Raw genomic sequence first — 56669 nt, 5'->3', positions numbered from 1 at the left:
GGGCGCGCCTCGCCCAGACCCTCGCCCGCCAGCTCGGCCCGGGCCAGGTCGGCGCGGCGGGACTGTGCGGCGGCGGCGGCCAGGGCGACGCGATCGTCCTCAAGGGAGCCTGATGCGGGTCGCAGACCTGGTGGCGGCGGCCCGTGCGGGAGACCGCCGGGCCACCGCCCGTCTCATCACCGCCGTCGAGAACGGCACCGCCGACGCCCCTGAGGTCGCGCGCCTCGCCACCGGCGGCGACGCGCTCATCATCGGCGTCACCGGCTCGCCCGGCGTCGGCAAGTCCACCCTCGTCTCGGCGCTCATCACCGCCTGGCGGGAATCCGGCCTCCGCGTCGGCGTCCTCGCCGTGGACCCCTCGAGTCCCTTCAGCGGCGGTGCGATCCTCGGTGACCGCGTCCGCATGGCCGACCACGCCCTCGACCCCGGCGTCTACATCCGCTCGGTCGCCACGCGCGGCCACCTCGGCGGGCTCGCCGCCACCACCGGCGGGGCGGTGCGGCTCCTCGAAGGGGTCGGCTTCGACGTCGTCATCGTCGAGACCGTCGGCGTCGGCCAGGCCGAGGTCGAGATCGCGGCCCTCGCCGACACCACGCTCCTGCTCCTGGCCCCCGGCATGGGCGACGGCATCCAGGCCGTCAAGGCCGGGGTCGTGGAGATCGCGGACGTCTACGTCGTCAACAAGGCCGACCGGCCCGGCGCCGACGGCACCGTCCGCGACCTGCGCGCCCTCATGAGCCTCGTCCGCCGCGAGCCAGGCGAGTGGCGCCAGCCGATCTGCTCCACCGTCGCCTCCGAGGCCAAGGGCATCGACGACCTCGTCGCGGCCATCACCAAGCACCGCGACTGGCTTGCCGGCGGCGACCACCTCGCCGACAAGCGCCGCCGCCGCGCCTCGGCCGAGATCCGCGCCCGCGTCGACGCCGAGCTGCGCCGCCGCTACGCCGTTCCCGAGGCGCTGGCGGAACAGGTCGCGAACGGCGAGACGGACGTGGCGACGGCGGTGGGAAGGGTTCTGGGCGACACCGCGTAAACCGCTTCGCATGCCTGCATGCGTGCTCCTTACACTTGACTGGTGACAGACGCAGCGAAGAAGACACCGGACATGGAAACCCAGCTCCCGAAGACGTACGCGCCCGTAGAAGTAGAGGCGCGACGCTACGCGAAGTGGGTAGCCGACGGTCGCTTCAAGGCTGACGACGACTCGGACCGCGAGCCCTACGCCATCGTGATCCCGCCGCCGAACGTGACCGGCCAGCTGCACCTCGGGCATGCGCTCAACCACACCCTCATCGACTGGATGGTGCGCCGCGAGCGCATGCGCGGCAAGGAGGCCCTGTTCCTGCCGGGCACCGACCACGCCGGCATCTCGACGCAGAACGTGGTGGAGCGCCAGCTCGCGGACAAGGAGGGCCTCTCCCGCCACGACCTGGGCCGCGACGCGTTCGTGGCGAAGGCGTGGGAGTGGAAGGACACCTACCACGAGCGCATCTCCTCGCAGATGAAGAAGATCGGCGACGGCGTCGACTGGGACCGCGAGCGGTTCACGCTCGACGAGGGCCTCTCCAGCGCCGTGCAGACGATGTTCAAGCGCATGTACGACGACGGCATGATCTACCGCGCCGAGCGCATCATCAACTGGTGCCCGCGCTGCATGACCGCGCTCTCCGACGCCGAAGTGGAGCACCAGGACGACGCGGGCGAGCTCGTGTCGATGCGCTACGGCGACGGCGAGGCGTCGATCGTGGTGGCCACGACCCGCCTGGAGACGATGCTCGGCGACACCGCCGTGGCCGTCCACCCCGACGACGAGCGGTACCAGCACCTGCTCGGCACCACCGTTGAAGTGCCCTTCACCGGCCGCCGCATCCCGATCGTGGCCGACACGCACGTCGACCCCGCGTTCGGGACCGGCGCGGTCAAGGTCACCCCGGCGCACGACCCGAACGACTTCGCGATCGGCCAGCGCCACGACCTCGCCTCGATCCTCATCATGGACGAGCGCGGCGTCATCACCGCGCACGGCCCGTTCCAGGGTCTCGACCGGTTCGAGGCGCGCTCGGCCATCAGTGCCGCGCTGCGCGCCGAGGGCCGGATCGTGGCCGAGAAGCGGCCGTACGTGCACGCGGTCGGCCACTGCGAGCGCTGCGACACCACCGTGGAGCCGCGGCTGTCGCTGCAGTGGTTCGTGAAAGTGGAGCGGCTCGCGAAGCTCGCGGGCGACGCGGTGCGAAACGGCGAGACGAAGATCTACCCGCCGGAGATGGAGAAGCGCTACTTCGCGTGGGTGGACAACCTGCTCGACTGGTGCATCTCGCGCCAGCTGTGGTGGGGCCACCGCATCCCGATCTGGTACGGCCCGGGTGGCGAAGAGGTGTGCGTGGGCCCGGGCGAGACCGCCCCGGAGGGGTACACGCAGGACCCTGACGTGCTCGACACGTGGTTCTCCTCGGGGCTGTGGCCGTTCTCGACGTTCGGCTGGCCGGAGGAGACCCCGGCGCTCGACAAGTTCTATCCGACGGCCGCGCTCATCACCGGCTGGGACATCATCTTCTTCTGGGTGGTGCGGATGATGATGTTCGGGACCTACGCGATGGGCAAGGCGCCCTTCAGCGAGGTGGTCCTGCACGGCCTGCTCCGGGACAAGAACGGCGTGAAGATGTCGAAGTCCCTGGGGAACGGCATCGACCCGCTCGAGGTGGTCGACCGGTTCGGGGCGGACGCGCTGCGGTTCATGCTGGCGCGCGAGGCCAACCCGGGCGCCGACGGCATCGCGTCGATCGAGCTGGCCGAGGTCGCGCGGAACTTCTGCAACAAGCTGTGGAACGGCACGCGGTTCGCGCTGATGAGCGGCGCCACTGTGGAGGGCGACCTGCCGCAGGACCTCTCGCTCATCGACCGGTGGGTGCTGTCGCGCCTGTCGGGCACGGTCGCTCAGGTCGATGCCCACTTGGAGCAGTACGAGTTCGCGAAGGCGATGGACGTGCTCTACCACTTCGCGTGGGACGACGTGTTCGACGTGTACCTGGAGCTCACCAAGCCGGTGCTGGGCGCGGGCGGCCAGGCCGCCGACGACACTCGGCGGGTGCTCGGCCACGTCTTCGACCAGCTGCTGCGCCTGCTGCACCCGGTGATCCCGTTCGTCACCGAGGAGCTGTGGCTGACACTCACCGGCACGGAAGAGCAGGGCGACTCGCTGACTGTGGCCGCCTGGCCGACTCCGTCCGGTGTGGACGAGGAGGCCGAACGGCTCGTGGCCGCGATGCAGCACGTGGTCGTGGAGGTGCGCCGCTTCCGCTCGGACCAGGGCGTCAAGCCCAGCCAGCGGGTGGCCGCGCGCATCACCGGCCTGGACGCGGCGGGACTGGGCGACCAGGAGTGGCTCATCCGCTCGTTCGTGAAGCTCGACGCCGAGCCCGAGGGCTTCGCGCCGACCGCTGAACTCGCGGTGTCCGACCAGGTCACGGTCGCGCTCGACACCTCGGGGACGATCGACGTCGCCGCGGAGCGGGCCCGTCTCGACAAGGCCCTCAAGGCCGCCGAGAAGGAGCTGGCCGGGACCGTGGGCAAGCTCGGCAATGAGGCGTTCCTGTCGAAGGCGCCCGATGCCGTGGTCGACAAGATCAAGGCGCGCAAGGCGACCGCCGAGGCCGACATCGCGCGCATCACGGCGCAGCTCGAACGACTGGCGTAACACCGAGGCTGCGGCCGTCCCCAGTGGACGGCCGCAGCCTCTGCTCTACAAATTTATGGCTCGCAAGCTCGCCAAGACCGGGGGACAACCACATTGAACGCCGAACTGGCGCAAGTCGAAGCGCTCCTGGAGGCCCGCGGGTTCTCCCGCTGGGACTTCACGCTCGACCGCATCAAGCAGCTGCTCGACATGATGGGCGACCCGCAGCGGTCCTTCCGCTCGATCCACATCACCGGCACCAACGGCAAGACCTCGACCTCGCGCATGATCGAGCGGCTCCTGCGCGGGCACGGCCTGCGCACCGGCCTGTTCACCTCGCCGCACCTCAACAGCGTCAACGAGCGCATCGCGATCGACGGCGAACCGATCAGCCCTGACAAGCTCGCCGCCCAGTACTACGAGATCGCGCCGCTCGCCGAACTCGTCGACCGCGAGGCCTCGGAGCCGCTCACGTACTTCGAGATGACCGTGGCGCTCGCCATGGGCGCGTTCGCCGACACGCCGATCGACGTCGGCGTCATCGAAGTGGGCCTCGGCGGCGAGACCGACTCGACGAACGTCCTGAACGCCGAGGTCGCGGTCATCACCCCCATCGGGATCGACCACACCAAGTGGCTCGGCGAGACCCTCGCCGAGATCGCGACCATGAAGGCCGGGATCGTCCACGAGGGCGCCACGCTCGTCATCGCCACGCAGGAGCGCTCCGCAATGGAGCCGCTGCTGCGCCGCGCCAGCGCGGTCGGCGCGAAACTCGTGCCCGAAGGCCGCGGCTTCGAGGTCACCGCGCGCGAAGTGGCCGTGGGCGGGCAGCTCATCACGATCGAGACCCGCGCCGCCCGCTACCAGGACCTGTTCCTGCCCCTGCACGGCGAGTACCAGGCCCACAACGCGGCGCTGGCGCTGGCCGCCGTCGAGGTCCTGCTCGGGGCGGGCGAGCCGAAGGCGCTCGACGCGGAGGTCGTGGGCGAGGCGTTCGCGGAGTTCTCCTCGCCGGGCCGCCTGGAGGTGGTGCGGACGGCGCCGACGGTGATCCTCGACGCCGCGCACAACCCGGCGGGCATGGAGGCCATGGTGAAGGCCGTGGAGGAGGAGTTCAACTTCCGCAAGCTCGTGGGCGTCGTGGGCATGCTGGGGGACAAGGCGACCGACCACATGCTCGAGCTGCTGGAGCCGCTGCTCGACGAGATCGTGATCACGAAGTCCTCTTCGGACCGGGCGATGCCGGCGGCGACGCTCGCGAAGGTCGCGAAGGACGTCTTCGGGGAGGAGCGGGTCCACGTCTATCCGCACATGGCGGACGCGGTCGCGCGCGGGATCGAACTCGCCGAAGAGGCCGACGACATCTACGAGTCGGGCGGCGGCGTCCTCGTGACCGGCTCGGTGTTCACCGTCGCCGACGCGCGTCAACTGCTGGTGGGCCGCCGTGGCTGAACACGACGAGCATGTGACGCCCGAGGAGGCCGAGGAACCCTGGAGCGAGCCCGACGAGGGCCGCTCGGGCCTGCGCGACCCGGCCCGGGCCGCGCGCAGCCTCGCCGCGATGGCGATGAGCTTCGAGGCGCTGGCGCTGCTGCTGGCGGTCGTGCCGATGCGGATGATCTTGGATGACGCGACACTCGCGATCATGGTGGTCCTGGTCCTCACGGTCGTGTGCATCGTGTTGGCGGGCATGGCGAAGCGCCCGTGGGTCTGGCCGGTGGGCGCCGCGGTGCAGGTCGTCTTGATCGGCTGCTGGGCGATCCACTGGGCGCTCGGCGTGGCCGGGATCGTGTTCGGCCTGGTGTGGGCCTACTGCTGGTATGTGAAGGTCGCGCTGGGAAGGCCCCCGAAGCGGTGACGATCGAGTTGAGGACCGAGCGGCTCGTGCTGCGTCCGCTGGCGGCCGAGGACGCCGCGGCGATGCAGGTCGTCAACGCTGACCCGGAGGTCATGCGCTACATCGGCAGCGGTGCCCCGCTCACGCCGGCGGAGACCGAGGCCCGTACGGCGAAGGCGGCGGCGCATTGGGACGCGCACGGCTGGGGCGTCTTCGCCGCCGTCGAGATCGACACCGGCACGCTGGTGGGCTGGGCGGCGCTCGCGACGCCCGCGTTCCTGCCCGAGATCCTGCCGGTCACCGAGCTCGGCTGGCGGATGCGCCGCGACCGCTGGGGCCGCGGCTACGCGCCCGAGGCGGCGCGCGCGGCGCTCGGCTTCGCGTTCGGCGAACTCGGGCTCGACCGGGTGGTCTCGTGCATCCACAGTGCGAACGCGGCCTCGATCCGCGTGGCGGAGAAACTCGGCATGACGCTCGAGCGGGAGACGGTCGTGCCGGGCAACGGGGTTCCTTGCAGCGTCTATGAACTGCGGGCCTGACGGCGGCTCAGTCGCAGCCGCCTCCGCCGCCCGAGTCCCCGCCGCCTCCGGAATCACTGCTGCTGCTGGGGCCGCAATCGTTCGAGCCGCCGCCGGAACCGCCGCTGTGGCCCGAGTCGTAGTAGGCGGCACTGGACGAGCTCGAGTACCCGCCGCGCCGTCGCGCCTTGGACGACGATGCGGCCGTCGCGATGATGGCCACACCGGCGACGACGCCGACGATGAGGAGGCAGACCGCAGTTTCCATCCGAACTCCTTCAGGGGGTGGGGAACCGAGTGCTCAGGGTACTGTCGCCGCGCCAGCCGCAGGGCGCCGCTCAGCGGTCGTCGGCGCAGCCGCCGGTGCCGATGGCCTGTCGGTCGGTGCCGTCAGCGCCCCAGCCGCCGGGGATCGGTTCGCCGGACGGGACGCCGCTGCGCTCGGCCGCGAGCCGGATCGCCTTGCGGCGGCGCTGGTCGCGGACGCCCGTGACGACGGCCGCGGCGCAGACGGCGCCGATGATCACGCCCGCGAGGATCAGTTCGACCATCTCGACTCCTTGCGCCTGGAGGGTACCGGTACGCCCGGTTTGCCGACCCTACTCATAGGACGCTCGCGAGCCGTCCGGCGGACGTCCCCGATCTGTCGGGTAAGCGACAAAACACGTTCTGCGAGTCTGTTCGTGTCACATGGGCGTGCGATAGTGGACCTGTCCGATTCGGCCCTCTGAGCGCTCGGCGGTGATCCCCTGTGAAGATGCAGCCTCGGCAACAGCTCCTCGACATCTGGCGGGCCCAGGTGGCCTACAGCTGGCGTGCTCCCGAGGAGGGCGGCAAGCGGAAGGTCTGGCACTGGGGCGGCCGCAACCAGTCCGACGCCGTGGGCGACGCCCAGCAGCTGCTGTGCCTGCTGTACCCCGCGCAGGAACTCCCCGAACTCAACTACGCCGACCCCGACGCCACGAGCGACGCCGTCCTCGAGGCGTTCTCCGGGCTCGGCGACGCGGTCGAGATCCCGATCCGCATCATGCGGCTGGTCAAGAACTACATGGAGAAGCACGTCGACGACGAGGGCGTGCCCGTCTATTCCGGCGGCTCCAACATGCACCGCAAGGACCGCAGCCAGAAGGCCCACCCCGAGCAGCGCGCCATCGACGTCACGGAGGGCTTCGCGCTCGCGATTCCGCTGTGCCTCACCTCCCTGTCGTTCCTCCAGGACTTCCAGCCCACGGTCGACCGCATGGGCCGCGTCGACCTCAGCCGCGAGCTCGAGCAGGTGCAGACGGCGATCCACCGGCGCCTCCTCGGCGCGATCACGGGCCTGCTGCGCTCGTTCGCGGTGTCCACGTTCGACGCCGACGACGACTTCGGCCGCCAGCTCATCGCGCTCATCAACGTCGACGGCCAGGCCGACCGCAAGATCGTGCGGCGCTTCCGCGAGAACGCGGACGACATCATCGCCACACTGCGCACCATCACCGTGGGCTCGGGCGGCACCGCGGGCGTCGAGGCCCCCACGAAGCTCTTCGAGATCGGCTGGTCCTGGTCGGTCGTGGAGAAGGCCCCGGACATCCCGGAACTCTCGGACACCTCGACGCAGCGCCCCGGCCGCGCCGAGGACGCCCCGTACCTGTACTTCACCGTGGTCGCCCTCGAGGCGATCCAGACCCTGTTCTCGCCCAGGGTGATGCGCCGCAACCTCCTCACCGAGGAGGAGCAGCGCCTCGCCCAGTCCCTGCAGCTGCGCATGGACGTCACCCGCCGCTACTGGGCCATGGTCGCGTCCTTCGGCGGCGGCTCGAAGTGGCCGCTCGAAGACGTTCCCTGGCGCACCACCGACGGCCTGGAGTACGACTACTACTCGCTCCTGGTGTGCGCGGTCGCGACCGACAACTTCGGCGCCTCCCGCGGCGGCGACGACGACCTCATCCGCCTCGGCGACGTGCTCGTCGAACTCGCCAACCGGGGCCGCATCACCCGCCGCGCCCTCGCGGGGGACCGCGCCATCGAGACCCACTTCCCCGGCGTGAAGGCCGAACTCGCCGGTATCGAGAAGCTCGACGGCCCGCCCATGGTCTGGAACATGGTCGACTTCGCGCCGCTGCTGCTCAAGCGCCTCTACCACGCCGCGAGCCTCCTCGTCACGATCGAGGCCCGCGCGGAACTGCTCGAAGTGGCCGACCTCGTCTGGGACCACCTGGCGCGCAGGCGCATCCGCGAAGGCGCGGCCGCGCGCCTGTGGGACCAGCCCAAGCAGGTCTACGGCGAACTCGCCAACTGGTTCGAGGACCCGTCCTGGCACTTCACGATCCGCGTCGTCGAGGCCATGGTGCTCGCCGCCCAGTTCGCGACCTCCGAACCGGCCCGCTCCCGCGGCCTGGAGGACCTGGCGCACGAACTCCTCGTCGAGGCCGAGCACGTCTACGATCAGGAGCTGCTGCGCGGCTCCGGCCACGCCGGACCCGCGCTCGCGCAGGAGATCCGCTCGGTCGGCCTCACGATCCGCCACGCCAAGGACGTCGTCGACGAGCGCCCGGGCACCGCGTTCGCCCTCGGCGTCAAGGCGCTCATCGACCTCGACCGGCTCATCGCCGCCGGGCGCGACGCCGAGACCGGGGTGTGACGATGCTGCTGTTCGCGACCTCCGACAAGGGCGGCACGGGACGCTCCGTGTCCTCGTCCAACCTGGCCTACCGGCGCGCCCTCCAGGGCGCCAACGTGTGCTATGTGGACTTCGACTTCGGCTCGCCCACGGCCGGCGCGATCTTCGCCATCGACGACCTCGACCACGGCACCAACGGCAACGGTATCCACGAGTACCTCCAGGACCTCGCCTCCGAACCCGAACGCCACTCCGTGTGGTCCGCCACCGACCGGGCCGAACTCCAGGCCAGGCCCGACGGCGCGGGCGAACTCGTGCTCTGCCCCGGCGACGCCGACGGCTCCGAGTTCCCCGGCGACGACACCACAGTGGACCGGTGCGTGAAACTCCTCCAAGAGCTCTCGCGCGAATTCGACCTCGTCATCGTCGACCTCTCCGCGGGCCGCTCCCACGCCACCGAGATGGTCATGGCCGCCACCGCCCGCCCCGAACTCGCCAACCTCCCCTGGCGCTGGATCGTCTACCACCGCTGGACCAAGCAGCACGTCCTCGCCGCCCACTCCCTCGTCTACGGCGAACGGGGCCTCGTGGAGACCAGCAAGGCCCTCGGCGAGGACTACCAGCGCAAGCTCCTCGCCTCGATCCGCTACGTGCGCACCGCCGTCGTCGACCCCGACGGCGCCGACCTCTCCGGCCTCAAACCCACGCAGGTGCGCTGGCTGCGCAAGATCGACGCCGACCTCCACCAGATGGCCGCGCGCCTCAAACTGGGCCGCATGAACCTCCTCGGGTCGGTCCCGCTCGACCCGGTCCTGCAGTGGCGCGAGCAGATCATCACCGACGCCGACACCGTCACGCTCGACATCGCCAACCAGGAGACCGTCAAGGCCTTCTCCGAGCTGGCCGTGCGCTCCGCCGAGGAGCTGTTCGTGCCCGGCCTCGAGGCCATCGCCCGCGGCATCGATTGAGTGGACCAGCCATGACGTACGAAGAGACCAGCGCGAGGCAGCGGACCGAGCGCTTCGGCATGTCGCACCTGTCGATCGAGGTCGGCCACCTCTACGCCGACGACCTGGCCCGGCCCGACACCCTCAAGGCCGAGATGGCCTCCGCGGCGGCCTGGGTCCACGGCACCACCGAGGCCCTCTCCAAGCGCCTCGGCGGCCGCCGCCCGCGCGTGAGCACCTGCTACCTCGTGGACGACTACAGCCAGCAGGGCATGCCCCCGCCCGAGGAGCTCATCAGCGTCATCACCGAGGCCGCGGCCGACGCCGACCTGAAGATCGACTACCTCGCCCGCGAATCCGCCTGCGCCCAGATGGGTCCGCTGCAGCTCGCCGCCCTCGTGGCCGACCGGATCGTGTTCGAGCCGCCGCCGGGTGCAACCGGCTCCCGGCCCACGGTCGCCCGCTCCGGCTGGCTCTGCAACGGCGTGCCCAGCCCCAGACCCAAAGGCATCGCGATGGGCGTGCCCGACCAGTGGCGACCGCCCAGCCAGAACGCCAAACGCGACCACTCGGTGTTCCTCGACGTCGAACTGTGGAGCGACACCGCCCAGGGGCGGCGCTGGTCCTGCCCGATGCTCGCCGCCGTCTGGCAGCTGCTGCGCCTCGGCGTGCTGCGCAACCAGGGCCGGCGCATCGGCGTGCCCGAGGCCGTCGCCGCAGTCGTCCCGGACGAGCACGGCCACGATCCCGACCGCCCGGCGCGGGCCCGCTTCCCCGAGACGTGGGAGGCGATGCCGCCGATCCTCCAGCTGGAGCCCGGGGCGTTCCCGTTCCCCGCCTACCGCACGGTCTCGATCCTCTCGGTCAACTACCTCGAGGTCGAGCACGCCGTGCGGGTCATCTGCGGGTCGGTGCGGCCCGAGGCGAGCGCGGTCGAGATCATCCGCAAGTCCGCCGAACGGGAGGGCCTGGTCCTACCCGACGAGCTCGTCGACCGGCTCAGCTACATCTTCCAGGGCCCGCTCTAGGGAGGTACCCGAGCCGACGGCTCGCACTGCCGATGAGCACCACAGGCGTCGACAGCCGAAACGCAGCGAACCGGCGAACGGGGCCGGACGGCGAGCGGTCTGGTGCACCGGCCAGGCGCAGGACCCGCTAGCGGTGGAACACGCCGCCGGGGCCGCCGGACTGGCGCTGGCGCTGCTCCATCAGGTCGAGGATCTGCGCGGCCAGGTCGGCCGCGCCGTAGTCGATCTGGGACCGCACGCGCTCGGTCATCGTCGTCCACTGCCGGGTCAGGCCGGGCCGCCGTTCCAGTGCGTCCCACATGAACTCGAGGTCGGCGGAGGTGCGGGCGCCGGCCGACCACAGGTGCAGCAGGTGGTCGACGACGGGCCGGAGCGTGCGCAGCGTGTGCCGCGAGTCCTCGCCGATCTTCGCGAGGGCGACCCGTGCGGCGACGGCGGTGAGCAGCCAGTCGTGGACCGCGAGGTCCTCGGCGGCGGCGGCCACCTGCTCGGGGTCGACGGGCCCGGTGACCATGCGCAGGCGCCGCCTGTTGTTGCCCGACAGCCGGAATGCGACCGTGGCGGGCTGCCCGGGGTCGGTGACCGCGGCCCAGCGCAGCCGCGTGGAGCCGGTCTTGATCGGCGGGCGCTGGTCGAACATGGGCCGGGCGAGGACGTCGTGGATCGAGTGGCGCGCGACCGCGGCGGTGTCGAGGAGTTTCGCGCGGTCAGGGCGGTTCTCGGCGATGAGGTAGCCCTCGGCGAGGCGGGGGGCGTCGAACTTGCCGATGGTCTCGAGGGAGCCGGGCTTGGCGAGGTAGTACGACCAGGGCATGCGCCGCGGATGCTGGGAGCGGGCGACCGAGGCCCAGGCGGAGCCCTGGAGGAGCTGCCCGCCGGTGAGCACCGCGCGAGAGGAGACGGAGCCGACGGCTCGCAGCGAGCCGTTGCGGTCGTCCTCCTCGGTGTGGGGGCTGTCGGGTTTGGGGCCGAGCGGGAGCCGGCAGTCGACGCCGTGCAGGAGCGTCGGCGAGGCCGTGTGCGGGACCGGGCGCGCCCATTGGACGACGGTCTCGCCGACGGCGAGCGAGAGCGCCGCGCGGGCCTCCTCGGGCGTGAGGGGCCGCGAGTGCGGCAGCAGCGCGGTGTGGATCTCGCCGACGATGAGCATGGGCGCTCGCTCCTGTTCGCTTGGGCGGGAAGGCTCTCGCTAGTCCCGCTCCCGGTGCTCGGTGATGGCCAGGCCGTGGCCGTCGGGGTCGCGGAAGGCCGCGGCCCGCATTTCGTAGTTCTGGCCGAGCAGCGCGGTGCGCGGCAGGTGCAGGAACTCGACGCCGGCCTGGTTCATCTCCGCGAAGGTGGCGTCGATGTCGCCGACCTCGAAGGTCAGGTGCATGACCCCGGTCTCGCCGGGCGGCGCGTCGGGCCGCTCCCAGAGGAGGATCTTGCCGAACCCGGCGTCGAGGATCGCGGCCTCCTGGGTGCGGTCGGCGATGTGGAGCCCCAGTGCGTCGGTGTAGAACTCGACCGAGCGCTGCAGGTCCGCGACGATGAGGGTGGCGGCCACGTCGGTGACGTCGGTGCCGCCGAGCCGCTGCTCGGAGAGGAGCAGTTCGGCGAGGTCGTCGGCGAGGCTGCTGCCTTCGGCGGAGGTCCGCTGCCGGGGCGGCGACGGCGCCTTGAGCTTCGTCACGGCTTCGGCGATCGGGCCTTTCGACGGCCCGTTCGGCGGTCCATCTGACGGTCCATCTGACGGCGGCGGCGGGTCCGCGGGAGGCGGTGCGGGCGCCGCGGTCTCGGTGGCGCCGGGGCCCCGCGCGCCGCCGATCTGGTCGCTCGGGAGCGTGAACGCCCCGGTCGGCACGCGGTTCGGCGGCGGGTCGCTGGGCAGCGGCGCTGATTCGGCGACGGCCGCGGGCGGCGCAGGGTCGTCGTCTTCGTCGTCGATGAGTTCGGCGTCGACGGGTTCGGTGATCAGCGTCTGCCCGGGCGGGGTCGCGACGGCGGTCGCGGTCGGTTCCGGTTCGGCCGCAACGGGTTCGACGATCACGACGGCGGGTGCGGGCGCGCGCACCGGGGCAGGTGCGGCCGCTGCCGCAGGGGCCGCCGGCGGCTTGGCCGCCTCAGGGCGCGCGGGTGCCTCGAACAGGTCGTCGAGCGAGCTCGGGGCCGGTTCCTTCACCGCGGCGGGCCGCGGCGGGTCGTCCTCCACGATGAGGTCCTCGAGCCGGTGCTGCCCGATGAGCGGCGGGGCCGGGACCGGCTGCGGGAAGCGGCGTGCCGAATGCTCGACGGTGACGAACGCGATGCACCCGGCGAAGCAGGCGAACGCGGTGATGGCGATGCCGACGCTCTGCGCGCCGACTGCCATGGAAGCGAGGAAGAAGGAGAGGATCAGTAAAGTGATGGCGCCGACCGCGTGGGAGGTGCGCCACCGCATCCGCCTGTCGCCGTTGAGGGTCGTGCCGATCGCCTCGCCGCCCGCGGAATGGTGCTGCCGCGCGTGCAGGTCCTTCAGGGCGTGCTGGTTGATCGCCCACCAGCGGGCTTCGCGCGAGCGGCGCTGCTGGTCGAGCATGAGCCGCTGCTGGCGCAGCTGCTCGGCGGTCGCGCCCCGACCCACCGGCTGGCGTCCGGTGCGGGGCATCGGCTTGCCGGGCGCGGCCTTGCGGACGCCGGGCTGCGCGCCCTTCTTCGGGGCACCGCCCTTCGCGCCTCCGCGTGCGGCCCCGCCTTTCGCGCCGCCCCTGCTGGGCGCCTTGGAAGGCCGGGGGGCCGGCCTTGGTGGTTGGCTGCCACGTGCCATCGGGGACACCTCATCCACAACTGGGAGAACCGGGTTGCAACGTGAATCGTACGTGGGTGAGGCAACGGACACAACATCCCTTACGATGGCAGCCAGAATCCGACTGACACTTTCGAGGAGTCCTCCCGTGGCCGAACAGCGCACGCTCGTCCTGATCAAACCCGACGCGGTCCGGCGCGGGCTCATCGGCGAGGTCCTGTCCCGCTTGGAGCGCAAGGGGCTGCGCGTGGAGCAGCTGCGGCTGCGGACGATGGACGCGGCGCTCTCGGACGCGCACTACGCCGAGCACGTGGGCCGCGAGTACTACGACGGGTTGAAGACGTTCATGACCTCCGGGCCCCTGGTGAGCCTGGTGGTCTCGGGCGACGAGGCGATCCCGGTGGTGCGCAAGCTGGCCGGGGCGACGGACGGCCGCAAGGCCGAGCCGGGGACGATCCGCGGCGACTTCTCGGTCTCGAACCAGCAGAACCTCATCCACGCCTCGGACTCGGAGGAGTCCGCGAAGCGCGAGATCGACCTCTGGTTCGCCGCGTAATACCGGGTGACCGCACCACTGACGACGCTGGCAGCGGCACGGGGACTCGCTTGCGGGCCGTCTAGCTCGGTATGAGGTGCGGCCCGCCGGCGGGCCGCGTCAGCGCCTCCAGGTCGGCCTGCGTGTCGATGTCGAGCGGGTCGCCCGGGCACTCGACCTCCCGCACCAGGTGCGGGTTCGCGGCCAGGAAGTCCCGCGCGCCCCGGTCGCCCGCGGCCCCGGCGGCGATCGCGTCGAGGTGCTCGCGCGCGAAGTACATCGGGTGGCCGCGCCGGCCCGCGTAGACGGCGACCGCGACCGCGGCGCCGTCCTCGGCGGCGTTGATGACGCGCCTGACCGCTTCGGGGACGATCCGCGGCTGGTCGACGAGGGTCACGACGACCCCGTCGTAGCGCTGCGGGACGGCGGCGAGACCGGCCTTGAGCGAGGTCGAGAGCCCCTGCCCCCACCGCCGGTTCATGACGGGCGTGAACGCCTCCGTGGCGGCGGCGAGCGCCTGCTCGGCTCCCGCGCCGAGCACGGCGAGGACCTGCCGGCACCCGCCGGCGTGCAAGGTGGCGACGGCCCGGTCGAGCAGGCTGCGGCCGTCGAACTCGGCCAGGGCCTTCGGTCCGCCGAAGCGCCGTCCGGCGCCCGCGGCGAGCACCAGGCCCGCGGTGTTCTTCATGTGTTCCCCCCTTTCACGGCCCCGGTCGGGGCCGCGTTCACTCCAGGCTCACCGCGAGGGCGAGGTCCATCCGGTCGAGGGGGTTGCGCAGATCGCGGCCGGTCAGCTCTTCGACGCGCCGCATCCGGTACCGGACGGTGTTGACGTGCAGGTGGAGGCTCGCGGCGCACTGGCGCCAGGAGCCGTCGCATTCGAGGAAGCGCCGCAGGGTCGGCAGGAGGTCGGAGCGGTGGTGCGCGTCGTATTCGAGCAGCGGGTCGAGCACGCGGGTGCGGAACGCCCGGCTGACGTCGGGCGGGACGGCGGCCAGCAGCATCCGGTGCGAGACGAGGTGGTCCGGTTCGGCGATGTCGACGCCGCCGGGGCGCGGCTGCGCGAGCGCGGCCGTGTGCCGGGCCTGCTCGAGCGCGCCGCACAATCCCGCGGGCGAGCGCACCGGATCGGCGAGGCCGACGCTCACGGCACCGTGCCCGCCGAGACCTGAGAGGACCTTCGCGCACCGCCGCGACCAGTCCAGGAGCCTTGGCCGCTCCTCGGCGGAGCCGGCCGGGCCCGCGAGCACCGCGATGGTCTCGTCCCCGATCGTGGCCCAGGCCGCGACGGGAGCCTCGAGCGGATCGCCCGACTGGCCGGCGACCGCTTCGGCGACCACGACCTCCCGCAGCGCGACCGGTTCGCCGACCGCCGCGATGACGGTGACCGTGCCGCCGACCGGCAGGCCCGCCGAACGCATGAGGTGCTCGTCGATCCGGCCCTCCCGCAGTGCGGCGACGAGTTCGACGTGCGGCGCGGGCCGGACCGCCGGGTCGTCGAGTTCGAGCATGAGCAGGGCCGCGAGCTGCTCGGCGACGAGCCGCCGCTCGGGCGCCCAGTGCGTGTGGTCGTCGTCGATGACGAGGAACCGGCCGGTGTGGAGGGTCGAGCCGATGCCGAACACCGAGTAGGCGCGGTGCCGGTCGAGGGTCACCTTCTGCGGCAGGCGGTCCGACGCGTGCGCCCGGGCCACGACCGCGGCCCGGTCGGTCTCGCCGAGCTCCAGGCCGCCGCGCAGCGCCCGCCCGGTCGGCGACAGCACCAGGCACTCCATGCCCAGCTCATTGCGGATCAGCTCCAGGATCTGGCCGATCCCGTCGGCGGCGATGAGCCGCCGGTGCCGGTCCAGCAGCGAGGCGAGGTCCCCTGAGCGGCCCACCGAGAGCCGCTGCACGATCCGCTCGGTGATCTCGGCGAACGCCACGGCCGCGTCCACGGCGAACAGCGGCAGGTCGTGGCGTTCGCACGCGTCGACCAGGTCCACCGGGACCGCATGGAACTCGGGGTGGTCGCCCGCGCCGAGCGCCGTCACCCCCGCCGCGATCAGGTTGCGCACGTACGCGTCCGAGTCGTCCTCGGCCCGGCGCCACATCAGGCCGGTGAGCACCAGCTCGCCGCCGGAGAGGTACCGGCGCGGGTCGTGCATGTCGGTCGGCACGACCCAGCGGATCTCGCGGTCGAGGTGGTGGCGGCCCGAGACCAGGGTCAGTCCCAGTTCGGGCATCTGCAGCAGTGAACGGAGTCGCATGGTGTGGCCCCCAGGGGTCCGGCCTTCACAGGCGCGTCGGGACGCGGTAGGCAACTCCACCATAGCGCCGCCCAGCTGGAGTCTTTGGACGATCCTCCAGCATTTAACGGCGGGGAAACGAAGCTTTCATAGCCGAACACAGTGCCCCCGGCCTCGGCTTTCGGCTTCACTTATTCCACACGGCGAGTTCGTGCGACGGTGAGTGCGGCGAGCCGTCTACAGAGCAGGGAACCAGGAGGCGCCGATGTGGACTCTCGAAGCGTTCGACACCGCTGACGCGGAGGACGCGGTGGAGGTGCTCACGGCCTGCTGCGCCTCCCGGGCCTGGGCCGAGAAGGTCGCCTCGGGCCGCCCGTACCGGACCGTGGCCGCACTGCGGGCCGCGGCACTGGCCGGGTTCGACGAGCTCGACGAATCCGAACTCGCCGTCGCGCACGCCGCGCACGCCCCCATCGGCAAACCCAAACCCGCCGTCGAGGACCAGTGGTCGCGCGGCGAGCAGTCCCGCGCGCTGGCCGCGGACGCGGCGGTCCGGGACGAGCTCGCCGCGGTGAACGCCGCCTATGAGCGCCGCTTCGGGCGGGTCTTCCTCATCTGCGCCACCGGCCTCACCGGCGAGGAGATCCTCGCCGAGGCCGAGCGGCGCCTGGGGAGCGACGACGCGACCGAGCACCGCGAAGCGGTGGCCGAACTGCGCAAGATCGTGGCGCTGCGCCTGGAGAAGGCGGTGCGGCCGTGAGCGAACCGTGCACCGTGTCCTCCCACGTCCTCGACGCCGTCGCGGGCCGGCCCGCCGCCGGCCTCCTCATCACCCTCCTCAGGCTGGACCGCGGCGAGTACACCGCAGTCGCCTCGGCCCCCACGGACGCGGACGGCCGCGTCTCGGGCTGGCGCACCACGCCCGGCCCGCACAAGCTCCGCTTCGAGACCGGCGCGTGGTTCGCGCTCCGCGACACTGCCACGTTCTACCCGGAGGTCGAGATCGCGTTCACCGCCGCCGCAGGCCACAGCCACGTGCCGCTCCTGCTCAGCCCCTTCGCCTACTCCACGTACCGGGGGAGCTAGCCATGCCGTTCACCATGGGCCCCAACAACTACGGGAAGTCCGGGATCCGCCTGGTCCGCGTCGCCCGCGACACCGCGCGGCACGGACTGCGCGACCTCACCGTGCACACCGCGCTCTCGGGCGACCTGGACGCCACGCACTACACCGGCGACAACACCGGCGTCCTGCCCACCGACACGCAGAAGAACACCGTGTACGCGTTCGCCCGTGACGGCATCGGCCCCATCGAGGCCTTCGCGGAGCGGCTCGCCCGCCACTTCGTCGACGCGACCCCCGCGATCACGCACGCCCGCGTCCGCATCGAGGAGCACGCGTGGACGCGCATCGGCGACCACTCCTTCACCCGCGGCGAAGGCGGCGAACTGCGCACCACGGAGGTCGGCTACGACGGCACCGCCGCCCGCACCGCCTCCGGCGTGCGTGACCTGCTCCTGCTCAACACCACCGACTCGGAGTTCAACGGCTTCCTCGCCGACGAGTACACCACCTTGCCTGAAACCGACGACCGGATCCTCGCGACCGCGGTGACCGCGACCTGGGCTTACGAGGCCGAACCGGATTACGACCGCGCGTTCGCCGAGGCCCGCGGGGCGCTCCTCGCGGCGTTCGCGGACACCTACTCGCTCTCGCTGCAACAGACCCTCCACGCCGTCGGCGAGCGCATACTGAAGGCGGTCCCCGAGGTCGGCGAGGTGCACCTGTCGCTGCCGAACCGGCACCACTACCTCCTCGACCTCGAACGCTTCGGCCTCGACAACCCCGGCGTGGTCTTCCAGGCCGGCGACCTGCCGTACGGGCTCATCGAGGGCACGGTCCGAAGGGAGGCGGCATGACAGCGTCGACGGCAGCGGCCGTCTTCCACCGCCCTGCCGGCCTCGACGAGGCGCTGCGGCTCCTCGCCGCGCACCCCGAGGCCGTGCCCGTCGCGGGCGGCACCGACCTCATGGTCGCCGTCAACTACCGGCACACCCGGCCCGCCGCGATGCTCGACCTCACCCGCCTCGCCGAACTGCGCGAATGGTCCGACGAAGGCGGCGCGATCCGCATCGGCTCCGGCGTCCCCTACGCGAGGATCTGCGCCGAACTCGCCACGGTCCTGCCCGGCCTCGCCGCCGCCTCCCGCACCGTCGGCTCCCCGCAGATCCGCAACCGCGGCACCCTCGGCGGCAACCTCGCCACGGCCTCCCCGGCCGGCGACGGCCACCCGCCGCTCCTGGCGACCGGCGCGACCATCGAGATCGCCTCGGTCGCAGGCACCCGCACGGTGCCGGTCACCGCGTTCTTCACCGGCCCCAAACGCAGCGTCCTCGCCCCCGGCGAACTCATCACCGCCGTCACCGTCCCGAAAGCGGCCGGCCCGCAGCAGTTCCTGAAAGTGGGCACGCGCAACGCGATGGTCATCGCCGTCTGCTCCCTCGCGGTCGCGCTCGACCTCGACGCGCGCCGCCTCGGCACCGGCATCGGCTCCGCCGGGCCCACGCCCCTCACCGCGCCCGACGCGGACCTCATCGAACTGCCCTGGCGGCGACCGGACCTGTTCAACGACGCCCTCGCGGAGGAGTTCGGCCGCCGCGTCGCCGCCGCCGCACGACCCATCGACGACGTGCGCGGCACCGCCGCGTACCGGCGCCACGCGCTGGCGGTGTGCGCCGCGCGGGCGCTGCGGCGGGTCTGGACCGCCGCCCACGGAACGGAGAGCAGCCGATGAGAGTGCAATTGCGCGTCGACGGCGAGGCCGCGGTCGCCGAGATCGACCGGCCGGGGGAGAGCCTGCTCGCGACCCTGCGGGACCGGCTCGGCCGCTACGGCACCAAGAACGCCTGCGAGCAGGGCGAATGCGGGTCCTGCACGGTGCTCCTGGACGGCGACCCGGTGTGCGCGTGCCTCGTCGCGACCGCGCAATGCGAAGGGCGCGACGTGAAGACCGTGGTGGGGGCGGTGCCGCGGCCGGTGCGCGACGCGTTCATCGCGTGCGGCGCCGTGCAGTGCGGGTTCTGCACCCCCGGGCTCCTCGTCTCGGTCGCCGACCTCCTCGCCCGCGACGACGACCCGAGCGACGTCCAGATCCGCGAGGCGCTGGCCGGGAACCTGTGCCGGTGCACCGGCTACGAGAAGATCATCGACGCCGTGCACGCGGCGGCCGAAGCGATGGCCGACGGAACAGCGCGACCCCCGCAGCGCCAGTGGATCACGACCCCTGTGGTGCCGAGCGCCGCTGCCGAGGCGACGGAGGCGACGCCATGACCGCGCTGGTGATCGAGAACGCCGCGATCGCGGCGGTGGACGCCGCCGGGACCGAGCACGGGCGCGGCCACATCGTCGCAGAGAACGGCGTCATCACCGCCGTCGGCGCGGGCCCGGCCCCGCACCGCGACGGCGCGCAGTACATCGACGGCACCGGGTGCCTCGCCACCCCGGGCCTGGTGAACACCCACCACCACCTCTACCAGTGGGCGACCAGGGGGTACGCGACCGACCACAGCCTCTTCGAATGGCTCGTGGACCTCTACCCGGTGTGGGCCCGCATCGGCCCCGCGCACGTCGCCGCGTCCAACACCGCCGGCCTCGCCTGGCTCGCCCTCTCCGGCTGCACCACCGCCGCCGACCACCACTACGTCTACCCGGACGGCCACGCCGCCGACCTCGTCGACGTCCAGATCGCCGCCGCCGCGAAGATCGGTGTCCGCCTGCAGCTCGCCCGCGGCTCCATGGACCGCGGCGTGAGCGACGGCGGCCTCCCGCCCGACCACATCGTCGAGGACATCGACGCCGCACTCGCCGCCACCGCCGACGCGATCGACCGCCACCACGACCCCGCCCCCGGCTCGATGCTGCGCATCAGCGTCGCGCCCTGCTCCCCGTTCTCCGTCTCCACCGAGCTGCTCCGCGAATCCGCCGCCCTCGCCCGCGACAAGCGCGTCCGCCTCCACACCCACCTGTGCGAGACCCTCGACGAAGCCGAGTTCTGCCAGAGCGTCCACGGCTGCGACCCGGTCGAGTACATGGACAAGGCCGGCTGGATCGACGCCGACACCTGGCTCGCGCACGCCGTCCACCTCGACGCGAACGCCCAGCGCCGCCTCGGCGCGGCCGGCACCGGTGTCGCCCACTGCCCCTCCTCCAACGCCCGCCTGGGCACCGGCCTCGCCGACGTCCCCGCCATGCTCGACGCCGGCATCCCCGTCGGCCTCGGCGTCGACGGCGCCGCCAGCCAGGAGGCCGGGCACCTCGGCGAGGAACTGCGCCAGGCCCTCTACACCGCAAGGCAGCTCAAGGGACCGCACGCGATGGACGCCCGCACCGCCCTGCGCCTCGGCACGATCGGCGGCGCCCGCGTCCTCGGCCGCGACACCGAGATCGGCTCCCTCGAGACCGGCAAGCAGGCCGACATCGCCCTGTGGGACCTCACCGGCCTCGGCCACGCCGGCATCGCCGATCCCGTTGCGGCCCTGGTGCTCGGCCCGCCCGCGCCGCTGCGGCTCCTCACCGTCGCCGGGAACCCGGTCGTCGCCGACGGCGAACTGCGCACCGCCGACACCGCGACGCTCGCCCGCGACCTCGCCGCCGCCAGCGCGAACCTCAGGGAGGCCCGCGATGCCTGAACCCGCCTCGAACCCGCCGAGCGGCCCCGCCGCGGGCGAGTCCGCCATCCCCGAGTCCCGCGCCGAACTATCGGCCGCCGAGCCGGGCGCGGCCCGCGACGCGACCACCGCGGCCGCGCCCGCGGCGGCCCCCGAGTTTCCGACCCCGCCGACAAGGGCAGCCGGCGGGGTCGGAACCCCACACCTCCCAGGAGGCGTCGGGTCCAGCCCCGCCCGCCCCGACGCCGAAGCGAAGGTCAACGGCACCTTCGACTACGCCTCCGACCTCGCCTTCCCCGGGATGCTGTGGGGCCACACCCTCCGCAGCCCCCACCCCCGCGCCCGCCTCCGCGCGGTCGACACGGCCGCCGCGCTGGCGATGCCCGGCGTCGCCGCCGTGCTCACCGCCGCCGACGTCCCCGGGAAGCTCCACTACGGACTCATCGAGGCCGACCAGCCCGTGCTCGCCCTCGACCAGGTCGACTACCAGGGCGAACCGGTCGCGATCGTCGCCGCCGAGACCCTCGACCTCGCCCGCCGCGCCGCCGAGGCGATCAGCGTCGACTACGAGGTGCTCGAACCGGCCTGCGACCCTGAGGAAGCGGTCGCGAACGGCAGTTACTTCCGGTACCAGCCGGTGCGCCTCGGCGACCCGGACGCGCAGGTCCCGGCCGCCGTGGTGGCACGCGAGTACGTGGTCGGCATGCAGGACCAGGCGCCGCTCGGCCCCGAGTCCGGTGCGGCCGTCCCCACCGGCGACGGGGGCGTCGAGCTCTACGTCGCGACCCAGTGGGTGCACTCCGACCTCGAGCAGATCGCGCCCTGCCTCGGCCTGGAACCGGACCGCATCCACATGGCGATCGCCGGGATCGGCGGCGCGTTCGGCGCCCGCGAGGACCTGTCCGTGCAGGTCCACATGGCGATGCTCGCCCTCGCGACCGGCCGCCCGGTGAAGATGATGTACGACCGGGCCGAGTCGTTCTTCGGCCACGTGCACCGCCATCCGGCGCGGATGCGCTACGAGCACGCCGCGGACGCGGACGGGAGGCTCCTGTACGTGAAGGCCCGCATCGTGCTCGACGGCGGCGCGTACGCCTCCACGACCGAGGCTGTCGTCGGCAACGCCGCGTCACTCGCGGTGGGGCCCTACGAGGTCGAGCATGTGAGCGTCGACGCGTGGGGCGCGCGCACGAACAACCCGCCGTGCGGGGCGATGCGCGGTTTCGGCGGCGTCCAGACCTGCTTCGCGTACGAGTCGCAGATGGACGCGCTCGCCGAGGCGCTCGGCCTCGACCCGCTGGAGTTCCGGCGCCGCAATGCGGTCGCCCAGGGCTCCAAGCTCATCACCGGTCAGATCGTCGACGCGTACGACCCGTCGCGCGCTGACGGCGGCAGGCCGTTCTCGCCGCTCGCCGACATGCTCGGCCGGTTCAAGGAGATCCCGGTCCCCGCTGTTCCCGCCGGGCGCGACATCATCGAACTGCCCGGCGGCACCGGCAACACCACGCACGGCGAGGGCGTGCGCCGCGGCGTCGGCTACGGCGTCGGGCTCAAGAACATCTGCTACTCCGAGGGCTTCGACGACTACTCGACCGCGAGCGTCCGCCTCGAACTCGTCGACGGGCAGACCGTCGCGTTCGTCCACACCGCCGCCGCCGAAGTGGGGCAGGGGCATTGGAGCCTGCAGGCGCAGATCGTGCGCACCGAGCTGGGCGCCGACCGGGTCGAACTGCTCCCCAACGACACGAAGGCCGGCTCCGCCGGATCCTCCTCGGCCTCGCGCCAGTCGTACATGACCGGCGGCGCCGTCAAAGCCGCCTGCGAGGCCGTCCGCGAACTGCTGCGCGGCCGCGACCTCGCCGACGGGCCGGTCGAGGCGACGCGCGTGTTCCGCCACCGCGCCACCAAACCCATGGACCCCGTCACCGGCCAAGGCGAGTCGCACGTCCAGCTCGCCCTCGCCGTCCACCGCGCCACTGTAGACGTCGACGTGGAGCTCGGACTCGTCAAGGTCGTCGACCTGACCTGCGTCCAGGACGTCGGGAAGATCATGAACCCAGTCGCACTCGAAGGCCAGATCCACGGCGGCTCCGCGCAGGGCCTCGGCCTCGCCGTCATGGAGGAGATGATCACCGAGCAGGGGCGGGTCAAGAACGCCTCCTTCACGGACTACCTCATCCCCACCATCCTCGACATGCCGCCGATGCGGCTGCGCATCGTCGAGAACGCCGACCCCGAAGCGCCCTATGGACTCCGAGGCGCGGGCGAACCGCCCACGCTCTCGTCGACGCCCGCGATCGTCGCCGCCATCCGGGACGCGACGGGCCTTCCACTCACCCAGATCCCGGTCAGGCCCGAACACCTGACCGCCCACTTCGGGAGGCAGCCATGAGGGACATCGCCGCGACACTCCGCGCCTGGATGGACGACGGGAAGCCGTTCGCGCTCGCCTCGGTCGTCGGCACCGCCGGGTCCTCGCCGCGCCCGCTCGGCACCGCGCTCGCCGTCGACGCGGACGGCACGGCCGTGGGCGGCGTCTCGGGCGGCTGCGTCGAAGCCGCCGTGTATGGCCGCTGCCAGGAGGTCCTGGAGACGGGCACGCCCGCGGTCGACTCGTACGGCGCCACCGAGGAGGAGCGGTTCTTCCTCGGCATCACCTGCGACGGCACGATGGACGTGCTCGTCGTGCGGGTCGAACCGGACGACCCCGCCATCGGCGCCACCCTCGACGCGGTCCTCGCAGGCGAGTCCGCCTCGCTCGTGCGCGTCGTGGAGGGCCCCGACCTCGGCACGGCGGTCGCCATGAGCGCCAACGGCTTCGCCGGCCGCCTCGAGCTCGGCGCGATCGACCTGCCGGCCGCCTCGGGGCGCGTCGGCCGCTTCGCCGTCGAGGACTACTCGCCGCCCCCGGACCTCTACATCTACGGCGCCGTCGACTTCGCCGCGCCGATCGTGCGGATCGCCAAGACCCTCGGCTTCAGGGTCACGGTGTGCGACGCGAGGCCCGTGTTCGCCACCGAGATCCGCTTCCCCGACGCCGACGCGATCGTCGTGGACTGGCCGCACCGCCACTTCGACGCGGCCGAGGTCGACGCGACCACCACGGTCGTCGTCCTCACCCACGACGAGAAGTTCGACCTCCCGCTCCTCGAACGCGCCCTCGTCTCCGAGGCCGGATACGTCGGCGCGCTCGGCTCCCGCGCCACCCACCGCGACCGGCTCGAACGGCTCCGCGAGGCCGGACTGGAGGAGGAAGCGCTCGCCCGCCTCCGCTCACCCATCGGCCTCGACCTCAACGGCCGCACCGCCGAGGAGACCGCCCTGTCGATCGTCGCCGAGATCGTCGCCGTCAGGAACGATGCCCGCGCCGGGTTCCTCACCGGGGCGCAGGGCCCGATCCACCACTGATCGGCGGAACGCGGCCATCACGGCCGCAGCCAATGGCGATCCGAAGGGCCTGGACCCGGGCTCGAGCGCAAACCGAGTCGGGGTCGCACACCGGCCACCGGCCACCGGCCACCGGCCACCGGCCACCGGCCACCGGCCACCGGCCACCGGCCACCGGCCACCGAGCCTTACCACCGAACCGCAAGCACAGCAACCGAGCACCCATAATCGAAGGAGCCGATGATGGTCCACATGTTCCTCAACGGAGGCGGCATGAAAGGCGGCAACCTCCACCACCTGATCGGCGGCGCGCCGTTCGTCGGCCCCGCCACGACCCTGCCGATCTACCGGCTGCACTCCGTCGGAGACGACCACCCGGCCCTGCAGCTCGCGCCCGAAGGCCAAGGCGCCGCAATCGACGGCGAGCTCTACGACATCGACCTCGCCGTCCTGCGCACCTCCCTCCTGCCGGCCGAACCGGCCGACCTCGAACTCGGCGTCGTCGGCATGGCCGACGGCACCGAAGCGCTCGGCATGCGCCTGCGCGACGACTGCGCAGCCCTGCCCGAACTCATCGACATCACCGCCCACGGCTCCTGGCGCGCCTACCGCGCCGCGAACGCCGAGGCCTTATGACCGTTCGGCCCCGCCGCCATACGGGTCCTCTCGCAACCGAACGAACACCTGGAGTCACCATGATGACCGACCCCTACGACATTGCCGCCCCCGTCATCTACGACCTGGTGCTCCGCTCCCGCCGAACCGTCCTCCCCGACGGCGAACGACCCGCCGCCGTCGCCATCGCCGGCGAGCGCATCGCCGTCATCGGCGACTACGACGAGCCCATACCCGCCCACCGCACCGAAGACCTCCGCGACCTCGCCCTCCTCCCGGGCCTCGTCGACACCCACGTCCACGTCAACGAACCCGGCCGCACCGAATGGGAGGGCTTCGCCACCGCCACCCGCGCCGCCGCCGCGGGCGGCGTCACCACCATCGTCGACATGCCGCTCAACAGCCTCCCGCCCACCGTGGACACCGCCGCGCTGGCCGCCAAACGCGACGCGGCCCGCGACCGGACCTGGGTCGACACCGGCTTCTGGGGCGGCGCGATCCCCGGCAACGACGCCGACCTCAAGGGACTCCACGACGCCGGCGTCTTCGGTTTCAAATGCTTCACGGCCCCTTCAGGAGTCGACGAGTTCCCGCACCTCGACACCGCGGGCCTCCACCGCGCGTGCGCGACGGTCGCCGCCCTGGACGCGCTCCTCCTCGTCCACGCGGAAGACCCCGCCCACCTCCACGACGCCGACACCGCCGGACATATTCACGGCTCGCAAGGGTCCCCGGGAAGCGCCTTCGGCAGCTTCCTCGCCACCCGGCCGCCCGAGGCCGAGACCAGCGCGGTCCGCGAGGTCATCGCCGCCGCCCGCGCCACTGGCGCCCGCGTCCACCTCCTCCACCTCGCGGCGGCCGAAGCCCTCGCCGACCTCCACGCCGCCCGGCGGGACGGCGTCCGCATCACGGTCGAGACCTGCCCCCACTACCTCCACCTCGCCGCCGAACGCATCCCTGACGGCGCCACCGCCTTCAAGTGCTGCCCGCCGATCCGCGGCGAGGCGAACCGCGAAGCCCTCTGGGAAGGGCTCGTCGACGGCGGCATCGACATCGTCGTCTCCGACCATTCGCCCAGCCCGCCCGGCATGAAGACCGGCGACTTCGCCACCTCGTGGGGCGGCATCGCCTCGCTGCAGCTCGGGCTGCCCGTCATGTGGACCGAAGCGCGCGGCCGCGGCCTCGCCCTGGCCGATCTGGTCCGGTGGATGTGCGCCGGCCCGGCCGACCTCGTCGGGCTCGACCGCAAGGGCCGCATCGCGACCGGAGCCGACGCCGACCTCGTCGCGTTCGACACGGAACGGGCGTGGACCGTCCGCGCTGAAGACCTCCTGCACCGCCACCCCGTGACCCCCTACGACCGCGAGACACTGACAGGCTGGGTCGTCTCGACCTGGCTGCGCGGCAGACGCGTCGACACCGACGCCGCACCGCGTGGCCGCCAACTGCTGAGGAGCCCCCGATGAGCCCGCTCGAACCCCGCCCCGACGTCCAAGGCCCCGACGACTGGCGGCACCTGCCCGATCTCGCCGCCCGCGCCCTCGGCGGATCCGTGCTCGCCGCCAACGACGAGTCCTTCGCGGAGAAGGAGAGCCTCATCAGGCCCTACCCCGTCGTCCACCAAGCGCACACGTTCGGCCACAAAGGACAGCTCTATGACGGCTGGGAGACGCGCCGCCGCCGCGACACCGGCCACGACTGGGCGATCATCCGCCTCGGCGTCCCCGGCACGGTCAGCGGCATCGTCGTCGACACCGCCTACTTCACCGGCAACTACCCGCCGCGCATCTCGGTCGACGCCTGCCGGCTCGACGGCCACCCCGCCCTCCACGAGATCCTGGAAGCCGACTGGCGGCCCCTCGTCCCGGTCAGCGACGCCAAGGGCGACAGCGTGAACGAATACGCCGTCCGCGACCCGTACCGCTGCACCCACGTGCGCCTCAACATGCACCCGGACGGCGGCATCGCCCGCCTCCGCGTCCACGGCACCCCCGTGCCCGACCCGGCCGGCTTCGCGGACCTGCCGCTCGACCTCGCCGCGCTCACCAACGGGGCCACGGTCACTGGCGCCTCGAACGCCTTCTACTCCAACCCGGTCGGCGCGATCATGCCCGGCCTGCCCGCCAGCCAGGCCGACGGCTGGGAGACCGCCCGCCGCCGCGAACCGGGCAACGAATGGCTCGACGTGCGCCTCGCCGGCCGCGGCACCGTCCGCGTCGCCGAACTCGACACCACCCACCTCAAGCACAACGCCCCCGGCTGGGCCGCGATCGAAGCCCGCGACGGCGACACCGCGTTCACGCTCCTGCCGCGCACGAAACTCCAACCGGACACGCCGCACCGCTTCGTCCTCGACAACGACCGGCCCGCCACTTCGGTGCGGCTGCACCTCTTCCCCGACGGCGGCATGGCGCGGCTGCGCCTCTACGGACGCCTCACCGACGACGCCCTCGCCGAAATGCGGCGGCGCTTCGATGCCGCCTAGCGTTATTCTGCGGCGATGACCGAACCCGCCCAGACCCCCGAGGCCAGCTCCGCCGAAGCGTTCTTCCGCACCGAGATCCGCGCCGGACGCGTCGTCAAGACCGAACCGAACACGAAGGCCCGCGTCCCCGCCTACAAGCTGTGGATCGACTTCGGCGAGCACGGCGTCAAGCAGTCGAGCGCCCAGATCACCGCCCGCTACAGCGCCGAGGAACTGGTGGGGCGCATGGTGGTCGCTGTGACCAACTTCCCGCCGCGCCGCATCGCGGGCTTCAAATCCGAGGTGCTGGTCCTCGGCGTCCCCGTCGAGGGCACGGACGAAGTGGTGCTCCTGGCCCCCGACGCGGACGTCCCGCCCGGCGCGCGCGTCTCCTAGGGGGTGTTTGAGAAACCCCGCCGGCCGCTATCCGGCCCATTCGCCCGCTCGCTGCGTTGTCGCGACCTTTGCATACAACACCGGTATGCAAAGGCCCCTCCGCCTTGCGACCGAACGAATGGACTCGGATACCGACTCGCCGGGCCTTCTCAAACACCCCCTAGACCCGGACCGCCGTGTACACGGTGTTCGAGGAGCGCCCGCCGGTGTACGGGTTGTCGAACCAGACCCGCTTGGCCTGCACCCCCGTGAAGACCTCCATCAGCACGGTCATGAACTCCGGCTCCGGCGGGTCGTCCGACCAGATCGCGAACACCCCTCCGGGCTTCAGATGCGCGGCCATGGCCCGCATGCCCGCCGCGGTGTAGAAGTCGGCGTGCGGCGAATGCAGCACCCGGCTGGGGGAGTGGTCGATGTCCAGCAGGATCGCATCGAACGCCCGCCCGGGCCGCTCGGGATCGAACCCCTCGTCGCTCATCGCGGCGGCGAAGAAGTCCGCGCACACCAAGCGCACCCGCTCGTCCGCCGCGAGGCCCACGGTGTCCGGCAGCAGGTCACGCTCGTGCCAGTCGATGACCGCCTCCGAGTACTCGATCACCGTCAAGTCCCGCACCCGCGGATCCTCAAGGGCCGCAAGGGCCGTGTACCCCAAGCCCAGGCCTCCGACGATCACCTCGAGGTCGCCGCCGCTCTCGACCCGGGCCAGCCCCAGGTGGGAAAGCTCCCGCTCGGCCACGGTGAACAGGCTCGACATGAGGAAGTCCTCGTCCAGCTTGACCTCGTACACCTCGGCCCGCACCTCAGGGTCGTACCGCCGCCGCAGACTGATCTCGCCCATCGGCGAATCACGCCAGCCCAGTTCCTCGAATCGCGTCATCACCGCACCATCGAACCATCAAAGGTCCAGCATGCGGCGACCCGCACCGCTAATACCCGTTCTCGACCACGTTCCGGAGCGGCTCACCCGCCGCGAAACGCCGGATCTGATCGCCCACCCGCGGGTAGACCCGCTCGATGAACCCGAGCACCGCACCGCCCACATGCGGCGTCACGATCGCACCCTCCAGACCCCACAACTCGTGGCCGGCGGGCAGCGGCTCCGGCTCGGTCACGTCGAGCGCGCACCGCAACCGCCCCGACGCGACCTCCGCAGTCAGCGCGGCAGTGTCCACGATCTTCCCGCGGGCCGCGTTCACCAGCAGCGCACCGTCGCGCATCCGCGCCAGGAACGCCGCGTCCACCAGGCCCTCGGTCTCCGGCGTCAACGGCACCATGACCACCACGACATCCGCGTCGGGAAGCAGCCCTGGCAGGTCCTCGAGCGTCCCGACCCCCGGCCGCGCCGTCCGCGCCACCATCCGCACCTCCAACCCGGAGGCCTCGAACCGACGCGCCACGGCCGCACCGATCGAGCCGGCACCGATGACCACCGCGCGCTTCCCCGACAGCGTCGTGCCCCAAGCGAGTTCCCACCTGCCCTCGGGCTGGTTGCGGGCGAACACGTCGAGCCGCCGCACCGAAGCGAGCGTCGCGGCCATCACCCACTCGGCCGTCACCTCCGTGTGCGCGCCGCGGTTGTTGCACAGCAGCACGCCGTCCGGCACATACGGCACCCAGTTCTCGACACCCGCACTGAGCAGCTGCACGACCTTGAGATTCGGCATGTCCTCCAGCACGGGCGGCGTCGAGTACGACATGCCCGGCAGCGTCGCCTTGGGCGCGGCCGGCGGCACCAGGAACTCGACGCCACCAGGATCGGACGGGAAGTCGCCACCGTCGTACACCTCGACGACGACATCCTCGGGCAGCGGACCGAGCTCAGCGAGCCCGGCCTCGTGGGGGATCCAAGCCTTCATCCGGCCATCGTAAGGACCGCCCGCCCCGGCCCGACGAGACCGACCGCAACACGAGAACCCGTCACAGCGGCCGACACCTCGTCGCCATCGTCGGCCCGACGCACGGAGCCAGAGAAGCGCCCCGACCCGGCCTCGAGCACCTCAATGCCGCCCGGCGCACTTCACCATCCCCGCGCATTGCGGCGCAACGCCAAACGGAACAGCGCACCCCCCTCCGGCGCATCGAGCACGTAGATCATGCCGTGATGCTCCAGCGCCACGTCTTGCACGATCGCCAAACCCAGGCCCGCGCCGCCCTCGTCGCGGCTGCGGGACTCATCGAGCCGCACGAACCGGTCGAAGATCCGCCGCCGCTGCCCCTTGGGCACGCCATTGCCATCATCCGCGACGTCCAAACGCAGCCAGACGTCGTCCTCGGCCGCCAGCCGTACCGAAACCTGCCCGGCAGCGTGCCGCTGCGCGTTCGCGAGCAGATTCCCGACCGCCCGCGCCAGGTGACCGCGCACCCCCCACACCGACAAGTCCTCCTCCACGTCCAGCCGCACCGGCACCCGGTCGGTGGCGGCCCGGCGGGCCACCTCCTCGCGCACCAACTCAGTGAACGGCACCGCCACATGCGGCGGCCGCTCCCCGGCGTCAAGACGCGCAAGCAGCAGCAGGTCGGAGGCGAGATCCTGCAACCGCGTCACATCCCCGAGCGTGGCATCCAAATCGAGGAGTTCCGGGTGCTCCTTGGCGATCTCCAACTGGGTGCGCAGGATCGCGAGCGGGCTCCGCAACTCGTGCGAAGCATCCGCGACGAACCGGCGCTGCTGCTCGACGGACAGGTCGAGCGCCTCGAGCGTCATGTTGGTGGTCCTCGCGAGGCTGTGGATCTCATCGCGGCTCGCAGGCACCGGCACCCGCCGGCTCAAATCGCCGCCCATGATCTCGATGAGCTCCGTCTGGATCGCCCGCACCGGCCGCAACGCACGCCGGACCACCAGCCAGGTCACCACGGCGACCACGAGCAGCAGCGGCGCCAGCGCCCACGCCATGATCGCCCCGACGCTGTCCACAGCCTCCTCTTGCGTCTCAAGGGAAGCGCCGGAATAGACGGCATACGTCCCGCCGTCGGGGGTTCTGGCGATGAGCGACGCGAACCGGTACGACGGTTCGTCGCCCGGCAGGTTCACAGTCTCGTAAGCGATCGACGACCCGACCGACCCGCCCGCCGCAGTGGTCGTCGGCGCGTCGATCGAGGACGTCTCGGAGCCCTCGCCATCATCATCGTCGTCCTGATCGTCCCCGTCCTCGTCATCATCATCGTCGGTCCCGGTCTCCGCTCGCGCCGTCTCCGTCGGCTCGGTCTCAGCAGGCGTCGGATCGGGTTCCGGAGCGAAAGCACCGACTACTGGCGCGCCCGCGAGGTCCTCACTGGAGGCGACCACGGTTCCGTCAGCGTCCACGATCTGCACGAGCTCATCGTCGTCGGGCAGCTCGATCGCCGAAGGCGCCGTACCCGAAGCGAGCTGACCGGCGATCGACCGGGCCTGGACCTCCGCAGTGAGCTCCGCGCGACCGTAGAGATTGTCCCGCAGCAACGTCACGACCAGGAGCCCGGCGGCAACCAGCGCCACAGCGACGACGAGCGTCGCGCCCACAGTGGCCCGCGCCCGCACCGAATCGGGCCGCCAGAACGGCTTCTTCCCCTCGGCCCGCCTCATGGCCCTGCGGATCTCGGCCCGCTGCGCCCTGTCCGGCTGGGGCCTAACCACCGTCGGCCGCCAGTCGGTAGCCGGCGCCGCGCACGGTCGCGATCGAGGCGCGCTGGAAAGGGGCGTCGATCTTGCGGCGCAGGTTGGAGACGTAGACCTCCACGATGTTCACGTCCCCGTCGTAGGCGAAGTCCCACACGTGGTGAAGGATCTCGGATTTGGACACGACCTCGCCGACGCGGCTCGCCAGGAACTCCAGGACCGAGAACTCCTTCGAGGTCAGTTCGACGGGCTTGCCGCCGCGCTGGCAGGTGCGGGTGGCCGGGTCGACGGTGAGGTCGCCGAAGCGCCACACGGTGGGGGCGGCGGCCGCGGACCGGCCGCGGCGCATCATGGCGCGGATGCGCGCCTGGAGGACCACGAAGGAGAACGGCTTGGTGAGGTAGTCGTCCGCGCCGGTGTCGAGGCCTTCGGCCTCGTCGTACTCGCCGTCTTTGGCGGTGAGCATGAGGATCGGGGTGGCCACGCCTTCCTGGCGGAGGGCCGCGCAGACCTGGTAGCCGTTCATGCCGGGCAGCATGATGTCGAGGATGATCGCGTCGTAGTCGCCGATGCGGGCCATCGACAGGCCGGTCCGCCCGTCATGGGCGAGGTCGACGGCGTAGCCCTCGGCCGCCAGCCCGGCGGCGACCATCTTGGCCAGCCGCTGCTCGTCTTCCACCATCAGCAATCGCATGTCACGAAGCTTGACACAGCGAACCTGAAGCCAACCTGAAGTCGCCCGCAGACATGCTAGACGGGCCGTTACCAGGAGGAACACCGGAACCCGCCTTCTCCCCGGCCTGCTTTGCCGAGTTTCCTGAAGACGGCTTCAGGTGACTTCAGCTTGGCTTCAGGTTCGGACGCGCAAGGTTGCCGACATCAGATCCGCACAGCAGCGAGAGGACACGACATGAACGCTCCGACCGACACCCAGCAGGCCCCGACCCCCGACCAGCCTGAGGCGACGCAGCGCCGCCGCTTCCGCGGCCGCCAGCGCACCCTCGTGATCGCCGGCGCCGCGGGCGTCCTGCTCCTCGGCGGCGGCGCCGCCGCGGCCTTCGCAGCGGACGAGATCGACGACCGGGACGACCGCGCCGAGCAGGCGGCGGACGATGCGAACGGTTCGGACCGCGATGACCGCGACGACTGGGACGACCGCGACGGCTCCGATGACGACGACTTCGTGCTTCCGGACGAGGCCATCGGCGAGGACGCGGCCGTCGAGGCCGCGCTCACGGAGGTCGCGGGCGAGGTCTACGACGTCGACCTCGAAGGCACCGCCGAGGCCCCGGTCTGGGTGGTCGAGGTGACGGACGCCGACGGCGCCGACTGGGACATCGCGGTCAACGCCCTCGACGGCATGGTCACCGACGTGTTCGCCGACGACGACGCGAACGACGACGACGGTGACGACGACTCCGACGGCACCGATGACGACGGCGACGACAACGACGCCGACGACCAGGACGACAACGACCGGGACGACAACGACAACGACTAGCGGGAGACCCGCCCGGCCCTTGCGGGCCGGGCGGCCACCGACACGGTGCGACCGCACCTGCGCCATCGACCCCCGATGACGCCACCGCGGCCGAGCACTATCGCCGGGTGACAGCTTCACCACCACGGCCGAGCATTACGGCCAGGCGATGGCGTCGACACCGAGACTGAACACCGTCGTCGAACACCGACCCGCGTTGCGGGTCCGCAGACTAAGAACGGGCCGGACCGTCCGGACCTGAGCGGTATGCCAGCCGTTCGGCTCCGGCCCGACACACCAGGGGCGGGTGGGGTGGGGGGAGGGGAGGGGAGGGGAGGGGCCCTCCCCCTTTCGCACCAAGACGCGAGGAAGCCTCTCGCTACTTGACCTTGTAAGTGAGGCAGGCGAACTGGCCGGTGCTCTTCGCCTCGGTCAGTTCGAGGTGGTGGGAGAGGATCCTGCGCGGCAGGAGCGGTGCGCCGTCGCCGAGGAAGACCGGCGCGAGCGAGACGCGGATCTCGTCGAGGAGCCCGGCGTCGAAGAACTGGCCGACGAGGTCGCCGCCGCCGACGATCCACCGGTCCTTGTCGCCCGCGACCTCGACCATCTCGGCGTGGACCGCCGCGACGTCGCCGGACACGAACCGGATGTCCTGCCCCGGCAACGCGGGGAGGTCCCGGCTCGAGAACACCCACGCAGGCTGTTCGTACTCCCACTTGCCCGGGTTCTCGAGCACGTTCTCGTACTCGAGGATCCACTCGTACGTCGTGGAGCCCATGCAGATCGCGCCGACCCCGGCGAGGAACTCGCCGAACTCGTCGAGCGGGGTCTCCGCATCCCCGCCCTCCTCCTCCGCCTGCTCGGGGTGGCCCCCCGGCACGGTGAAGAGCCACTCGAGGGAGTTCTCGGGATCCGCGAGGTAGCCGTCGATGCTGGTCGCTGTGTTGTACACGGTTTTCGCCATCCCGCCAGCAAATCACGTCCCACCGACACCCGCCGACGAACCCGTTCGAACGGCCGGCCTCGCTCGGCATTCCTTGGCCGCCAAGGCACCTGGATTCCCGCGCGGCCGGCCGCCGACGAGTCCCGGCGGCCCCGACACCGGACCGCCGCCGACATTCATCGGCCCGCCCGGCGCCACCGTCCAGCGCCCCGTCCACGCCCGATCGCTCTGTCGGCTTCCCGACATTACCCGTTTTGTACTGGAACGCACTCTTCATCGTAATTAGGTTGAGATCACGTCATAAGGCGTAAGCATGATCAAGTTCACCAAAGGGGTGATCCTGGTAATGAAGAAGTTCTTCACTGCCATCGGCGTCATAGCGGCCGCGCTCGCGCTGTCGCTCTCCGCCATGTCCTCGGCTGCCGCGGCTCCGCGCGTGCCCGTCGACATGCCGACGCCCGTGAAATCGCGGATCGAGAGCACGGTGGTCCCGGCCGCCGCCGCAGAGCAGCGGACCTGCCGGGCCCGCTTCACCGAAGGCGTCAACCACCGCCGTCTCGCCGAGGTCGGCGCGGCGATCCTCGAGGTCATCCCGGCCGACACCTGGGTCCAGGTCTCCTGCGAGCGCGGCTCCGGCGGCGAGTACCGCGCCTGCGGACTCACCAGCGACTACTGGATGGAGGTCTACTGGAACGGCGCCTGGGGCTACAGCGCCTGGTCCTGCGTCCAAGACTGGGAGTACACCTCGTAGCGCCCGCAACCGAACGCCCGCATCGCAAAGGGCCGGGAAGCGCCTCCGCGCCTCCCGGCCCTCGCACGTCACATCGGGACGCTCAAGCGGTCAGCCGCAGCACGTTCCCGATGATCCGGTGCCCGTGCGCGCCCGCCGCCGTCAGGATCGACTCGGGGTGGAACTGCACCGCGAACCAGCGCTTCCCGGGCGCCTCGATCGCCATCACGACCTCGTCGATCGCCGCCGTCACCGCGAAATCGCCCCGCACCTGGTCGGGCGTGGCGTACAGCGAGTGGTAGCGCGCCGCGACCACCTCGGACGGCAGCCCGTCGAACAGGCCCCCGCCGGTCACCTTCACGTTCCCCGGCTTGCCGTGGCTCGGCTCGTCCAGCAGCGACAGCGAACCGCCCGCGTGCTCGACCATCGCCTGCAGCCCCAGGCAGACCCCGAACACCGGCAGGCCCCGCCGCTCGAGCTCGTCGAGGAGCCCGGCCGTGTCGAAGTCCTGCGGCCGGCCCGGACCGGGCGAGAGCACGACCAGGTCGGGCTCCGTATCGGCCAGCACCTGCGCGGCATCGAACCCGAACCGCAAGGTCGTGACCTCGCAGCCGTGCTGGCGGAAATAGTCGCCGAGGGTGTTCACGAACGAGTCCTCGTGGTCGACCAGCAGCACCTTGCGGCCCTCGCCCGCCGGCCCGCCCGCGACCTCGATCGGCTCCGGCACCACCGCGGCGGCGCCGATCCCGCCCGCCGCGGTCTCCAGCAGCGCGCGCGCCTTCAAGTGGGTCTCGGCCTCTTCGGCGTCCGGGTCGGAGTCGTAGAGGAGGGTCGCCCCCGCGCGCACGCACGCGACGCCGTCGCGGATCTGCGCCGTCCGCAGCGTCAGGCCCGTGTTCATCGACCCGTCGAACCCGACGAAGCCGACCGCGCCGCCGTACCAGCGCCGCGGCGTCGTCTCCTGCTCCTCGATGAACCGCATCGCCCAGGTCTTCGGCGCGCCCGTCACCGTCACCGACCACATGTGCGTGAGGAACGCGTCCAGCGCGTCCATCTCCGGCCGCAGCCGCCCCTCGACGTGGTCGACGGTGTGGATCAGCCGCGAGTACATCTCGATCTGCCTGCGCCCCAGGACCTTCACCGAACCGGGCACGCACACGCGGGCCTTGTCGTTGCGGTCCACGTCGGTGCACATCGTCAGCTCCGACTCCTCCTTCGGGGAGCCGATGAGCAGGGCGATCTGCGAGGCGTCGTGCACCGGGTCGTCCCCGCGCGCGATCGTCCCCGCGATCGGGCAGGTCTCCACCCGGTCGCCCGAGACCCGCACGAACATCTCCGGCGAGGCGCCGACGAGGTACTCGCGGTCGCCGAGGTTGAAGATGAACTCGTACGGCGCCGGGTTCGCGGTGCGCAGCCGCTCGTAGAACAGCGTCGGCGAATCGCACGCCGCGTACATCTCGTGGCCCGGCACGACCTCGAACAGGTTGCCCGCCTTGAACTCCTGCCGCGCGCGGCGCACCGTGTCGGCGTACACGCCAGGCACAGGCCCGTCCGGGATCGACTCGGCCCGCACGTAGTCGAGCGATTCGGTCTCCCGCGACAGGCCCTTCGTGGAGCGCCCGCCGAACGAGAAGTCATAGCGGCGCACCTGCGCGGTCTCGCGCTTGCGGTCGACCACGTAGATCTCGTCGGCCAAGTGCAGCACCAGGTCGCGGGCGTCATCGGGCCGGTCCTTCGCGAACGGGATCGGCTCGAACTGGTAGGCCAGGTCGTACCCGAACGCGCCCCACAGCCCCAGGTACGGGTCGTCGCAGCGCAGCGCCTCGAGGATCACCCGCAGCGCCGAGAACGCCGTCGGCAGCTTCGAGCGCAGCTCCTCGGGCACGCGTGCAGTCGGGGTCGGCACCTGGACGCGCACCTCGCGGTCGCTCCGGGTGACCTCGCCGACCTCGGCCGCCGCCAGCGCCTCCGCGAGCACGTCGACGAGCAGGAACCCGCGGGCGTTCAACTGCCGCACGGTCACCTCGCGCCCGCGCGCCACGACCTCGAGGGACGGGTCGACATAGGCGAGGTGGTAGCGCGAATACCGGCCCGGATACTCCATGCCGCTCGACAGGACCCCGCCGCGGCGGGTCTCCACCTGCGCGACGATCGGCGTCAAGTCCGAGTCGTCGAGCTCGCTGACGTGGCGTTCCACGGTCACACCGGCGGGTGTCAGAAACTTGGTCATCGGCCCTCTCAATGGGTCTCAGGTCCCGACTCGAGGCGGCCGACCCCGGATACGACGAAGCGACCGCCTTCGAGACGGTCGCTTGCTTCTTGCACGCAAAAGCAGGGACGCCGCCTCAGCGACGCCACCACCAGTTGCGGGCGTGGGTTCTCACAGGCCGAATACTACATGCCCAGAGGGTGGGACCGACGCCGGTGCGCTGCGGTGACGCGCCGTAAATCCCTCGCGAACCGAGGCGGGGGCGGCGCTACACTTGCCTACAACAGCGTCGACCCGGCCATCACCGGCGAGCTTCCGGAAGAACCGGCCCCACCGCGGCAGCTTCGAACGCCGCCGCGCACAGGTGGGGCCCCAGTAGAACCGGACGGGCGCGGCCCGTCACCGCCGCCGAATCGAGCGGGCGCACCGGCTTCACTGGAAGCGGGAGCGCCAAGCGAGGTGGTACCGCGGGTCAGGCCCTTGAACAGGCCGGACTCGTCCTCGCACACCGTAAGTCCGCAAGGCGTGTGTGTGAGGAGACACCGGTCCCATGGCCTATCCACTCGACGACCCCGCACGGGGCGTACCCGCGAGCCCGAACCTCCCGGAGGTCGAGCGCCGCGTGCTCGACTTCTGGACCAAGGACGACACCTTCGCCGCCTCCATCGAGGCCCGCCCGGCGGGCGAGAACGGCGCGAACGAGTTCGTCTTCTACGACGGCCCGCCCTTCGCCAACGGCCTGCCCCACTACGGGCACCTCCTCACCGGCTACGTCAAGGACATCGTCCCCCGCTACCAGACGATGCGCGGCAAGCGCGTCGAGCGCCGCTTCGGCTGGGACACCCACGGCATGCCCGCCGAGGTCACCACCGAGAAGGAACTCGGCCTCAAATCGAAGGCCGACATCGAGGCGTATGGCGTCGACCGGTTCAACGCCGCCGCCAAGGCCTCCGTCCTCCAGTTCACCGACGAGTGGGTCGACTACGTGACCCGCCAGGCCCGCTGGGTCGACTTCGAGAACGACTACAAGACCCTCGACCTGTCCTACATGGAGAGCGTCATGTGGGCCTTCAAGACCCTGCACGACAAGGGCCTGATCTACGAGGGCTACCGCGTCCTCTGGTACTGCTGGCGCTGCGAGACGCCGCTCGCCGCCACCGAGACGAAGATGGACGACACCTACCGCGACCGCCAGGACCCGGCCGTCACCGTCGGCCTCGACGTCACCACCGAGGGCCCGCTCGACGGCGTGAAACTCCTCGTCTGGACCACCACGCCGTGGACCCTCCCGTCCAACCTCGCCGCCGCCGTCCACCCCAGCGTCGACTACGCCGTCGTCGAATCCGAAGGCTCGCGCTACCTGCTCGCCGAAGCCCGCCTCCCCGCGTACGCCCGCGAACTCGGCGAGAACCCCGAGATCCTCGCCCGCTACAAGGGCGCCGACCTCGTCGGCCTGCGCTACAACCCGCCGTTCGACTTCTTCACCGGCCGCGAGAACGCCCACCAGGTGCTCACCGCCGACTACGTGACCACCGAAGACGGCACCGGCGTCGTCCACATCGCCCCCGCCTTCGGCGAAGAGGACAAGCTCGTCACCGACGCCGCCGGCATCGAACCGGTCGTCCCCGTCGACGACTCCGGCAAGTTCACCGACGAGGTGCCCCCGTACGCCGGCGTCCACGTCTTCGAGGCCAACAAGCTCATCATCAAGGACCTCAAGGACACCCAGCGCCTGCTGCGCCACGACACGTACAACCACAACTACCCGCACTGCTGGCGCTGCGGCTCCCCGCTGATCCAGCGCGCCCTCTCCGCATGGTTCGTGGCCGTCACCAGCTTCCGCGACCGCATGCTCGAACTCAACCAGCAGATCGACTGGACGCCCGGGCACGTCCAGGACGGCCAGTTCGGCAAGTGGCTCGCCAACGCCCGCGACTGGAACATCAGCCGCAACCGGTACTGGGGCGCCCCCATCCCCGTGTGGGTCTCCGACGACCCCGCCTACCCGCGCGTCGACGTCTACGGCTCGCTCGCCGACCTCGAACGCGACTTCGGCGTGCCCGTCACCGACCTCCACCGCCCCGGCATCGACAACCTGGTGCGGCCCAACCCGGACGACCCCACGGGCCAGTCCGTCATGCGCCGAGTCCCCGAAGTCCTCGACTGCTGGTTCGAATCGGGCTCCATGCCGTTCGCGCAGGTCCACTACCCGTTCGAGAACGCCGACTGGTTCGAGCACCACTACCCGGGCGACTTCATCGTCGAGTACACCGCCCAGACCCGCGGCTGGTTCTACACGCTGCACGTCCTCGCCACGGCCCTGTTCGACCGGCCCGCGTTCCGCACCGCGCTCGTCCACGGCACGCTGCTGGGCGAGGACGGGCAGAAGATGTCCAAGTCGCTCAGCAACTACCCGGACGTGCGGGAGTCCTACGAGCAGTTCGGCTCCGACGCGATGCGCTGGTTCCTGGTGTCCTCCCCGGTCCTGCGCGGCGGCGACATGCCCGTCAGCGAGAACGGGTTCCGCGACGCCGTCCGCCAAGTCGTCCTTCCCCTGTGGAACGTGTGGTACTTCTACACGCTCTACGCGGGCGCGGCCGGCTACGAGGCGACGCCCGAGCAGGCGCGGGCCACCGCGCTGGCCAGCGAGCACCGGCTCGACCGGTACCTGCTGGCGAAGACGCGGGAACTGGTCGAGACGACCACCGCGATGATGGACGCCTACGACCTCGCGGGCGCGACCGCCGCGTTCCGCTCCTACCTGGAGAGCCTCACCAACTGGTACGTGCGCCGCTCGCGCGACCGGTTCTGGGAGGGCGACGAGGACGGGTTCGCCACGCTCGCAACGGCGTTGAAGACCGCGTGCGAGGTCGCGGCGCCGCTGCTGCCGCTCATCAGCGAGGACATCTGGCGGGGCCTGACCGGCGGCCGCTCGGTGCACCTGGCCGACTGGCCCGAGGCCGAGGACCTGCCCGCCGACCACGCCCTGGTGGAGGCGATGGACGCCGTGCGCGAAATCGCCTCTGTGGGCCTGTTCATGCGCAAGGCCCGCAAGCTCCGCGTGCGCCTGCCGCTGGCGAAGCTCACCGTGGCGACCGGGCACGCCGAGCGGCTCGCGCCGTTCGCTGACCTGCTCAAGGACGAGCTGAACGTCAAGGCCGTCGAGTTCGACTCCGACGTGAGCGCCTACTCGAAGTCCGACCTGAAGCTGGTCCCGCGCGTGCTTGGGCCCCGGCTCGGCAAGGACGTGCAGCGGGTCATCAAGGCCGTCAAGGCCGGCGACTGGACCGTCGCGGACGGCACGGTCACCGCGGGCGGCGTCGTCCTGGAGGACGGCGAGTTCGAGCTGACCATGGTCGCGGTCGACGCCGACCACACCGAGGCCCTGCCGAACGGCGCGGGTGTCATCGTGCTCGACACCGAGGTCACCCCGGAGCTCGCCGCCGAGGGCCTGGCCCGCGACGTCGTCCGGGTGATCCAGCAGGCCCGCAAGGACGCCGACCTGAACGTCAGCGACCGCGTCGCGGTCGTCCTCGACGCCGCGGCCGAAGTGCGGGCCGCGATCGAGACGCACCGCGAATTCGTCCAGGCCGAGACCCTCGCCCTGGAGCTGACCTTCGGTGCACTGGGCGACACCGCCACCAGCGGTGAGGCCGGAGACGTCACGGTGAGGGCCGCAGTCGCGAAGCAGTGAGCACCGCAATCACAGGGGTCCGGGCGCCGCAAGCGTCCGGGCCCCGTCGTTCTTCTTGTTGTGCCGAATCGCTTCCCGGTGTGTTGATCAAAAATGCTGCTGAGTTGCTCCTAGCGCGGCGAGCGCGGTTTTTTCGGGCGGGCGCGTCGGCTGGATGCCGACGCGCCCGCGCTTTCTCTTTCCTCGCGAGGTGTTCTGGCAGGAGCCGCGCGGGAGTGCACTCCCGCGCGGTCTTCGGGGGCGGCCCCCGGGGTTCCCACATTCGCCGCCAGTCCTGCCAGAACCGGCTCCACCTCCCTCACTCCTCCACTGCCTCCGGAGGAAGGTGTTTTTATCTACTAACTCTCACAGGTCGGGCAAGAGTTGCCTAGGAGAAGTTTTGAGGCTGTGGATAACCCGCGGAACGGCAGCTCACAGTCGCTTTCGGGGTATCGGCCCGACTAACTCGATGTTCGGGTCGCCCGGTCCTGATGCAAGGCGCCGCAACAGCTCGTGGTGCTCGCGTACCGCTTTCGCCGCGAGCGCCTCCATCGCGACTGATCGCTCGAATGCGTCGCGCAGCATTTCGACTCGAGATCCTGGCGGGAGCATCGCCGGGTCACCGCGTGTCGGCGAGCCATGCGGCGAGGTCCTCCGGGAGTTCGACTGTCAGCTTCAACATCCAGCGATGATCCGTCTGGAGCGAGGAGAGAGCAACCGCAAAACGTGGCGTGGATCTGGCGCCAATCGAAGTCAGGCCGCCAGGAGAGATCGCCGAGACAGCGGGAAGCAGTGAAGAACAAGGGGCCCGGCGAGCGATGCTCGCCGGGCCCCGCTTCGGGCGTGGTGTCGCCTAGACGAACTCGCCGCAGATCTTCCAGACGTCGTCTTCCTTGACCATCTCGAAGGTCTCCTCGGTGTCCTCGCCGTTCTCGGTCATGGTGACCTCGACGGTGGCGGTGTCGCCGTCCTCAGTGACCTCGCCGATCTCGTAAGACCAGTCCTCGGGGACAATCGGGTCGTCGCCCATGGCCTCCTTGATCTCGTCCTCGCTCATGCCTTCGAACATGCTTCCGGCTTCCTTGAGCCCGTTGACATCCTCGGCGCAGAGGTATTCGTCGGCGTCGTTCGCGGCGCCCTCGAAGTCGCCTTCCATCATGGAGTTGGCGAGGTCCTCGATGCCGTTGTCGAGGAAGTTCTCGACCGCGCCGTCAGGCGTGTCGGAGTTGCCGCCGCAGGCGGCGAGGGCGAGGAGGGCGGCGAAGGCGCCACCGGTGAGGGCGGTGGCGCGGCGGGCACGGCGGGGCTGCATTGCAGTGTTCATGAGTTCCAATCAGATGAGGGATCCCGTTGCGGCCCAGTGGGTTGGCAGGGCCGAAGGCCGGTATGGGCCCGGCCCCGGGAACATCGTTCATAGTAGGGAGGTCCTGCAAACCGGCGGCGACGCCGCCGCGAACGCCGGAGGGCCAGCGCGCTAATCCAGGTCGGGCCACCAGGTGTGGTCGGAGCCGATGTAGTGGAAGGCGGTGCGGATCTCGGATTCGTCGATGCCTTTGAGGCGGGCCCAGGCCTTCCGGTAGACCTGAAGTTGGAGGGCCGCGTGGCGGGCGGCCTCGCCCTGCGGGGGGCGGCCGGTCTTCCAGTCGACGATGTCGTAGCCGCCGTTCTCGCCGTAGAACACCGCGTCGATGCGGCCGCGCACGATCACGCCGTCGTAGTCGATGACGAACGGGACCTCTTGGGCCGCGATGCGGCGCTGCGACCAGGCCGAGTTCCGGAACGCCTCCTTGAGATGTTCGAGGTCGGCGTCCGGGCCGACCGGGTCGGCCGCGCCCGGCAGGTCGGCCGGGTCGAAGAGGGCGCCGCCGCCGAAGAACTCCTCCACCCAGGTGTGGAACTCCGTGCCGCGCTGGGTCGCCGGGCGCGGCGGCACGGGCATCGGGCGGCGCCGCTCGGCCGCGAACCGCTCCTCGTCCGCTCGCATCGCCATGAGCTGGGACGTCGAAAGCCGCTTCGGGCGCGGCAGCTTCACCACCCCGGACTCGCGTTCCGCGCGCTCGGCGAGCAGCAGCGCGGCCTCCTCGCGCCAGGCCCGCGCCTGCGGGCCCTCCGATCCGGTTTCGTCGGTGACGGCCAGCACCAGGTCCGCGGCGTCAGCGAACGCCTCCTGCCGGGAGCCCAAGGGCGCCTTGCTCGGCCATTCCACCGTGCGAGCGTCCTCTTCGAGCGGGTTGGACGGGCCCGAGTCGGCCCACACCGTGGCCTCCGCGCCCGCCGCCACGGCCTCGGTCAAGTAGGGGGCCGGTTTGCGCGGCTGCCGCCGTTCGGCCTCCCACCAGTACCCGCTCGCCAGCAGTGCCTGCCGCGCGCGGGTCAGCGCCACGTACGCGAGGCGCCGCTCCTCCTCCAGGCGCGCCTCCTCGTCGTCGCGCTTGAACTCCTCGACGGCCGCTTTCACTTCGGAAGGCACCGTGGCGTCGTCCAGGTACAGGGCCGGCAGGTTCACGGCGTCCCCGCGCAGCGGGTACGGCAGCCGCGCCGCATCGCTCACCCACGTCTGGTCGCCCTTCACCTTCCCCGGCAGGATGCCCTCGCACAGGCCCGGCACCGCCACCACGTCCCACTCCAGGCCCTTCGCGGCGTGCACCGTGAGCAGCTGCACCACCCCGCCGGCCGGGGACGCGCCCTCCACCGTGAGGCCCCGCTCGCGTTCGGCCGCGGTCTCCAGATAGGACAGGAACCCGGGGATGCTGGCCCCGCTCGTGTCGTTCTCGTAGGCCGCCGCGACGTCGATGAACTCGTCCAGGTTCGACAGGTCGCCGTGGTGGAGCATCACCTCGACGTCCAGCCCCGAATGCGCGATCACATCGCCCACCACGTCGGGCAGGCTCTGCCCCAGGCGCCCGCGGATCCACGCCAGCTCTTCGTGCAGCTGCGCGAACCGCAGGTACCCCAGTGCCGAGTACCGCTCCGCCGGGCCCGGGTCGGCCAGTGCGTCCGCCAGGGACGCCTCGGCTTCGCGTCCCGCGTCCGGTTCGAATCCGCGCGTGTCGGGGGCGAGTTCGCGGGCGCGCGCCCACAGGCCGGCGATGTCGCGGGGCCCGATGCGCCACCGGTTCCCGGCGAGGAGGCGCATGAGCGAGGGCCCGTCTGTCGGGTCGGCCGCGGCTCTGAGCATCGCGACCGCTTCGGCCACTTCGGGATGGAACAGCAGGCCGAGTGAGCCGACCACTTCGACGGGCAGGCCGGCGGCCGTGAGGGCGCGGTGCAGGGCCGGGATCTGGCGGCGCTTGCGCACGAGGACGGCGGCTTCGACGGGCTTGGCGGCGTCGCCGTGCTCGGCCCGCCGTTGGTCTTCGATCGAGGAGCGGATCACGGCGAGGTTCGCGGCGAGCCAGTCGGCTTCGTCGGCGGCGGTGAGGTGCATGGCGGCCCGCACCAGGCCGGGGCCGTCGACGCCCGCTTCGAGGGGCCGGATGTCGCCCGCGCGCAGGGGCTCGGAGACCCGGTTGGCGACGGCGAGGATCTCGGCGCGGTTGCGCCACGACTTCGTCAACTCGACGCGGGACGCGGGGAGCCCTGCGGGCGTGGGGAAGTCGGTGGGGAAGCGCAGGAGCGTGCCGGCGGAGGCGCCGCGCCAGGAGTAGATCGACTGGTTCGGGTCGCCCACGGCCGTGACGGGGTGGCCGCCGCCGAACAGGTCGCGCAGGAGCGACACCTGCGAGTACGAGGTGTCCTGGTATTCGTCGAGGAGGACGACGCGCCAGCGTGCGCGCTCGCTCTTGATGATCTCGGGCGCGCCCGCGACCAGTTGCGCGGCGAGGGAGAGCTGGTCGGCGAAGTCCATGACGCCGAGTTCGCGTTTGCGCCGGTCCCAGGATTCGACGAGCGGCAGCAGCTGCTCCCGCTTGCGCCGCAAGGACATCAGTGCCCGGAACTGGTCGTTGGACTGCCGTGAGCCCTGGCGTTCGGCGAGCGTCTCGGCGAGTTCGCGGTCGAACGCGCGCAGGTCGTCGCCGTCGCGGAGGTGCTCGGCGAGCTGCCCTGCGAGCTGCAGCACCTGCTCGGTGACCTTGTCGACGCCCACGTCGAACTCGCTCATCGGGCCGTCCCACGCGCACACCAGGTCCCGCGCGATCTGCCAGCGGCCGGTGTCGGTGATGACCCGCGTCCCCGGTTCGATCCCGATGCGCAGTCCGTGCTCGGCGACGAGGCCGCCGGCGTAGGCGTTGTACGTGGAGACGGTGGGCTCGCCGTGGAGGTCGGCGAGTTCGGGGATCGATTCGGTGAGGCGGCGCAGCTTGTCGCGGACGCGGGCGGCGAGTTCGGCCGCGGCCTTGCGCGTGAAGGTGAGGCCGAGGAGGTGCTCGGGCCGGACGACCCGGTTGGCGATGAGCCACACGACCCGGTCGGCCATGGTGGTGGTCTTGCCCGAGCCGGCGCCCGCGACGACGAGCATCGGGTCGGGCCCGGCCTCGATCACCGTGGCCTGCTCGGGGGTCGGGGTGGGCGTGCCGAGTCGGTTGGCCAGGCCGACGGCCGTGTAGCGGGGTGCGGGGCGCTCACTCATCGGTCACCTGTCGTCCCTCGTCGGCGATCGGGCAGCACCGCTTGACCGAGCAGGTCTCGCATCTGCTGGTGTTGCGGGCCTCGAACACCGACCCGGCCATGCGCAGGGCCGTGTCCTCGGCGAGTTCGCGCGCCCAGTCCGGGTTCTCGTGCTCGCCGAGCGGGCCCTGCTCGCGGGCGACGGCGGTGGCGCCCTTCGCGTTCGGGTACACGAGTTCGGCCCCGCCCGGCTCGGAGCCCTCCTCGAACGCGCCCTCGCTGATGGCCAGCTGGTAGATCCCCAGCTGCGGGTTGGTCTGCGCCTCGGCTCTGGTGACCGCGCTCTTGCCGGTCTTGAGGTCGACCACGTAGAGGCGGCCGGCGGCGTCGCGTTCGAGCCGGTCGATCTGGCCCGACATGACCACCTCGACGCCGGGCGGGCCCAGTTCGAGCTTGACGCGGAAGGAGCGTTCGGCGCCGACGAGCTCCCTGCGGTTGGCGCTGAGCCATTTCGCGAACCGTTCGACGGCGCCGGAGACGCGCTGGCGCTGCTGCTCGGCGTGCCAGGGCGCTTCGAACGGGAGGCGGTCGAAGTGCTCGCCGACGACCTGCTCCATCACGGTCTTCGGGTCGGCGGCGGGGTCGACGGTGACGGCTTCGGCGGCGGCGTGGAGGAGGGTGCCGAGGTGGCGGGGGAGGAGGTCGCCGGAGTCGCCGCCGTGGGCTTCGAGGACCCACCGGAGCCCGCACTGCTGGGTCTTCTCCACTTGGGACGGTGAGATGCGGATGGTCTCCCCGGCGAGCGCGAGCGCCCGTTCGTCCGAGACGGCCGCGAGGCCCCACCACTTGGCCGGGTCGGCCCCGGGGACGCCGGATTCGGCGAGCCGCCGCAGGGCCGCGGCGGCCGCGTCGCGTTCGGCGTGGCCGGAGTCGACCACGGCCTCGCGCAGCCGCGCGGTGAGCGCGGCCAGGCTCAGCGGCCGCCCACGGCGCGGGGCGGCGGCGGGCTCGACGCCGAGTTCGGCGCTGAACCGGCTCGGTTGCGCCTCTTCGGAGTCCACGGCGGTGACGAGCAGGCGCAGGCGGGCGCGGGTGCACGCGCTGTAGAACAGGCGCCGCTCCTCGTCGAGGAGCTGCGCCACCTGGTCGACGTCGGCGCGCCCGTCGATCACGTCGACGAGCGCTTCGGCCCCGAGGAGGGACCCGCGCGGCCGCAGGTTCGGCCAGGCGCCTTCCTGCGCGCCCGCGACGACCACGAACTCCCAGCGGCGCCCGTGCGCGGCGTGCGCGGTCGTGAGGGTCACGGCGTCGCCCAGTTCCGCACGCGCGGAGAGGAAGTCGCCGGGGAGCTGCTGGTGGAGCACGTGCTCGCAGAAGACCTCGACGCCCGCGCCGGGCTGCTTCTTCTCGTAGTCGGCGGCGAGGTCGAACAGCGCGATCACGGCGTCGAGCTCGGCGTCGGCGCGCTGCGCCCGCCGGTCGCCCGAGAGCGCGCGCCGCCGCAGGCGCTCGCTCATCGAGGAGGCCTCCCAGACCGCCCACAGGGTGCCGCTCAGACCGGTGCCTTCCTTGGCGGCCTTGAAGAGCGCGCCGAGGCGGCGCGCGGGCTCGGCCCAGTCCTCGTCGGGCAGCGCCGCCGTGCGCTCGGGGTCGCGGAGGGTCTCCACGAGCAGGTCCGCGCCGGGGGAGAAGTTGTCGGCGGCGACCGCCAGCCGCCGCAGCTCCTGGCGCAGGCGGCGCTCCTCGAACGGGTCCGCGCCGCCGAACGAGGAGTGCAGGAGCCCGGCGGCGTTCGACTCGTCGAGCCGTTCGCGTCCGCGCCCGACCAGGACGAGGTGCAGGAGGTTGCGCACGGTGGGGTGCGCGGGCAGCGGCACGTCGTCCGCGGCCTGGCGGGTCGGCACGCCCGCGTGCTGCATGGCGCGGCGCAGGCGCGGGATCTCCGACGCCGATTTGACGACGACCGCCATGTCCCCGTAGGGGATCGCGTCGAGCAGGTGCGCGCGGCGCGCGACGTCGGCGAGGTACACGGCCTCGCGGGTGGGCGAGGGCAGGTAGACCACGTCGACGCGGCCCTGCTCCTCGGAGGCGGTGCCGCGCTTGCGGTCCCGGTCGTGCCCGCGCAGCCGGCGCGACAGCACGGTGGTGGCGGCGAGGGGCGCGAGCGCGACGTCGTGCGCGTCGTCCAGCTGCACCGTCGGCGCTTCGGCGCCGCCGGGCCCGGTGAAGCGGAACGGGAAGTCCCGCAACGACTCCGGATCGCCGCCCTGGTAGCCGAACACGGCCGAGTCCGGTGTGCCGGCGGCGACGAGGTTCGCGCCGTCCCCGGCGAGGAGTTCGAGGAGCCGCAGGTGCGCGGGCGTGGCGTCCTGCAGGTCGTCGACGAACACCCAAGCGGGTCTGGGGAACAGTGTGGGATCGCGGCGCAGCGCGGCCCCGGCGGCGCGGACGATCTCGGCCGAGTCGTACAGGGCGCTCGACATCGACTGGAGCGCAAGGGTGGTCACGTACCGGTCGTAGAACCGCGCCGCCGCGATCCACTCGGGACGGTCGTGCTCGCGGCCGAGGCGGGTCAGTTCGGGCGCGGACAGGCCGCGTTCGCCGCAGCGGAGCACGAGGTCGCGCAGCTGCTGCGCGAACGCGTAGGTGCGCACGGCCTCGTCGAAGCCGGGCGGCCACGCGAAGTCCTCGCCTTCGAGCATGGACCTGATGAGCGCGTCCGCTTCGGGGCCGGTGAGCAGGCGCGGCTCGTCGCGGCCCGCGGCGACCGCCGCGGCGCGCAGCAGCGCGAACGCGAACGCCGCGAACGTGTAGACGCCGACCTCGGCGGCCGAGCGCCCGGCCGTGGCCGTGTTCAGCCGCATGCGCAGGTAGGCGGTGTCCTGGCGGCGCAGGCCGAACACGAGGATCGAGGCCGGGTCGACCCCGGCCTCGACTTTCGCGGCGACCGCGCGCAGCAGCGCCTCGGTCTTCCCGGTCCCTGGCCCGCCTCGCACCAGCAGCGGCCCGGAGGCGTGCTCGACCACCGCCTGCTGCCGGGGGTCGAGCGCGAATCCCGGCTCGGCCGCGGCGGGCGGATCCGTGAACTCATACCGAAGGTCGGACACGCACCCTATGGAACCACGGCCCCACGACAATTCCGGCGGCCCGGTGCGGTCGGACCGGCCGCGTCGGGCCGGGACCCCTCCCGCGCCGCGTGCGCTACAACGGAGGCCACTTCGAGAGGAGCCCTCATGGACAACGCGTCGACGCCGGTGGTCGAGGTCCGCTACAAGACCGGGTACTCGGTCACCCAGATCGTGGTCGGCGGCGTATTCCTGGCCGCCGGCTGCTTCTTCGCCGGGATTCCGGGAAGCACCGAAAGCGGCATGATGATCGTGGTCGCCGGGGCGATCCTGCTGATCTTCGGCCTCCTCGCCCTCAAACGGCCCTATTGCAGCTTCGATCCCGCCGAGGGCGCGCTGTACCTGCACCCGTTGATCGGCGGCCGCAGCCGCCCCATCGGCGCGCCCCGCGGCGAGCGGCTCTACCTCGACGGCGACGAGCTCAAACGCGTCACCGCGGACGGCAAGGAGCGGGCCCTCAAGCTGGGCTTCGCCGCGAACGCCGAAGACCTCGCCCGGCTCAAAGCCGCAGTGGACGCCGGTGCCGGGAGCCCGTGAGCTCCCGGCACCGGCGGTGGGTGTTCCGTTCGGCTAACTGAAGTGGAGGTCCCGGCGCCGCGCCCCGGCGTAGCCCAGGACGGCGAGACCCGCGGCGGCGACGACCAGCGCGGCGACCGGCAGCCACTCGACGTCCGCGGCCGGGTACCGCGCGATGTGGTCGAACGGCGAGATCGCCGTCGCCCAGCCCGGCATGTCCAGCAGCTGCCCGAAGTAGGCCACCACGAAGGCGTACACCCACGCGAGCCAGCGCAGCCAGCCCGCGCGCGGCAGCCACGCGTAGGCCGCGAACGCGAACGCCGTCAGCGTCCACACGGCCGGCAGCTGCAGCAGCGAGGCCCCGAGGATCTCGCCGAAGAACGCGGAGTCGCCGGTGGAGGCGCTGCCCGTGGACGCCAGGAACACGCCGCCGACGACGACCGCGAGCGTCGAGGTGAACAGGGCCGCGGGCAGGTACGAGCCCGGCCAGCCGGTGCGCGGCACCGCCGAGGCGGCGAGGAGCTCGCCGCGCCCGCCGGTCTCCTCGCGGCGGGCCCGGCCGATCACGAGGAGGCCGAACAGCGTGGCGAAGAGCGCGTCGATGACGCTGATGGTCGAGGCGAAGTTCTGCTCGATCGAGGCCCCGCCCTGGTTGATCACCTGACGCTGCGCCTCGGAGAGCGTTTCGAGCATGTCGTCGGCGCTGCCGACCACCGAGCCGTACGCCGCGCCCAGCAGCATCATGGTGATCGCGCCGGTCCAGATGACGCCCCGGTTGAGCCGGAACGTGAGCGGGCCGACCCCGCTCAGGCCCGGCTTGGCCTCGGCGCGCCCGGCGCGGGCGTTCGTCATGCCCTGCCCGAAGTCGCGGTGCGTGACCAGCGTGAACGCGAGCCAGATCAAGAGCACTGCGGCGCCCGCGGAGAGCAGGAGCGGCCACCAGCGCTGCTCGGGGGTGAACACGAACGTCTCCTGGGACCAGCCGAGCAGTGAGAACCAGATGGCGCCGTTCTCCTGCGCGCTGCCGACCCCGCCCATGAGCACGGAGAGGCCGATCACGCCGAAGGCGAGCCCGTTCGCGCTCGAGGCGTACCCGGCGAGCTGCACGGCCACGGCGGTGACCGCGGCGAAGACGATGCCGATGGCGCTGTGGGCGAGCCCGTACAGGAGTGCGCCTTCGGCGTCGGCGTCCGGGACGCCGAGCATCGTCAGCGCCAGGAGCAGGCCCAGTGCGAGTGAGGCGGTCACGGCGAGCAGCATCGCGGCGGCCAGGTCGGCGCGCCGGCCCACCGGCAGGGAGCGGATGACCTCCAGGCGGGAGGTCTCCTCGTCGGCGCGGGTCACCCGCGAGACCAGGAGGACGAACATGACCGCCGTGAGCGCCCCGGTCCACAGCAGCATGTTGTGCGCGAACATCGCCGCGGTGCTCTGGGCGTAGGCCTCGATGTACTCGACCGGGCCGGTCATCGACCGCATCGCGGGGGTGTTGACGGTGGTGGCGTACTGCGCGCGGTCGGCGGCGGTCGGGTACAGCCCGGGGAAGGACCCGGCCATGAGCCAGGTGCCGCCCACGAGCCCGGTGAACCAGCCGATGAGGAAGACGCGGGTGCGGCGGGCCTGGAAGCGCAGGAGCTTGCCGGTGCCGGCGAGGGTGCCCAGGCCGTCGTCGAGTTCGGCGACCGCGGTGGTCATGATGCGGCGCCTTCCCCGTTCGGCACGCCCGAGGCGGCGAGCTCGTCGCCGTAGAAGCGCAGGAAGATCTCCTCGAGCGACGGCGGCTCGCAGGTGAGTCCGGCGACGCCGGCGACGGCGAGCTGGGCGAGGACCTCGTCGAGCGCGGCGGTGTCGATGCTGCACTCGATGTCGAGGCCGTCGGTCTTGAGGTCGTGGACGCCTTCGTGGTCGCCGAGGCCGCGCACGGGGTTCTTGAGGGTGGCGCGCAGGCGCGAGCGCGAGAAGTGCCGCATCTGGGCGAGGGTGCCGGTCTCGACGATGACGCCCTTGCGGATGATGCTCACCCGCTCGCACAGCGCCTCGACCTCGCTCATGATGTGGCTGGAGAGGAGCACGGTGCGCCCGGCGGCCGAGGCCTCCTTCACGCATTCGTTGAAGACCGCTCCCATGAGCGGGTCGAGGCCGGAGGTGGGCTCGTCGAGCAGGAGCAGGTCGACGTCGGCGGCGAACGCGGCGACGAGCGCGACCTTCTGCCGGTTGCCCTTGGAGTAGGAGCGGCCCTTCTTGCGCGGGTCGAGGTCGAAGCGCTCGAGCAGCTCGTCGCGCTTGGCCTTGTCGATGCCGCCGCGCAGGCGGCCGAGGAGGTCGATGGTCTCGCCGCCGGTGAGGCCGGGCCAGAGGGCGACGTCGCCGGGGACGTACGCGAGGCGCTTGTGGAGGGTCGCGGCGTCCTTCCAGGGGTCGGCGCCGAAGAGTTCGGCGCGGCCCTCGTCGGAGCGGAGCATGCCGAGGAGGACGCGGATGGTGGTGGACTTCCCGGCGCCGTTCGGTCCCAGGAAGCCGTGGGTCTCCCCTTGGGCCACTTCGAGGTCGAGGCGGTCGAGGGCGGTCACGTGGCCGAAGCGCTTGACCAGGCCCTCAGTGCGGATCACTGCGTTCATCGGCTCAAGCTATCACAGTTTTCATGAATTTGTAAAACTTATGGTGACTCCGGCTATCATGTTGGCACGTGCAGCCGACGACGGGGGATCGATGGAACAGGGCACCGACCGCAAGGCCCTCCTTGATTACGTGGAGCAGTTCGCCGGGCTCCTCATCGCCAGCGGCCTCCAGCGCATGTCGGCGCGGGTCTTCTCGTACATCCTGGTCGACGACGCCGACACCTACACCGCCGCGGAGGTCGCCGAAGGGCTCGGCATCAGCCTCGCCGCCGTCTCCGGCGCAGTCCGCGAGCTGACCACGGCCGGGCTGCTCATCAAGGGCCGCCGCGCCTCCACCCGCGCCGACGTCTACCGCCTCAACGACGACGACATCTGGGGCTCGATCATGCTCGACCGCAGCCCGATCATCGACCGCTACCGCGATCTCGCGGTCTTCGGCATCGAGACCCTGCCCGACGGCCCCGGCCGCGACCGCCTCGTCCAGACCGCCGCGTTCATGGAGTTCGTCGACCACGAGATGGCCCTCATGCGCGAGCGCTGGAACGAGCGCCGCGACCAGCTGTGCGCCACCTACGTCGAGCGCCGCAGAAGCGCGCCGCCGCGATAGTGACGAGCCATACCGCTCCGGTATGCTGCTAGCCTGACCGCCCCGATCAGAAGAACCCTGGAGGAAGCCGACGTGGCCGACGACACCAGCAGCTCCGATGCGGATGCGACCGCTGAAAAGGGTCGTCCCACTCGCAAGCAGGGCGAGAAGACCGCGTCGCGCAACCCCGCCAAGCGCCTCGGCCGCTTCCTCAAAGAGGTCGTCGAGCAGCTGCGGAAGGTCGTCTACCCGACCCGCCGCCAGCTCATCACCTACTCCATCGTGGTCCTGGTCTTCGTCGGCATCGTGATGGCCTACATCGGCGGCCTCGACCTGCTCTTCGGCGACCTCGTCAGCCGGGCCTTCGGCGTCGACTCCTAGCGCCGCGCACACTTCGCCCCGCCCGCCGATGCGGCGGGCGGATTGCGTGACCTGCGCCGGTTCGCCGGTGCCTGAGGCGCGCCGCCGTCCCGAGCGGCTACCCTAGTGGGTATGACGCGCGCCGGTTTTCGACGGCGCGCGACTTCACAGGCGGGGATCGCCGCATCCGAAGACCCGGTCGAGCACCGGTTCGGTCGAGGTTCGGTCGAGAGCACCGCCGCAGAGAATCAGTCGCAGTACCTCGCCGTTGCGAGGTCGAGCCGGAATGAGAGTTGAGCGTGTCTGAGTTCGACGAGGCCCTGAAGGTCGAGGTCGCGGCGCAGGCTGCCGCGGCGCAGGTCGCGGACGTCGAAGCGGAGCCTACGACCGACGAGGACGCCGTTCCCGGCGAGCCCGAGGTCGACCCGGCGGAGGCGCTCCGCGCCAAGCTGCGCTTCGCGCCCGGCGAGTGGTACGTGCTGCACTCCTACGCCGGCTTCGAGAACCGCGTGCGCTCCAACCTGGAGAACCGGATCCAGTCCTTCGACATGGAGGACTACATCTACCAGATCGAGGTCCCCACCCACACCGAGGTGGAGATCAAGAACGGCAAGCGCTCGAAGGTGGAGGCCAAGGTCTTCCCCAGCTACGTGCTCGTCCGCATGGAGATGACCCCGGAGTCGTACTCGGTCGTGCGCAACACGCCCGGCGTGACCGGCTTCGTCGGCGTCGTCGACCGCACCGACCGCCCCAGCCCGCTCCCGCTCGACGAGGTCATCCAGTGGCTGCTCCCGCCGGAGCAGAAGCCCAAGGACGAGACCCAGGGCGAGTCCGGCGGCGGCGACGTCGACATCAAGGTCGACTTCACCGAGGGCGAGTCCGTCACGGTCGTGGACGGCGCGTTCGCCTCCATGCCGGCCACCATCGCCGAGATCAACGCCGAGCAGCAGAAGCTCAAGGTGCTCGTCTCGATCTTCGGCCGCGAGACCCCGGTCGAGCTGAACTTCAACCAGGTCTCGAAGCTGTAGCACGAGCTACAGCTCACATACCTCCTTCAGAGTGCCCGCCACCTGGGCGAGTACCCTGGATGAGTTGCGCGCAGGCCGCTGGCGTGCGCGCGCATGTTAGGCGGGGGCGCAAGCCTCTGCACAGCCCAGGATCAAGAGAAGGACACGATGGCTCCCAACAAGAAGGCCGTTGTGACGTTCAAGCTGGAGCTCGCGGGTGGCCAGGCCACCCCGGCCCCGCCGGTGGGTCCCGCCCTCGGCCAGCACGGCGTCAACATCATGGAGTTCTGCAAGGCCTACAACGCGGCCACCGAATCCCAGCGCGGCGAAGTCCTCCCCGCTGAGATCACGGTGTACGAGGACCGTTCGTTCACGTTCGTCCTCAAGACCCCGCCGGCCGCCAAGCTCCTGCTCAAGGCCGCCGGTGTCGCGAAGGGCTCTGGCGAGCCCCACCGCGTCAAGGTCGGCAAGGTGACCCAGGCCCAGGTGCGCGAGATCGCGGAGAAGAAGCTCCCCGACCTCAACGCCAACGACCTCGACGCCGCGTCGCTCATCGTCGCGGGCACCGCCCGCTCCATGGGCATCACGGTCGAATAGCACCGTCGAATAAGCCGGAGCGTCTGCCGAGCGATCGGCCGTCACCGTTACCAACCCAGTGGAGGGGCGCGCGCCCGCCCTCACCACGACATCCGAAGGATGGAACATGAAGCGCAGCAAGAAGTACACCGACCTCGCCAAGAAGGTCGACCGCAACCAGCTCTACGCGCCCGCCGAGGCGACCGAGCTGGCCAAGGAGACCTCGCCGACCAAGTTCGACGCCACCGTTGAAGTCTCCATTCGACTCGGCGTCGACCCCCGTCAGGCCGACCAGCTGGTCCGCGGCACCGTCGCCCTGCCCCACGGCACGGGCAAGACCGTCCGCGTCATCGTCTTCGCCGAAGGCGACAAGGCCGAGGCCGCCGTCAACGCCGGCGCCGACGAGGTCGGCTCCGACGAGCTCGTCAAGCGCATCTCCGAAGGCTGGCTCGACTTCGACGCCGCCGTCGCCACGCCCGACCAGATGGCCAAGATCGGCCGGATCGCGCGCATCCTGGGCCCGCGCGGTCTCATGCCGAACCCGAAGACCGGCACCGTCACTCCCGACGTCGCCAAGGCCGTCACGGAGATCAAGGCCGGCAAGATCTCGTTCCGCGTCGACAAGCACGCGAACCTGAACCTGCCGATCGGCAAGACCAGCTTCACCGCTGAGCAGCTCGTCGAGAACTACAACGCCGCCCTCGAAGAGGTGCAGCGCTTGAAGCCCGCCAGCTCCAAGGGCGTGTACCTCAAGAAGACGGTGATCTCCACCACCATGGGCCCGGGCATCCCGGTCGACCCGCAGGCGGTCAAGATCAAGTAAGCGCCGCAAGGTGTGACGTGGCCCCAGTGCAGGCTCCTGCGCTGGGGCCGCGCTCGTGCCACGTGCTAATTTAGAGGCCACAACCCAAAGACCGTTCGGTTACCGCCTTGTGCGGTTGTAAACCACCCGGAACCGACGTAGGGCGACTACTCGAAGCGACCATGGTGTGGGCCAACTCGTTGGCCTCAGGTCCCAGTGATGAGGCGTCCCGCAGGGGCGCCTTCTTTGTTTGTCGCCTCCGCGAACGGTTGAGGATTGATCAGCCGAGAAAGGAGGGAATTATGGCTGAACGGGAATACCCGGCGGGTAAGCAGACCGCCATCGCCGAACTCGCCCAGGACTTCTCCAACGCGAACGCCACGGTGCTCACCGAGTACCGCGGCCTCACTGTTGCAGAACTCCGCGAGCTGCGGCGTTCCCTCGGCGAGGGGACGCGCTACCGCGTCGCGAAGAACACCCTTGCCAAGCGCGCTGCCAACCAGGCCGGCGTCAACGGCCTGGACGAGCTGTTCGTCGGCCCCACCGCGATCACCTTCATCGAAGGCGACCCGGTGGAAGCCGCGAAGAGCCTCCGCGCCTTCGCCAAGACGCACGAAGCCCTGGTGATCAAGGGCGGTTACATGGAGGGCAAGCCCCTCACCGTCGATGAGATCACCAAGCTCGCCGACCTCGAGTCGCGCGAAGTGCTGCTGGCCAAGCTGGCCGGCGCGATGAAGGCCACCGCGCAGAAGACCGCCTCCGTGCTCGCCGCCCCTGCCTCGCAGGTGGCCCGGCTCGGTGCGGCGCTGCAGGACAAGAAGGCGGCCAGTGGGGAGTAACCCCACTAGCCCGAGACTTTAAAGAAAGGACACACCATGGCTAAGCTTTCCACCACGGAACTGCTCGACGCGTTCAAGGAGATGACCCTCCTCGAGGTCTCCGAGTTCGTCAAGGCGTTCGAGGAAGAGTTCGACGTCACCGCCGCCGCTCCGGTCGCCGTTGCCGCCGCTGCCGGCCCGGCCGCCGAAGCCGCTGTCGAGAAGGACACGTTCGACGTCGTTCTCGAGTCTGCCGGCGAGTCGAAGATCAAGGTCATCAAGGAAGTTCGCGGCCTGACCGGCCTCGGCCTCAAGGAAGCCAAGGAGCTCGTCGAGAGCGCCCCCAAGGCTGTCGTTGAAGGCGCGAAGAAGGAAGACGCGGAGAAGGCCAAGGAGGCCCTCGAGGGCGCCGGGGCCACCGTCACCCTGAAGTAATCGCGACCTCCGAGCCGAGGCGAAGCTTGCGAGCCTCGCTTGCAGCGCAGTGAAGGGGCCTCCCAGCCCTTGTACGTGGACCGGGTCCGCACCGCCTTTCCGGCGGCGCGGACCCGGTCTTCTGTGTGCTCCCAAGAGGACCGGGCGGTGCGATGCCCGGCCCGTTTCCGCGTCCTCAAGAAATCTGAGAAGAGTTCCATCCGGGCGCAACGAAACCGGATCATCGCCACGTCTTGCGTGTAGACACACCCACGTACTCAAGGAGATGGACGATGTCCGCAAGGAGATGGGCGGCCGGACTCGGCGGGGCGACAGTGCTCGCGCTGACCGCCGGCTGCGGGATGCTCGGTATCGGCGGCGGCGAAGAGGACAAGTCCGATGAGGACCGTTTGCTCTCGATTCTGAACGAGAGCAACCGCATTGAGTCCGAGCTCGTGACGGCCGAGCACCGCATCGTCCAGAACTGCCTGGAGGAGGCCGGCTTCACCGTCCACGAACCCTACTCCTTCCAGGCCTGGGAGCCGTACGAGCAGGAATCGCTGTCCGGGGGCTACCCGCACGAGGAATTCCTGATCGACCCTGAAGAGGCCAAGGAGTACGGCTTCGGCGCTTGGGCGGACAGTGCCGAGGCCCAGGAGAACGGCGAGGCCGAGGAGTACTGGACCGCCCAAGAGGAGCAGTGGGAAGAGGAAGAAGGCGGCGAGGAGTGGGTCGAGCCCGACACCACCGACTGGGACGCCCTCGACCCCGGTGAGCAGTACGACTGGTACGTCGCCTACCAGGGCGCCGAGTACACCGAGAACATGAACGGCACTCGCGACTCCTATATCTCGATGATGTCCGAGGAGGAGCTCACCGAAGAGGAGTACGAAGCCCTCGAGGAAGGCGCCACCGAAGAGGAGGTCGTCGAGGACGAAGGCGAGATCAGCGTCGAGGAGGAGGAGTACGTCGAGCCCAAGCCCGGCGGCTGCCAGCTCGAGATGATCGAGG

Annotated in this window: 51 protein-coding genes (2 of these 51 only partly in view); 34 read left to right on the top strand and 17 right to left on the bottom strand. The window is 71.2% G+C overall.

The genetic code is table 11. The features are described 5' to 3' along the window. The 6 genes from AB0I03_RS12490 to AB0I03_RS12465 form a co-directional block, all read left to right on the top strand. Positions 1–113, top strand: partial view of an acetyl-CoA C-acyltransferase gene (locus AB0I03_RS12490; RefSeq protein WP_360410810.1) — the end only. It extends 1048 nt beyond the left edge of the window; only the last 113 of its 1161 coding nucleotides appear in the window; its start codon lies off the left edge, out of view; its stop codon occupies positions 111–113. After that, complete coding sequence (gene meaB, locus AB0I03_RS12485) at positions 113–1033, top strand: methylmalonyl Co-A mutase-associated GTPase MeaB (protein WP_360410807.1); 921 nt, start codon at positions 113–115, stop codon at positions 1031–1033. The genes AB0I03_RS12490 and meaB overlap by 1 nt, the downstream gene beginning before the upstream one ends. 39 nt (positions 1034–1072) lie before the next feature. After that, complete coding sequence (locus tag AB0I03_RS12480; RefSeq protein WP_360411075.1) at positions 1073–3694, top strand: valine--tRNA ligase; 2622 nt, start codon at positions 1073–1075, stop codon at positions 3692–3694. Positions 3695–3787: 93 nt separating this feature from the next. Continuing rightward, entirely contained in the window at positions 3788–5125 is a 1338-nt protein-coding gene (locus AB0I03_RS12475; RefSeq protein WP_360410804.1) for a folylpolyglutamate synthase/dihydrofolate synthase family protein, read from the top strand. Further along, complete coding sequence (locus AB0I03_RS12470; protein ID WP_360410801.1) at positions 5118–5531, top strand: DUF4233 domain-containing protein; 414 nt, start codon at positions 5118–5120, stop codon at positions 5529–5531. Before AB0I03_RS12475 ends, AB0I03_RS12470 begins: the two co-directional genes overlap by 8 nt. Then, positions 5528–6049, top strand: a complete 522-nt coding sequence (locus AB0I03_RS12465; RefSeq protein ID WP_360410798.1) for a GNAT family N-acetyltransferase — start codon at positions 5528–5530, stop codon at positions 6047–6049. Before AB0I03_RS12470 ends, AB0I03_RS12465 begins: the two co-directional genes overlap by 4 nt. 7 nt (positions 6050–6056) lie before the next feature. Here the strand turns inward: AB0I03_RS12465 and AB0I03_RS12460 are convergent, their stop codons facing one another. Both AB0I03_RS12460 and AB0I03_RS12455 read right to left on the bottom strand, forming a co-directional pair. After that, on the bottom strand, positions 6057–6296 hold the full coding sequence (locus tag AB0I03_RS12460; RefSeq protein ID WP_360410795.1) for a hypothetical protein: 240 nt from the start codon (positions 6294–6296) through the stop codon (positions 6057–6059). A gap of 70 nt (positions 6297–6366) precedes the next feature. Then, the gene (locus tag AB0I03_RS12455; RefSeq protein ID WP_360410792.1) at positions 6367–6579 is read right to left on the bottom strand and encodes a hypothetical protein; all 213 of its coding nucleotides are present in this window, start codon (positions 6577–6579) and stop codon (positions 6367–6369) included. 206 nt (positions 6580–6785) lie between these two features. Between AB0I03_RS12455 and AB0I03_RS12450 the strand changes: the two genes are divergently transcribed. Genes AB0I03_RS12450 through AB0I03_RS12440 form a run of 3 tightly spaced genes read left to right on the top strand, consistent with a single transcriptional unit; the run spans position 6786 to position 10605 of the window. Then, on the top strand, positions 6786–8651 hold the full coding sequence (locus AB0I03_RS12450; RefSeq protein ID WP_360410789.1) for an SCO2524 family protein: 1866 nt from the start codon (positions 6786–6788) through the stop codon (positions 8649–8651). Between the two features lie 2 nt (positions 8652–8653). Continuing rightward, positions 8654–9598 (top strand): SCO2523 family variant P-loop protein, encoded by a 945-nt coding sequence (locus AB0I03_RS12445; protein WP_360410786.1) that lies wholly within the window; start codon positions 8654–8656, stop codon positions 9596–9598. Between the two features lie 11 nt (positions 9599–9609). Then, complete coding sequence (locus AB0I03_RS12440; RefSeq protein ID WP_360410783.1) at positions 9610–10605, top strand: SCO2522 family protein; 996 nt, start codon at positions 9610–9612, stop codon at positions 10603–10605. 127 nt (positions 10606–10732) lie between these two features. On the opposite strand, the gene AB0I03_RS12435 is transcribed toward AB0I03_RS12440, so the two are convergent. Continuing rightward, positions 10733–11755 carry an SCO2521 family protein gene (locus AB0I03_RS12435; protein ID WP_360410780.1) on the bottom strand — a complete coding sequence of 341 codons (1023 nt, stop codon included), beginning with the start codon at positions 11753–11755 and terminating at the stop codon, positions 10733–10735. A 39-nt stretch (positions 11756–11794) separates the two neighbouring features. After that, the gene (locus tag AB0I03_RS12430; protein ID WP_360410777.1) at positions 11795–13390 is read right to left on the bottom strand and encodes a VOC family protein; all 1596 of its coding nucleotides are present in this window, start codon (positions 13388–13390) and stop codon (positions 11795–11797) included. A gap of 85 nt (positions 13391–13475) precedes the next feature. On the opposite strand from AB0I03_RS12430, the gene ndk reads away from it, so the two are divergent. Continuing rightward, a complete protein-coding gene (gene ndk, locus AB0I03_RS12425) occupies positions 13476–13925 on the top strand; it encodes a nucleoside-diphosphate kinase (protein ID WP_353895354.1) in 450 nt (149 codons plus the stop codon). Positions 13926–13986: 61 nt separating this feature from the next. Here ndk and AB0I03_RS12420 read toward each other — a convergent pair whose 3' ends face one another. Both AB0I03_RS12420 and AB0I03_RS12415 read right to left on the bottom strand, forming a co-directional pair. Beyond that, the gene (locus AB0I03_RS12420) at positions 13987–14592 is read right to left on the bottom strand and encodes a nucleotidyltransferase family protein (protein WP_360410774.1); all 606 of its coding nucleotides are present in this window, start codon (positions 14590–14592) and stop codon (positions 13987–13989) included. Positions 14593–14629: 37 nt separating this feature from the next. After that, complete coding sequence (locus AB0I03_RS12415) at positions 14630–16153, bottom strand: PucR family transcriptional regulator ligand-binding domain-containing protein (protein WP_360410771.1); 1524 nt, start codon at positions 16151–16153, stop codon at positions 14630–14632. Between the two features lie 244 nt (positions 16154–16397). On the opposite strand from AB0I03_RS12415, the gene uraD reads away from it, so the two are divergent. The 12 genes from uraD (at position 16398) to AB0I03_RS12355 (ending at position 27661) form a co-directional block, all read left to right on the top strand. Further along, positions 16398–16892 carry a 2-oxo-4-hydroxy-4-carboxy-5-ureidoimidazoline decarboxylase gene (gene uraD, locus AB0I03_RS12410; RefSeq protein ID WP_360410768.1) on the top strand — a complete coding sequence of 165 codons (495 nt, stop codon included), beginning with the start codon at positions 16398–16400 and terminating at the stop codon, positions 16890–16892. Beyond that, complete coding sequence (gene uraH / locus AB0I03_RS12405) at positions 16889–17218, top strand: hydroxyisourate hydrolase (RefSeq protein ID WP_360410765.1); 330 nt, start codon at positions 16889–16891, stop codon at positions 17216–17218. The genes uraD and uraH overlap by 4 nt, the downstream gene beginning before the upstream one ends. A gap of 2 nt (positions 17219–17220) precedes the next feature. Further along, positions 17221–18051, top strand: coding sequence for a factor-independent urate hydroxylase (gene pucL / locus AB0I03_RS12400; RefSeq protein WP_360410762.1), 831 nt, complete (start codon positions 17221–17223; stop codon positions 18049–18051). After that, positions 18048–18926 (top strand): xanthine dehydrogenase family protein subunit M, encoded by an 879-nt coding sequence (locus tag AB0I03_RS12395; RefSeq protein ID WP_360410759.1) that lies wholly within the window; start codon positions 18048–18050, stop codon positions 18924–18926. Before pucL ends, AB0I03_RS12395 begins: the two co-directional genes overlap by 4 nt. Then, positions 18923–19462 (top strand): 2Fe-2S iron-sulfur cluster-binding protein, encoded by a 540-nt coding sequence (locus AB0I03_RS12390; protein ID WP_360410756.1) that lies wholly within the window; start codon positions 18923–18925, stop codon positions 19460–19462. The genes AB0I03_RS12395 and AB0I03_RS12390 overlap by 4 nt, the downstream gene beginning before the upstream one ends. Then, complete coding sequence (locus AB0I03_RS12385) at positions 19459–20820, top strand: 8-oxoguanine deaminase (RefSeq protein WP_360410753.1); 1362 nt, start codon at positions 19459–19461, stop codon at positions 20818–20820. The genes AB0I03_RS12390 and AB0I03_RS12385 overlap by 4 nt, the downstream gene beginning before the upstream one ends. Further along, the gene (locus AB0I03_RS12380; protein WP_360410750.1) at positions 20813–23191 is read left to right on the top strand and encodes a molybdopterin cofactor-binding domain-containing protein; all 2379 of its coding nucleotides are present in this window, start codon (positions 20813–20815) and stop codon (positions 23189–23191) included. The genes AB0I03_RS12385 and AB0I03_RS12380 overlap by 8 nt, the downstream gene beginning before the upstream one ends. Further along, positions 23188–24207 carry an XdhC/CoxI family protein gene (locus AB0I03_RS12375; protein ID WP_360410747.1) on the top strand — a complete coding sequence of 340 codons (1020 nt, stop codon included), beginning with the start codon at positions 23188–23190 and terminating at the stop codon, positions 24205–24207. Before AB0I03_RS12380 ends, AB0I03_RS12375 begins: the two co-directional genes overlap by 4 nt. 222 nt (positions 24208–24429) lie before the next feature. Beyond that, complete coding sequence (locus AB0I03_RS12370; protein ID WP_360410744.1) at positions 24430–24822, top strand: gamma-glutamylcyclotransferase; 393 nt, start codon at positions 24430–24432, stop codon at positions 24820–24822. A gap of 59 nt (positions 24823–24881) precedes the next feature. Continuing rightward, positions 24882–26267: an allantoinase AllB gene (allB, locus tag AB0I03_RS12365; protein ID WP_360410741.1), complete on the top strand. Its 1386-nt coding sequence runs from the start codon at positions 24882–24884 to the stop codon at positions 26265–26267. Continuing rightward, the gene (gene alc, locus AB0I03_RS12360) at positions 26264–27286 is read left to right on the top strand and encodes an allantoicase (protein ID WP_360410738.1); all 1023 of its coding nucleotides are present in this window, start codon (positions 26264–26266) and stop codon (positions 27284–27286) included. The genes allB and alc overlap by 4 nt, the downstream gene beginning before the upstream one ends. A gap of 15 nt (positions 27287–27301) precedes the next feature. After that, on the top strand, positions 27302–27661 hold the full coding sequence (locus AB0I03_RS12355) for a tRNA-binding protein (RefSeq protein WP_360410735.1): 360 nt from the start codon (positions 27302–27304) through the stop codon (positions 27659–27661). A 160-nt stretch (positions 27662–27821) separates the two neighbouring features. On the opposite strand, the gene AB0I03_RS12350 is transcribed toward AB0I03_RS12355, so the two are convergent. The 4 genes from AB0I03_RS12350 to AB0I03_RS12335 all read right to left on the bottom strand — a co-directional run bounded on the left by AB0I03_RS12350 (position 27822) and on the right by AB0I03_RS12335 (position 31950). Further along, on the bottom strand, positions 27822–28541 hold the full coding sequence (locus AB0I03_RS12350) for a spermidine synthase (RefSeq protein ID WP_360410732.1): 720 nt from the start codon (positions 28539–28541) through the stop codon (positions 27822–27824). A gap of 46 nt (positions 28542–28587) precedes the next feature. Next, on the bottom strand, positions 28588–29517 hold the full coding sequence (locus AB0I03_RS12345; protein ID WP_360410729.1) for a 2-hydroxyacid dehydrogenase: 930 nt from the start codon (positions 29515–29517) through the stop codon (positions 28588–28590). A gap of 161 nt (positions 29518–29678) precedes the next feature. Further along, positions 29679–31223 (bottom strand): HAMP domain-containing sensor histidine kinase, encoded by a 1545-nt coding sequence (locus tag AB0I03_RS12340; RefSeq protein WP_360410726.1) that lies wholly within the window; start codon positions 31221–31223, stop codon positions 29679–29681. 43 nt (positions 31224–31266) lie between these two features. Continuing rightward, positions 31267–31950 carry a response regulator transcription factor gene (locus AB0I03_RS12335; protein ID WP_360410723.1) on the bottom strand — a complete coding sequence of 228 codons (684 nt, stop codon included), beginning with the start codon at positions 31948–31950 and terminating at the stop codon, positions 31267–31269. A gap of 216 nt (positions 31951–32166) precedes the next feature. Between AB0I03_RS12335 and AB0I03_RS12330 the strand changes: the two genes are divergently transcribed. Beyond that, complete coding sequence (locus AB0I03_RS12330; protein WP_360410720.1) at positions 32167–32757, top strand: PepSY domain-containing protein; 591 nt, start codon at positions 32167–32169, stop codon at positions 32755–32757. 358 nt (positions 32758–33115) lie between these two features. Here the strand turns inward: AB0I03_RS12330 and AB0I03_RS12325 are convergent, their stop codons facing one another. Continuing rightward, positions 33116–33700: a dihydrofolate reductase family protein gene (locus tag AB0I03_RS12325; RefSeq protein WP_360410717.1), complete on the bottom strand. Its 585-nt coding sequence runs from the start codon at positions 33698–33700 to the stop codon at positions 33116–33118. A 292-nt stretch (positions 33701–33992) separates the two neighbouring features. Between AB0I03_RS12325 and AB0I03_RS12320 the strand changes: the two genes are divergently transcribed. Next, complete coding sequence (locus AB0I03_RS12320) at positions 33993–34430, top strand: hypothetical protein (protein ID WP_360410714.1); 438 nt, start codon at positions 33993–33995, stop codon at positions 34428–34430. A gap of 82 nt (positions 34431–34512) precedes the next feature. Here AB0I03_RS12320 and AB0I03_RS12315 read toward each other — a convergent pair whose 3' ends face one another. After that, positions 34513–36639 carry an anthranilate synthase component I gene (locus tag AB0I03_RS12315; RefSeq protein ID WP_360410711.1) on the bottom strand — a complete coding sequence of 709 codons (2127 nt, stop codon included), beginning with the start codon at positions 36637–36639 and terminating at the stop codon, positions 34513–34515. A 529-nt stretch (positions 36640–37168) separates the two neighbouring features. Here AB0I03_RS12315 and ileS point away from each other — a divergent pair. After that, positions 37169–40312 (top strand): isoleucine--tRNA ligase, encoded by a 3144-nt coding sequence (gene ileS / locus AB0I03_RS12310; protein WP_360410708.1) that lies wholly within the window; start codon positions 37169–37171, stop codon positions 40310–40312. A gap of 832 nt (positions 40313–41144) precedes the next feature. Here ileS and AB0I03_RS12305 read toward each other — a convergent pair. From AB0I03_RS12305 to AB0I03_RS12295, 3 genes are all read right to left on the bottom strand, one after another. Beyond that, positions 41145–41615: a DUF4878 domain-containing protein gene (locus AB0I03_RS12305; protein WP_360410705.1), complete on the bottom strand. Its 471-nt coding sequence runs from the start codon at positions 41613–41615 to the stop codon at positions 41145–41147. A gap of 150 nt (positions 41616–41765) precedes the next feature. Beyond that, on the bottom strand, positions 41766–44861 hold the full coding sequence (locus tag AB0I03_RS12300) for a UvrD-helicase domain-containing protein (RefSeq protein WP_360410702.1): 3096 nt from the start codon (positions 44859–44861) through the stop codon (positions 41766–41768). Continuing rightward, positions 44854–47946: an ATP-dependent DNA helicase gene (locus tag AB0I03_RS12295; RefSeq protein WP_360410699.1), complete on the bottom strand. Its 3093-nt coding sequence runs from the start codon at positions 47944–47946 to the stop codon at positions 44854–44856. The genes AB0I03_RS12300 and AB0I03_RS12295 overlap by 8 nt, the downstream gene beginning before the upstream one ends. Before the next feature lie 126 nt (positions 47947–48072). Here AB0I03_RS12295 and AB0I03_RS12290 point away from each other — a divergent pair, with 126 nt between their 5' ends. Beyond that, entirely contained in the window at positions 48073–48501 is a 429-nt protein-coding gene (locus tag AB0I03_RS12290; protein WP_360410696.1) for a hypothetical protein, read from the top strand. Between the two features lie 33 nt (positions 48502–48534). Here AB0I03_RS12290 and AB0I03_RS12285 read toward each other — a convergent pair whose 3' ends face one another. Both AB0I03_RS12285 and AB0I03_RS12280 read right to left on the bottom strand, forming a co-directional pair. Beyond that, positions 48535–50172 (bottom strand): ABC transporter permease, encoded by a 1638-nt coding sequence (locus tag AB0I03_RS12285; RefSeq protein ID WP_360410693.1) that lies wholly within the window; start codon positions 50170–50172, stop codon positions 48535–48537. Then, positions 50169–51095 (bottom strand): ABC transporter ATP-binding protein, encoded by a 927-nt coding sequence (locus AB0I03_RS12280; protein ID WP_360410690.1) that lies wholly within the window; start codon positions 51093–51095, stop codon positions 50169–50171. The genes AB0I03_RS12285 and AB0I03_RS12280 overlap by 4 nt, the downstream gene beginning before the upstream one ends. Before the next feature lie 58 nt (positions 51096–51153). Between AB0I03_RS12280 and AB0I03_RS12275 the strand changes: the two genes are divergently transcribed. From AB0I03_RS12275 to AB0I03_RS12240, 8 genes are all read left to right on the top strand, one after another. Further along, positions 51154–51702: a MarR family transcriptional regulator gene (locus AB0I03_RS12275; RefSeq protein WP_360410687.1), complete on the top strand. Its 549-nt coding sequence runs from the start codon at positions 51154–51156 to the stop codon at positions 51700–51702. 72 nt (positions 51703–51774) lie between these two features. Next, entirely contained in the window at positions 51775–52062 is a 288-nt protein-coding gene (gene secE, locus AB0I03_RS12270; protein WP_360410684.1) for a preprotein translocase subunit SecE, read from the top strand. 299 nt (positions 52063–52361) lie between these two features. Then, the gene (nusG, locus tag AB0I03_RS12265) at positions 52362–53069 is read left to right on the top strand and encodes a transcription termination/antitermination protein NusG (RefSeq protein ID WP_360411072.1); all 708 of its coding nucleotides are present in this window, start codon (positions 52362–52364) and stop codon (positions 53067–53069) included. Positions 53070–53216: 147 nt separating this feature from the next. Further along, the gene (gene rplK, locus AB0I03_RS12260) at positions 53217–53645 is read left to right on the top strand and encodes a 50S ribosomal protein L11 (protein WP_136528430.1); all 429 of its coding nucleotides are present in this window, start codon (positions 53217–53219) and stop codon (positions 53643–53645) included. 106 nt (positions 53646–53751) lie between these two features. Further along, positions 53752–54447: a 50S ribosomal protein L1 gene (gene rplA, locus AB0I03_RS12255; protein ID WP_360410681.1), complete on the top strand. Its 696-nt coding sequence runs from the start codon at positions 53752–53754 to the stop codon at positions 54445–54447. A gap of 281 nt (positions 54448–54728) precedes the next feature. Beyond that, positions 54729–55265 (top strand): 50S ribosomal protein L10, encoded by a 537-nt coding sequence (gene rplJ / locus AB0I03_RS12250; RefSeq protein ID WP_360410678.1) that lies wholly within the window; start codon positions 54729–54731, stop codon positions 55263–55265. A 36-nt stretch (positions 55266–55301) separates the two neighbouring features. Beyond that, the gene (gene rplL, locus AB0I03_RS12245) at positions 55302–55679 is read left to right on the top strand and encodes a 50S ribosomal protein L7/L12 (protein ID WP_270115001.1); all 378 of its coding nucleotides are present in this window, start codon (positions 55302–55304) and stop codon (positions 55677–55679) included. Positions 55680–55951: 272 nt separating this feature from the next. Next, a protein-coding gene (locus tag AB0I03_RS12240; RefSeq protein ID WP_360410674.1) for a hypothetical protein crosses the window boundary here: on the top strand, positions 55952–56669 show its 5' portion. The gene runs 563 nt beyond the window's last position; 718 of the gene's 1281 nt are visible here — the first part of the coding sequence; it begins with the start codon at positions 55952–55954; the stop codon falls past the right edge of the window.

This window comes from Glycomyces sp. NPDC021274 (assembly GCF_040641195.1).
In the GTDB taxonomy this organism is placed as follows: Bacteria; Actinomycetota; Actinomycetes; order Mycobacteriales; family Micromonosporaceae; genus Glycomyces.
Note: the sequence above shows the minus strand (reverse complement) of the source record. Positions and strands in the feature narration are given on the sequence as shown.

Coding starts and splice junctions, on each gene's coding strand:
- AB0I03_RS12460 (WP_360410795.1), bottom strand. CDS start 6,296: ATGGAAACTGCGGTCTGCCTCCTCATCGTCGGCGTCGTCGCCGGTGTG.
- AB0I03_RS12300 (WP_360410702.1), bottom strand. CDS start 44,861: ATGAGTGAGCGCCCCGCACCCCGCTACACGGCCGTCGGCCTGGCCAAC.
- allB (WP_360410741.1), top strand. CDS start 24,882: ATGATGACCGACCCCTACGACATTGCCGCCCCCGTCATCTACGACCTG.
- ndk (WP_353895354.1), top strand. CDS start 13,476: ATGGCAGCCAGAATCCGACTGACACTTTCGAGGAGTCCTCCCGTGGCC.
- AB0I03_RS12415 (WP_360410771.1), bottom strand. CDS start 16,153: ATGCGACTCCGTTCACTGCTGCAGATGCCCGAACTGGGACTGACCCTG.
- AB0I03_RS12375 (WP_360410747.1), top strand. CDS start 23,188: ATGAGGGACATCGCCGCGACACTCCGCGCCTGGATGGACGACGGGAAG.
- rplK (WP_136528430.1), top strand. CDS start 53,217: ATGGCTCCCAACAAGAAGGCCGTTGTGACGTTCAAGCTGGAGCTCGCG.
- rplL (WP_270115001.1), top strand. CDS start 55,302: ATGGCTAAGCTTTCCACCACGGAACTGCTCGACGCGTTCAAGGAGATG.
- ileS (WP_360410708.1), top strand. CDS start 37,169: ATGGCCTATCCACTCGACGACCCCGCACGGGGCGTACCCGCGAGCCCG.
- AB0I03_RS12395 (WP_360410759.1), top strand. CDS start 18,048: ATGACAGCGTCGACGGCAGCGGCCGTCTTCCACCGCCCTGCCGGCCTC.
- AB0I03_RS12355 (WP_360410735.1), top strand. CDS start 27,302: ATGACCGAACCCGCCCAGACCCCCGAGGCCAGCTCCGCCGAAGCGTTC.
- AB0I03_RS12420 (WP_360410774.1), bottom strand. CDS start 14,592: ATGAAGAACACCGCGGGCCTGGTGCTCGCCGCGGGCGCCGGACGGCGC.
- AB0I03_RS12315 (WP_360410711.1), bottom strand. CDS start 36,639: ATGACCAAGTTTCTGACACCCGCCGGTGTGACCGTGGAACGCCACGTC.
- AB0I03_RS12340 (WP_360410726.1), bottom strand. CDS start 31,223: ATGAGGCGGGCCGAGGGGAAGAAGCCGTTCTGGCGGCCCGATTCGGTG.
- AB0I03_RS12290 (WP_360410696.1), top strand. CDS start 48,073: ATGGACAACGCGTCGACGCCGGTGGTCGAGGTCCGCTACAAGACCGGG.
- AB0I03_RS12335 (WP_360410723.1), bottom strand. CDS start 31,950: ATGCGATTGCTGATGGTGGAAGACGAGCAGCGGCTGGCCAAGATGGTC.
- AB0I03_RS12380 (WP_360410750.1), top strand. CDS start 20,813: ATGCCTGAACCCGCCTCGAACCCGCCGAGCGGCCCCGCCGCGGGCGAG.
- meaB (WP_360410807.1), top strand. CDS start 113: ATGCGGGTCGCAGACCTGGTGGCGGCGGCCCGTGCGGGAGACCGCCGG.
- pucL (WP_360410762.1), top strand. CDS start 17,221: ATGCCGTTCACCATGGGCCCCAACAACTACGGGAAGTCCGGGATCCGC.
- AB0I03_RS12325 (WP_360410717.1), bottom strand. CDS start 33,700: ATGGCGAAAACCGTGTACAACACAGCGACCAGCATCGACGGCTACCTC.
- uraD (WP_360410768.1), top strand. CDS start 16,398: ATGTGGACTCTCGAAGCGTTCGACACCGCTGACGCGGAGGACGCGGTG.
- AB0I03_RS12320 (WP_360410714.1), top strand. CDS start 33,993: ATGATCAAGTTCACCAAAGGGGTGATCCTGGTAATGAAGAAGTTCTTC.
- rplA (WP_360410681.1), top strand. CDS start 53,752: ATGAAGCGCAGCAAGAAGTACACCGACCTCGCCAAGAAGGTCGACCGC.
- AB0I03_RS12430 (WP_360410777.1), bottom strand. CDS start 13,390: ATGGCACGTGGCAGCCAACCACCAAGGCCGGCCCCCCGGCCTTCCAAG.
- AB0I03_RS12440 (WP_360410783.1), top strand. CDS start 9,610: ATGACGTACGAAGAGACCAGCGCGAGGCAGCGGACCGAGCGCTTCGGC.
- AB0I03_RS12435 (WP_360410780.1), bottom strand. CDS start 11,755: ATGCTCATCGTCGGCGAGATCCACACCGCGCTGCTGCCGCACTCGCGG.
- rplJ (WP_360410678.1), top strand. CDS start 54,729: ATGGCTGAACGGGAATACCCGGCGGGTAAGCAGACCGCCATCGCCGAA.
- AB0I03_RS12280 (WP_360410690.1), bottom strand. CDS start 51,095: ATGAACGCAGTGATCCGCACTGAGGGCCTGGTCAAGCGCTTCGGCCAC.
- AB0I03_RS12275 (WP_360410687.1), top strand. CDS start 51,154: ATGTTGGCACGTGCAGCCGACGACGGGGGATCGATGGAACAGGGCACC.
- AB0I03_RS12330 (WP_360410720.1), top strand. CDS start 32,167: ATGAACGCTCCGACCGACACCCAGCAGGCCCCGACCCCCGACCAGCCT.
- AB0I03_RS12385 (WP_360410753.1), top strand. CDS start 19,459: ATGACCGCGCTGGTGATCGAGAACGCCGCGATCGCGGCGGTGGACGCC.
- AB0I03_RS12345 (WP_360410729.1), bottom strand. CDS start 29,517: ATGAAGGCTTGGATCCCCCACGAGGCCGGGCTCGCTGAGCTCGGTCCG.
- AB0I03_RS12285 (WP_360410693.1), bottom strand. CDS start 50,172: ATGACCACCGCGGTCGCCGAACTCGACGACGGCCTGGGCACCCTCGCC.
- AB0I03_RS12450 (WP_360410789.1), top strand. CDS start 6,786: ATGCAGCCTCGGCAACAGCTCCTCGACATCTGGCGGGCCCAGGTGGCC.
- AB0I03_RS12445 (WP_360410786.1), top strand. CDS start 8,654: ATGCTGCTGTTCGCGACCTCCGACAAGGGCGGCACGGGACGCTCCGTG.
- AB0I03_RS12305 (WP_360410705.1), bottom strand. CDS start 41,615: ATGAACACTGCAATGCAGCCCCGCCGTGCCCGCCGCGCCACCGCCCTC.
- alc (WP_360410738.1), top strand. CDS start 26,264: ATGAGCCCGCTCGAACCCCGCCCCGACGTCCAAGGCCCCGACGACTGG.
- AB0I03_RS12455 (WP_360410792.1), bottom strand. CDS start 6,579: ATGGTCGAACTGATCCTCGCGGGCGTGATCATCGGCGCCGTCTGCGCC.
- AB0I03_RS12370 (WP_360410744.1), top strand. CDS start 24,430: ATGGTCCACATGTTCCTCAACGGAGGCGGCATGAAAGGCGGCAACCTC.
- AB0I03_RS12390 (WP_360410756.1), top strand. CDS start 18,923: ATGAGAGTGCAATTGCGCGTCGACGGCGAGGCCGCGGTCGCCGAGATC.